Here is a 57,671-nt window from a genome sequence, read left to right as displayed (position 1 = left end):
CGCATCCGCGCCATGTGGTCCTGACGGGCCCGAGAGGTGGACGCGCCGGCCCGGCTCAACGCCTCCTCCCGGGCCAGGAGCAGCGCTTGGAGATTGGAGTGGGTTCCCCCGCTGGTGAAGACTCCGTCGGCCCCCACGTCGAAGCCGATGCGACCGGCCGTCCAGTCGACCAGGCGGCGCTCGATGAGCGTCGCGCCGACGCTCTGGTCCCAGGTGTCCAGGGAGGAGTTGACGGCACTGAGCACGGCCTCGCCCAGCAGGGCGGGAATCACCACGGGGCAATTGAGGTGGGCGAGGTAGCGGGGGTGATGAAAGTACACCGCGTCACGGAGGTAAATGCGTTCCAGCTCGGCCATCGCGGCCGCGGAGTCGCCGAGGTGACGGTCGAGGTCCACCGCGTCGAGTTCCGGGGCAAGTTGTTCCGGCGTGATACCGGAAAACGGCCGCTCGGCGGCGGAGATGCGGTCGGCCACGGCGCTGATGCCACCGGCGAGGGACGTTGCATAGGCTTCGGTCGTACGTCCGTTGAACAGGTGAGTCCGGGCGTGGTCCGCTGCCGCGGAGGCGGCGGCCGACTGCTGCACGGTCTTGCCCTTCATCATCATGTCAGCTTTCTGGTCGCCCGTTAATATCAACCGAAAGGCATACCTTAGTCGTACCCGAGGAGCCCGGCTTGAGCGCCCGTATCCACAGAGACGCCCACGGCATACCCCACCTGTGGGCGCCGGACCTCCTCGAACTGGGCCGACTGCAGGGGGTGATGACGGCGCGGGACCGGGCCTGGCAGATCGAGGTCGAACGGCGACGCGCCCTCGGTTCATCCGCGGCCTTCCTCGGACCGGATCACCTGGCCTGGGACCTCCTCGCCCGGCGCGTCCGGCTGGAGGACACCGCCCGCCGGTGCTTCACCGACCTCTCCCCGGAGACGTCCGCATGGATGTGCGCCTACACCGAAGGCGTCAACTCCGCTCTGGCCCAAGCCGCCGACGCGGCACCGGAGTTCGCCGAGGCGGGGATCTCTCCGGGGCAGTGGGAGCCATGGGCGCCGCTGGCGATCTGGCTCTCCCACCATCTGCTGTTCGCCGGATTCCCCGCCAAGCTCTGGCGTGACCGCGTCGCATCGGCCCTGGGCCCGGACGCCCTCGCGCACTTCGCCACCGACGGACCGGTCACCGCCGGCAGCAACGGATGGCTGCTCAGCGGCGAACGCACCGTCTCGGGAAAGCCGTTGCTGGCCGGCGACCCGCACCGCTTCATCGAGGCGCCCGGCGTCTACCAGCAAGTGCGCTTGGCGTGCCCGGAGTTCGACGTGGTGGGATTCGCCGTCCCCGGGGTGCCGGGCATCGCGCACTTCGGTCACACCGGGGGCGTCGCCTGGGCCATCACCAACGCCATGGCCGACTACCAGGACCTCTACCGCGAGCGACTGAGACGTGTCCCCGCGAAGGACCGTCCCGGAGTGGAGTCCTGGGGGCCCGGCGGCTGGGAGCCCACGGACGTGCGGGCCGAGACCGTCGAGGTCGTGGGCCAGGAGCCCGTGACGGTGGAGACGGTGGAGACCGCGCGCGGCCCGGTCGTGATCGGCGGCCCGCCGTGCGACGACGTGCTTCCCGACGACCTGGACCCGGGGGCGACGGGCCGCTGGAGCGCGGTCAGTCTGCGCTGGCCCGCCCGCGTCCTGGGAACCCTCGGCTTCGACGCCCTGCCGGCGCTCCTGCGGGCCCGGACCGTCGAAGACGTCGACCGGGCCGTGGACGCTTGGGTGGAGCCGGTCAACGTGGTGATGGCCGCCGACACCGCGGGCGGTCTGCTGCACCGGGTCGCGGGGGCCGTCCCGGTGCGCGACGACGCCAACCGGCGGGGCGTCGTGGACGCCTGGGACCCCGCCGTCGCCTGGTCGGGCGGCTGGGAACCGCTGCCCCGGGCCGACGTGCACGGCCGGGCGGTCATGGCCAACGAGCGGTCGCTGGCCTCTCCTCTGGGCGTCGAGTTCGCCGCACCGCACCGCGCCCGCAGGATCGCCGCCCTGCTCGACTCCCGCCCCCGGTGGTCCGCGGCGGACCTGCCCGTCGTCCACACCGACACCCTGCTACCGACCGCCTCCCTGCTCCTGGACCGCCTGATCACCCCTCGGACGGACCTGTCCTCCCCGGCAGCGGCGCTGCGCGAGGAACTCCGCCTCTGGGACCGGCACATGGACGCCGGTTCGCGGGGAGCCGCCGTGTTCGCCGCCTGGCGCGGCGCCCTCGCCCGACGCCTGACGAACGACGCTGCCCTGTCCGGCCTCGGGGTGCGCCCCGACGACCCCGGTGTCTTCGTGCCCTGGCTCAGCCCTCTCACCCGAATCGGCCACGCGCTGGAACACCTGACGGCCCCCGGCGCCCTCCCCGACGTGGACGTGGCCGTGCACGCCCGGGACGCGTTGGAGGAGGTGGCGGCCGCAGGCGCGCCGGCGACCTGGGGGGAGACCCACCGCCTGGTGGTGTGGGAGGCCCTGCCGGAGGAGGGCGCCGATCGGCCGCCGGTCCACGGCGACCACGACTGTGTGATGTCCTCATCGAGCCTGCCGGGTTCGACCGATCTGAGCGCCCGCGCTTCGGCCGCCCGCTACGTCTGGGACCTGTCCTGCCGGGCGGACAGCGCGTGGATCACCCCGCTCGGGGCCGCCGGCCACCCCGCGTCCCCCCACCGCCACGACCAGCTCCCGCTGTGGCTGCGGGGCGAACTGGTGCCGGTCGCCACGGAGTGGGACGCGCTCACCGAGGAGCCCTGATCGCGGGGCGACCGGTGGGCCGAGGGCGTCAGCGGACGAGCTTGAACCCGAAGGCATGGGTGCCGAGCGCCTGAGAGGCGTCGATCCACATCCGCAGCAACATCTCGGTGGCGCGGGCCGTGCGGATGCCCCCGAGGTCGACGACGTCCCGCCAGCCCAGCGAACGCAAAAGGTCATCCACCCGGGCCTTGGCCGCGCGGTCGTCCCCGCTGACGAACACCGTGTGGTCCGGCCCCGCCGCGTCCGGGTCGGCCATCACCTGCGCGGCCAGCGTGTTGAGGGTCTTGACCACCAGCGCGCCCGGCAGCGCGCGCTGGATCGCCTCGCCGAGGCTGTCCGTGTTGACCGGGTCCAGGACGGCGTCCTCGCTGGACCAGTCGTACGGGCTGGACACGTCCACGACCACGTGTCCGGCCAGCCCGTCGGCGAGCGGGGCGAGCGTGTCGACGCACGCCGGTCCGGAGATCGCGTTGAGGACCAGGCCCGTCCGGTCGGCCAGGGCGACGGCGTCCGGGAAGCCGACCAGTTCCAGTGCGGGATGGCGGGCGGCGAGGAGGCGGAAGCCCGGGTTGCCCTCCCGGGTCGCCCCGGGGTCGCGTGTGCCGACGACCACCTGGTGCCCCAGGCCGAGGAAGGCCGGGGCGAGGACCTGGCAGACCGCGCCCGTGCCGAGGATGACGATCTTCATGCGTGGTGCCTTCCGTGAGGGTGGGTGTTCAGTGGACCGCGCGGATGCGGCGGACGAAGAGCAGCGAGGCCATCAGTGTCGCTCCCGCGAGCTGGCCGCAGGCGATCACCGCGGCGGTGGGTGCGTGGGCGCCGAGCCAGCCGCCGATGGCGAATCCGATCGGCATGAGCGCTTTGGTGCCGAAGAGGTTGACCGAATAGACGCGCGAGAGTATGCCCGGTGCCACGACCCGCATCAGCAGCGTCTCCCAGACGGCGAACCCGAACCCGCCGCACAACCCGCGCGTGGCCGCGAGGGCGACCGCGCCGGGCAGCCAGGTCGTCAGGACCATGGCGGCGCACAGGACATGGGCCGTGGTCCACGACGCGTACACGATCACCGCTCGTCGGCGTTCGGGCATGAGGCGCGCGTAGAGCAGCGCTCCGGCCGCGGCCCCCACACCGTAGGCGGTGGTGAGCAGGGAGAGGGTGCCGGCTCCGCCCGTGAAGTTCTCCTCGACCAGGCGCGGCAGCAGCGTCTGGGTCGGGCCCTCGGAGAGCAGCAGCGCCACCGCGGCGACGGGTATGGACACGAGCAGCGGTACGGACACGACGTACCGGGCGCCCTCGGCGATGTCCCGCAGCGGGCGGGAGGGGACCGCCAGGACCGGACGCGGCGGCGGGCGGAGCGCGATGGCGGTGCAGAGGGCGACGAAGAAGGCCGCGGCGGCCAGGCCGAGCACGGTCGCCATGCCCGCCGTCGCGTACACGACGCCGCCCAGTGCAGGTCCGGCGATGGCGCTGACGGACCGCACGAAACCGAGAGCGGCGTTGGCGGAGCCGATCAGCTCGGCGGGCACCGTGGCCGGGACCATCCCGCCGAAAGCGGGATAGAAGAGGCCGTCGAAGAGACTGACGAGCGAGGCGCACACGGTCAGGACGACCAGGTCGGTGCGGCCGGTGGCGGTGAGGACCGCCAGCGCCCCCACGGCCACCAGACGCCCGGTGTCGGCCAGGATCATCATGGCGCGACGGTCCCAGCGGTCGGCCAGCGCACCGCCGAGGAGCAGCGTGGCCACCTCCGAGACGGCGGCGGCTCCCAGGACGATCCCGGCGGCGCCGGGCGAGCCGGTGAGCCGGTAGGCGTACCACGACAGAACGGCCAGGTAGGCCCCGTAGGTGACCATGGACAGACTCTGGCCGGCGAGGAGCAGCCGGAAGTCACGGCTCCCGAGCGCCGAGGCCTTGGTGGTCACGGTCGTCACGACCCGTCCTCCAGCAGGGCGGCGACGGTCGCCCGGGGTGCGTCGATGTGCGGGGAGTGCCCGGCGCGGGCCACCACCCGCAGGGTCCCGTGGGCCGCGCGGGTGGTGAGCGTCTCGGCATCCGCCTGGGAGAGAAGGGCGGAGTGCGCCCCGCGCAGGATGAGCACCCCACCCGGACAGGCGGCGAGAGCGGCTGCGGTCCGCTCCGCCCGGTCCGCGAGAAGGGGCCGCTCCGACGCGGGGAGCGGCGGGGGCACGGGGGAGGGCGGCTGAGCCGCGAGGGCCGCGGTGATGGCGCGCAGGGTGCTCTCGGCGGCGAGCGGGTGCAGCCGCCGCAGGGAGTCACCCGGTTCCTCGTCCGGCAGCGCGACGAGCCGGGAGGCCTCCGGGCTGCCGGAGCCGGGGGAACGCGGGCCCGGGGCCGCGGGCTCGGCGCGGAGCCCGAAGTGCGTCGGCACCGGCTCCATCAGGGTGACGGTGGCGAAACTGGCCGAGGAGGCGGCGAGAAGAGCCGCCGGGGCCCCCGCGGAGTGCCCCAGGATGCCCGTCGCGCCGTGCTCACGGCAGGCCGCCGCCAGGGAGCCGGCCATCTCCCGCACACGCGCGTACGAGCCCCGGGGGGCGACGCTGCCGGCGGCGAGGGCAGCGGGGTCGGCGGCGAGCAGGGTCAGGTTCCGTGCGGCGAGCCAGCGGGCGAACGGCCCCCAGTGGGCCAGGTTCTGTCCCAGTCCGGGCACCAGGATGAGGCGCTCCCCGGCGCCGCGGGCACCGGGGAGCACGGGACGCACGGACGCGGCCGCGGGGGCCGCGCCCGTGCGCGGGGCGACGTCGCTCACCGCGGAGAGTCTCCCGGGACGGCGCTGAGGGTGACGGAGTTCTTGCGGCACTCGCGGGCCTCGACGCGGCGGATCCACACCCGCCCGTCGGTGGCCTCGTGGACCAGGCGTCCGGCCTCGTCCATGACCCAGGCGGCGGCCCCCTCCATTCCGGTGTGTTCCATGATCCGCAGGTCGATGACCCCGCGGGCGGCGAGCTCCTCGAAGAGAGGCCGTTCCGGATCGTTCCCGGCGACCAGGGTGGTGTGGTCGAACTGCCGGTTCAGCAGGGCCCTGACATTCTTCAGGGCACTGAAGTCGACGACGAACCCGGTGACCGGGTCGAGCTCGACACAGGCGAACTCGACCTCGAAGGACCGCTCGTAGCCGTGCAGGAAACGGCACTTGCCGTCATGCGCCCACGAACGGTGGCAGCAGGGAAGGTCGTCGAAGAGCTTGGTGACGGTGAACGCGGCGGCCGGATGCCCGCCGGGCGCGGGCGCACGGGTGGCGGCGGTCTCGTCGGCCCCGTGGGCGCAGGCGGCCGGGGCCTGGTCGTGGGTGTGGGTGGTCACTTGGCTCCTCCAGCGGCTGCCCGGCCGCGCAGCCGGCGGATCTCCGCCGCGGTCCGGGCGATGGTGGGGTTGTCGAACATGGTGATCACCGACAGGACGACGTCGAACCGCAGGCTGAGCCGGTGCGCGACGGTGACGCCGAGCAGGGAGTCGCCGCCGAGGGCGAAGAAGTCACTGCTGTCGGTGAGATCGCCGACGCCCAGCACGTCTGTCCATATCTCTGCGATGCCGGTCTCGACATCGGTGTCGGTATCGGCGGAGGCGCTGTGCTCATCGCCGGTGACGGCCGGCGCCTGCCGCTCGGCGGCCGTGCGTACCCACTGGTCGATACGGCGCTCGAAGTCGGCGGTGGAGATGAGGACCTGGTGCGGCTCGGCCATGTTCATCAACCGGCTGTAGAAGTCCTGGCCCTCACTGGGACGGATGGCGATCTCGGCGACGACACCGAAGTCCGGGGAGGCGAAGGAGGGCGACACCACCGACTGGTGGAGGGTGTCGTCGTCGCGCTCACGGAAGATCCACCCGTCCCAGTTGACCGTCATCCAGGGGATGTCGGCGTCGCGGTGACGCTCGGCGAAGGCGTCCATGAAGGCGTTGCCCGCGGTGTACGCGTAGAAGCCGAGGCCACCGAGGTGCGAGGAGAGGGAGGACTGCATGAGGACGAAGTCCAGCTTCCGGCCCCGCAGGAACTCGGCGAGCACGAGAGTGCCCTCGACCTTCGGGCGCAGGCGACGGACGCAGTCCTCGCGCCCGGTGTCGTCGAGGCCGCGGAAGGCCCGCTGGGTCTCGAAGACGCCGGCCGCGTGGACGACACCGTCGAGCCGGCCGAACCGCTTCTCGATGGTCTCGAAGAGCTCGGCGGTCTGGTCGCGGTCGGCCGCGTCGCAGCGGGCGGCCACGATCTCGCCGCCCAGCGCGACCAGCTTGCGGATGCGGGCCACACGCTCGGCCAGGGCGTCGTCGGCATCGTCGAGCGGCTCGCTGTTGCCGTTCTCCCACAGGGCGGAATCCGGGACGGCGTCCATGCCCGTGAGGATCAGGCGGGCCCGGCAGGTACGCACCAGGTACTCCGCGAGCGTCATGCCGATGCCACCGAGACCACCGGTGATGAGGTAGACGCCCCGCTCGCGCAGACGGAGGGGGAGCTCGCCCTCGGGGACGGGAGGCAGCTCGTCCCGTTCGTAGCTGCGCACCCAGCGCGCACCGGGGGCGAGCGCGACGGTCGTGTCGGTGGACGTGCCGAGGAGCTCCGCCACGAGCTCCTTCGACCAGGCGTCCGCCGGGAGGCCGGTGATGTCCAGGGTCCGGGCCGACATCGCCGGGAAGTCCTGCGGGACGACCAGCCCGGGACCGGCGAGCAGGGCCCGGTCCGGTACGACGTCGGCGGCGTCCGTGCTGACGGGATGCATGCCGCGGGCGGCGATGTCCATCCGCACGTGGCGCGAGCCCTGGAGCAGGCCGATCTCCTGAACGGCGTACAGCAGGGTGTAGAAACCGCGGTCGTACTCGGTGTCGAGGACGGCCAGCCTGGCGTCCAGCGTCCCGCCGTCGGCGAGCTGCCCGGTGCACCACAGGTGCACGACCCGGTCCACCGGCCGCCGGTCCAGGCCGAGGCCCCGGATCGCCGCCTTCACGGACGCTTCGTCCCCCGGGCGCACGACGACGACGCCGTCGCCGCTCCGGTCGGGACCGGACCCCTCCGGAACCAGCTGGACACAGTCGACGCCCCGGGCTCGCAGGGTGTCGACGACCCGTGCGCTCTCGCCGTCGTTCTCCGCCAGGACCAGCCACCTTTCGCCGGCGGCGTCGTGCGTACCCGGCCCGCGGCGGCGGAACCGCCAGCTGGGGTAATAGGCCCAGCGATCCAGGGACTTCTCGCGGCGGACGGTGCCCCTGGCCCGGGAGGAGTCGTCGTTCCCGGCGGCCGGAGCGGGCTCCTTCAAATGCTGTTCGCGGCTGAACACGCGGGTGGGCAGCTCGATCGTCCGTACGGGGCCGGGGTCGCCCGCCGGTGCGGTGTCGGCGGGGATTCCCGCGACCCAGAGGGCGGCGAGACCGTGGAACCACGCGACGCGCGGGTCCTTGTCGGCGCGCAGGGGGCGCACCGCGGCGCCGGCGGCCGGATCCTCCACGGCGCGGGTGAGGAACCCGTCCGGGCTGAGATCGACGATGACGCAGCCCCGGCCGGCGGCCGCCTCGGCGACGGCCCCGGCGGCCGGTGTCAGGTCCAGCGGCCCGGCGAGGTGGGCGGACCAGTATCCGGCGGCCAGGCCGGGGCGGCCGACGGCGGTGGTGACGAGGCGGGCCGATCCCGTTCCGACGGGGACGGCATCGGCGACCGGCGCGAACGCCGCGGCGACCTCGGCCAGCAGGGGGGAGTGATAGGGCAGCGCCGGGCCGAGCACCCGGTGCGGCACACCGGCTTCGGCGAGCAGGGCCACGGCCTGCGGAAGGGCGTCGGCGGCGAGGGACACGACGGTACGGTCCGCACTCAGGGTGACGGCGGGGGAGCACAGGCTCCCGGGCAGGACGGCGACGACACCGTCGGCGGGCAGCCGTACGGCGATCATGGCGCCGGGGGCCGCGTCCCGCAGCAGGCGGGCGCGGGCGACGACCAGGCGCAGAGCATCCTCGTCGCTGATGACGCCCGCGGCGGCAGCGGCGGCGTACTCGCCCAGCGAATACCCGACGATCCGGTCGGCGCGCACACCGCGAGCGGCGAGCTGTTCCGTCAGGGCCAGCAGCACCGCGGTGTGCAGGGCGTGGTCGGTCGGCAGGTCGCCGGTCTCGGCCGCGCCGAGCGCTGACTTCAGCGGGGGCAGCGCCGGTTCGATCGATCGTGCCGTGTCCCACAGACGCTCGAGAGCTGCGGTGAACCCGGTCTCCCAGCCGTACAGCGCGCGAGCGGTCGGCAGCAGGTCGCTGCCCTGACCGGGCAGCATCAGCAGCGTCTCGGCACCCGGCCGGCACCACCCCTCGACGGTGTGTTCACCGGTGCCCTCCAGCCCGGCGGCCAGCTCGGCGGGGTCCTCCCCGACGGTGGCGAGGCGGTAGGCGCGGTCGTCACGGCCCTCGCGCAGTGTGTGCGCGAGGTCGGCCGCGGCGGGGGCCCGCGCGGAGCGCAACGCGGTCGCCAGCGACCCCGCGGTGGCCAGGCAGGAGTCGGGGTCGGCGGCGGAGACCCGCAGTACGTGGGGTCCCGCCGCGGCGGAGGGGGTGGCCGGCCGCTTGTCCTGGTGGCCGCGGACGACCGCGTGCACATTGGTGCCGCCGAAGCCGAAGGAGCTGACCCCCGCGAACCGTTCGGCGACGGGCAGATCCAGCGCCTGCGCCGCACGGGGCAGCGAGGCGTCGCCGGGGCGGAGGGTGTCCATGGGCCGGTCGAGGTTGGCGACCGGAGGGATCACTCCGCGCGCGACGACCTCACAGGCCTTGATGAACCCGATGACGCCGGCGCCGACCCGCAGATGACCGAAGTTGGCCTTGGCGGAACCGAGCGGCGGCAGCGGGCTGTCGCCGAACGCGTCCGTCAGCGCGGAGAGTTCGCTGCGGTCGCCCAGCTGCGTACCGGTGCCGTGGCACTCCACGTACCCGACCCGGGACGGTGCGACCTCGGCGATCTCCATGGCCTGGGCCATGGCCTCCGCCTGGCGGGAAGCGCGCGGGGCGGTGAACGAGGCCTTCTCGGAGCCGTCGTTGTTGACGGCGGAGCCCATCAGGAGCGCGCGGACCGGCCAGCCCCGCTCCTCGGCGACGTCGGGGTCGGCCAGCAGCACCAGACCCCCGCCGGAGCCGAACACGGTGCCGCTCGCGGCGGCGTCGAAGGGACGGCAGACGCCGTCCCGCGCCATGATGCCGCCCTCCTGATAGAGGTAGCTGATGGGCTGGGGGAACTCGACGTCCATGCCGCCGGCCAGGGCCAGGTCGCACTCGCCCGCTGCGATGGCCTGCGCGGCGGTGTGGATGGCGAGCAGCGAGGAGGAGCAGGCGGAGCCGACGGACATGGCCGGTCCGGTCAGCCCGAGCTTGTACGCGATGCGCGTCGCGGCGTAGTGGCCGTCACCGCCCATGAGGGTGGGGAGACTGTCGTCGGCCGCCGCCCGCCCGTGGGTGGCCAGCAGATAGCCGCTCAGCCCGGTGGCGGCGTAGACACCGATGTCGTGCCCCAGCCCGTCGACGCGAACACCGCCCGCCTCCAGGGCTTCCACCGCGCATTCCAGCAGAAGGCGCTGCTGCGGGTCGATCTCGGCTGCCTCCCGGGGGGAATAGCCGAAGAAGTCGGCGTCGAACAGAGCGATGTCGTCCAGGACGCCGTAGGCGTGGACGCGGCCACCGGTGGTGGCGCCGACGTTGGTCGACGCGCGGGTGACGCAGTCACGGCCGTCGGCCACGATGCTCCACAGGTCCGCCACGTCGCGCCCGCCCGGCACGCGACACGCGTAACCGAGGACGGCTATGCCTTTGCCGTTCAACTCGTTGACTCCTCTTCCTGGGATCCGAGGGTGGGATCGGTGGATGACTGCTCAAGGGGGGAGACGGTGTCCCGTACGGCCCGGCGGCGGGTGCCCCGCTCGGCGAGCCCGGCCCGCCGGGCCGCGGCACCCCGGGCTGTCCGGGCGGGCCGCCGCGGGTCGGCGTCCGGGGTGAGGGCGGCGATCTGGAGGTCCAGCCGCGGGTGGTCGAGCAGGAAGGCCGCCGTGACGGGGCGGCCCAGCGCCTGGGTCAGCCGAGCGGCGGCCGTGACGACTCCGAGGGAGTCCACGCCCGCTTCGAAGAGGTTGGCGGTGTGGGGGATTCCGGCGCCGAGGATCTCCTCCCACACGGCTCGCACCGGGTTCGCCGGACCGCTGGGGGTGCTCGCACCGTTCGGGGGAGTGGCCGGCGCCCCGGCGTCGACCTTGCCGTGGGCCGTACGGGGCAGCGCGTCGACGAGCACCAGGCGGACGGTGAGGGGCATGCCGAGAGCGGCGGCGACCTGACCCCGGATGCGCTCGGCCGTCGCCCCGGAGCGGTCCCGGGGCACGGCCACCACCTGGAGACACTCCTGCGGGGCCAGGCCCGCCAGGCGGATCTCCGCCGCGGCGGCGGACACTTCGCGGACCCGCCCCCCGGTCAGCAGCGCCTGTTCGACCGCGTCCAGCGACACCCAACGGCCCGCGACCTTGAGGCGTCTGCCACCTCGTCCCACGATCCGCAGGCCGCCGTCCCCGGCCCAGCGGCCCAGGTCACCGGTGCGGAAGGCGTGCGCGCCCACCGGCCCGACGGGCACGAAGCGGCCCGCCGTCTCCACCGGGTCGAGATAGCCGGCGGCGACGCCGGGGCCCTGGACGTGGACCTCGCCGGTGGTCACCCGGTCGTGCGGCGGGACGGGCGTCCCGTCGGCCGCCAACAGGGTGACCGTCGTACCCGGGAGGGGGTGGCCCACGTATCCGGCCATGACATCGGCCACGGAGGCGGCGGTGACCCGGTCGGCGGTGACCTGCCCGGCCGTCTCCGTGGCCGCGTAGGTGTTCACGACGACGCTCTCGCCACCGCCCGGCAGGGCCAGGAACTCGGTGAGCTGTCCCCGGTGCGCGGGCTCGCCGCTCAGGAGGACGAACTCCGGTGCCCCGGCGTCCTCTTCGAGCAGCCGCGCGGTGAGCAGGGACAGCTCGGACGGGGTGAGGCAGAGCATCGTACGGCGGCCCTCGGCCCGTACCGTCTCGCTGAACGCGCGCAGTCCGCCGCAGGTGAGCGGTGTCTCCCGCGCCACCAGGGCGATCTCGCCGCCGAAGGCGAGGGCGCCGAGTATCTCGCACATCGAGTAGCCGAACGAGAGCGGATGGAACTGCGCCCAGACCAGGCCGGTGGGGAAACCGAGTTGCGGCGCGGCGCGCAGGCCGCCGAAGACGTGCCGCAGGCCCTCGCGGGTCACGACGGTCTCCTTGGGAGCACCGGTGCTGCCGGACGTCGACATCACGTACGCGGCGTCGGCGGGAAGGACGCGCCGGCCGGCGAGGGCCTCGGCGACCCCCGGGCCGGTCCCCGCGCCGGGCGGGAGGGCGACGAAGGCGGCTCCGACGGCGAGCACGGCGAGGACGTCCACGACCGCTGCGGCCGTGCGCTCCGCGTCCACCCGTACCAGCCGGCCCGGTCCGGCCCCGGCGGCTCGCAACTCCTGCGCCCGTGCCGTGATCGCGGCGGCGAGCTGCCCGTGGGAGAGGGTGAGGCCCCCGGCGTCCCGGAGCGCGGGTGCGTCCGCGGCCGGAGCGTCCGGGACCGGCGCCGCGCCCAGGCACAGGGCGAACAGGTCCACGCGCTCCGCCGCCGGGGCGGGCCGCCGCGAGCTCATCGCCAGCCCATTCCGTTGCCGCCCGCGCTCTCGGTCCGGCGCAGGAACTCCTCGCGGCGGTGCGGGTCCTCGCGCAGTACGCCCCGCAGCGCGGACGTCGTGGTCCAGGAGCCGATCGCCTTGATGCCCCGGATCGACATACAGGTGTGCTGGGCCTCGATCACGGCGCCCGCGCCCAGCGGCTCCAGCTCGTCGGTCAGCCAGGTGGCTATGCGGGTGGTCATGCGCTCCTGGATCTGGAGACCGCGTGCCGACGCCTGGACCACGCGCGCCAGTTTGGACAGGCCGAGCACGCGCTTGCCGGGGACGTAGCCGACGTGGGCCACGCCGAAGAACGGCAACAGATGGTGTTCGCACAGCGAATGGAAGGGAATGGCGCGGACGAGGACGAGTTCGTCGCAGCCGTCGTCGTTGGGAAAGGTCGTCGCCGTGAACTCGTGCGGTTCCAGGAGCTCGCGGTAGGCGGCGGCGACCCGGCGCGGGGTGTCGGCGAGGGACTCGCTGTCCAGGTCCACGCCGAGAGCTGTCAGCAGATCGGTGATGGCCTGTTCGGCGGGGTCGGGCCGGCTGGCGGGGGACGCGGTGTCACTGATCGTGGGCATCGTCATTCCTCGGTCGGTGGACGGACGCCGCGGGCGGGGCGCTGTCGGGGGTGGCGCGGCGTGTCTCCGCGTCGCGAGGACGGGACGAGACGCGACACCGAACCCGCAAGGAGCTGCTGTGGACCGTCGAGGACGGGCCTGGGCGGAGAACAGCGGTTACCAGACGAGGTCGTTGACGATCCGCGACATGAGGGCCCGGTACCGATCGGCCACCCCGTGGATCGTCGCCTCGTCGTACAGGTCGGTGTTGTACTCGATCTGGCAGCGGATGCCGGACTCGCCGGGCCAGACGTTGAGCGTGATGTCCGCCTTGCTCGCGTGTTGGGAGAAGGACCTGCGCTCGCAGACGGCGCCCTCGAGCGTCAGCGGCCCCACCCGGTGGGTGTGGCAGATGAACAGCGTGCGGAACAGGTAGGGCGGCAGGTTGTCGGAGCCGAACCGCGCGATCAGGTCCTCGTACACGGTGATGAGCGGCACCTCTTGGTGTCGCAGGGCCTCGGTGAGGGTCCGTGCGCTCAGGTGCAGCAGGTCGCGCAGTGCCGCGCGTTCGGGCAGCCTCATCCGGACGCAGTGGGTGTTCGTCAGGAACCCCACACAGTCCTGCGTCCCCGGGCGGGACCGGTTCGCTGTCGGGACCCCGACGACGATGTCCTCCTGGCCGGCGTACTCGCGGAGCAGCAACTGATAGGCGAGCAGGGCGACAGCGGTGATGGTGACCCGTTCGGCGCGCGCCACGTCACGGACGCTGCCGGCGAGGGCGGGAGGCAGTTCGAAGTCGAGCCGGTCACCGGCGAAGGTCTGGTAGGGACGCGCGGGCCGGTCGTAGGGGACGGTGGAGCCGTCCTGGAGGTCGGCCAACTGCCGCGCCCAGAAGTCGAGGAGCGGCACCGCTTCGGCGGATGTTGTCAGAGATCTCTGCTGCCGGGCGAAGTCGGACTGCTGGCCGGGCGGCGGGCCGGGGAAGGGCGTCCGGCCCGCGCGGACGGCTGCGTACGCCGTCGCGAGGTCATGGAGCAGAACGCCCATGGACCAACCGTCCAGGACGAGGTGGTGCACGATGATGACCAGGACGTGCTCGTCCTCACCGGTGCGGTGCAGGGTGAACCGGCTGGGCCGCTCGTGGGCGAGGTCGAAGAGGTGCTCGGCGTCTGCGCGGACGGCGGCGTCCACCTCGGCCGGCGTCGGAGCACCGGGGCCGGTCCGGTCGTACCGGATCAGCGCGCCGGTGGGGGCGGGCAGCGCCCGGAGACGGACTTCCTCCGGGCCGGGGACGAAGACACTGCGCAGGGACGCGTGACGCTCGACGACGAGGTCCACGGCCCGTGCCAGGGCCGCCACGTCCAAGGGGCCCCGGACGGTGTGGACGTTCTCCACGTTGAAGGCGCGGTTCTCGTCGGGGTTCGCCGACATCGATGTGAACAACATTTCCTGAAGCAACGTTGACGGGTCGTCAACTGTGTGCGTCGTTCCGTCGACCCGGCTCTCCCTGATGGTCACCGTGGCGTCCCTTTCTCTTTCTCCGCCTCTCCCCGGTGGCATTCGCTCCGGAAGGCGCCGTAGGTACCCTACATGCATGCGAAGTGGGTACTTCTGTTCCCCTGTGCCCGTCTTCCGTGAGATCACCGCGGCCCCCGGGCCGGGCTGTCGGCCGAGAGAATTGCAGGCGAATGACGCACGTTCAGCAGGGTGAAACAGCGTCCCCGAAGCGCGATGTGACGGTCCATGAGGAAGTGATCGACGGCTTCGGCACGGTCCGCATGCGCGTCGTCGATCCGGCGGCGGACGCCGAGGTCCTCCACTCCTGGGTCACCCAGGAGCACGCTCGCTACTGGGGCATGCTCGGCGCCGATCAGGAGCGGGTCCGCGACATCTACGGATATGTGGACTCCCTGGCGACCCATCATGCCTATCTGGTCCATCTGGACGACCGGCCGGTCGCGTTGTTCCAGACCTACGAGCCCGAGCACGACCCGGTCGGCGAGTGCTACGAGGTCCAGCCCGGTGACTTCGGCGTCCACGTACTGATCGGCCCGCCCGTCGGCCCGGCCGCGCCGGGCTTCACCGGCACACTGCTCGGCTTCTTCCTCGGCCATCTGCTCGAGGACCGGAGCCGCACGAGGATTGTCGCGGAACCGGACTCCCGAAACGACCGGGCGATAGCCCGCTTCCTGCGGACCGGTTTTGTGAAGGGACCGGAGATCGAGCTTCCCGAGAAGCGGGCCCGACTCGTATTCCTGGACCGGGCCGACTTTCGCAGGAACTGACAGGAGCTGAGCGGGGTGCCGCCGGCCGCGTGGCCCCGCCGGCGAGCGCCGCGCGGGCCTTCGACGCCGGTGCCTAGAGAGGGCTTCGCAGCCTGTCCTCGCTCGGCCGGGCCGCCCCCGGCCCGGTCAGCAGAGCCGGCAGTTCACGCATGTCGTGGAAGACCGTGGTCCCAGGCCCGGTCAGCCACTCGGCGGGGGTGACGCCTCCCCCGTACCCGAGGCAGCGCATTCCGGCGGATCGAGCCGCCAGAACACCGGGGCGGCTGTCCTCGACCACCACGCACGCGGCAGGGTCGACGCCCATCCGCTCGGCGGCGTAGAGGAAGAGATCGGGGGCCGGCTTGCCCCGGCCGACCTCGGTCGCGCTGTGGATGCGGCCGGCGAACCGTTCGTAGAGGCCGGTACGCCCCAGGGTGTGGCGCATCTTCTCGTGCGTGCCGCTGGACGCGACGCAGGTCGCCAGGGCTGCCGCGGCCAACGCGTCCAGGGCCTCGGGCAGACCGTCGACAGGAGTCAGTCCCGCGTCGACGGCGTCGCGGTGATACCGCTCGAACAACTCGATCCAGCGGTGCGCGGCGCTCCGGCCGAGCCGGGCCTCGACCGCGTCGCCGATCGCCGTCAGTGAGCGCCCCATGAACATCTCGATGATCGCGCGCTCGGTCAGCGGCCACCCCAACTCGACCCCGATACGCCGCTGAACACGCAGCGCGATGCGCTCGGTGTCCACCAGCACTCCGTCGCAGTCGAAGATCACCAACTCCACCGGTCCGTTCATGGGCCCAGACTAGGCCCCCTGCTGACGGTGTGAGGGGTTCCGTCCCCGGGGCGCGGGAGCCCGCGCTCGCGGTCGGCGGTCACGAGCCGCAGCAGCCGTCCGCCGGGGCTTCACCGCCGGTCGCCGGAGCGGCTGCCGGGTCGTCGAAGAGTCCGGCTCCGCCGCAGACTCCGGTTTCGGGGAGGGCGAGTTCGACGCGGTCGGCGGCCTCGATGTCGCCGGCGAGGGCGGCCGCGACGGAGCGGGCCTGCTCGTAGCCGGTCAGGGCGAGGAAGGTCGGGGCGCGGCCGTAGGACTTCATGCCGACGAGGTAGGCCCCGGTCTCCGGGTGGGAGAGCTCGCGGTGGCCGTGGGGGTAGACGGTGCCGCAGGAGTGCTGGTTGGGGTCGATCAGCGGAGCCAGCCCGGTCGGGGCCTGGAGCCGCTCGTCCAGGCGGAGGCGGAGCTCGTCGAGGAACCCGAGGTCGGGACGGAAGCCGGTCAGCACGATGACTTCGTCGACCGGGTCCAGGCGGTTCCCGTCCTCGCCGACCAGCACGAGGCGGCCGTCGGCGGCGCGCTCGATCGCCTGGGTGCGAAAGCCGGTGACCGCGTCCGCGTGACCCTCGTCGACCGCGGCTTTCGCCGCGAGCCCGAGAGCGCCACGGGCGGGCAGTTGGTCGGCGCTCCCGCCGCCGAAGGTGGTCGCGGAGATGCCCCGGCGCACCACCCAAACTCCGTGCGTGCCCTCGCCGTCGGCGGACCTGGCGAGGCCGGCGAGCTGGGCGAGTGCGGTGAAGGCGGAGGCTCCGGAGCCGATGACGGCGGTACGGCGCCCCGCGTGACGGGCGCGGACGGCGGGGTCATCGAGGTCGGGGACGCGGTAGGTGATCCGGTCGGCGGCGGCCTTCTCGCCGAGGGCGGGCAGGCCGGAGGCGCCCGCCGGGCCCGGGGTGGTCCAGGTGCCGGAGGCGTCGATGACGGCGCGGGCGAGGACCTGCTCCTCGCGGCCGTCGGTGCTGGCGATCCGCACGACGAACGGCTGCTGGTCCCGGTCGGCGTCCACGATCCGGTCGCGGCCGCTGCGCGAGACGCCGGTGACCCGGGAGTCGAGGCGTACGCGCTCGCCCAGGGCCTGGGCGAGCGGCCGCAGGTACCGCGCGGCCCAGTCCCCGCCGGAGGGATAGGCGGCCGGGTCGGGGTGGGTCCAGCCGGTGGGCGCCAGCAGCTTTTCGGCGGCCTGGTCGACGAGCTCGCTCCAGGTGGAGAACAGCCGCACGTGCGCCCAGCCGAGGACCGCCGCGCCGGCGGTGGCCCCCGCCTCCAGAACCAGGGGTTCGATGCCCCGGTCGACCAGGTGGGCCGCGGCGGCGAGGCCGACGGGTCCGGCCCCGATCACGACGACGGGCAGTTCGGAGCGGGCGGGTGGGTTCACGGTGGCGACTCCCTGCTTGATTCGACATCTGTCGATGTGTTGGTGCTGCCGAGGATGCCACTTGTATTGATGTGCGTCAACATAGATGAAATTCGAAGCAGGGGCCTTCGCTCGCTGGTTCGACGTATGTCAACATAGGGATATGTCGCATGCGAAGGGTCTGCCGCTCCTCGATCCCGCCGACGGGCCGGGCGTCACGCCGTGCTGCCCGCCCCTGACCGAGCGGCCGATGACCGACGAGGAGGCCCGGACCGCCGCGCCGATGTTCAAGGCCCTCGGCGATCCGGTGCGTCTGCGGCTCTTCTCCGCCGTGGCCTCGCACGGGGGCGGGGAGGCGTGCGTGTGCGATATCTCCGACGTCGGTGTCTCCCAGCCCACCGTGTCCCACCATCTGAAGAAGCTCAAGGAGGCGGGACTTCTGACCTCCGAGCGGCGCGGCACCTGGGTCTATTACCGGGTCGAACCGTCGGTGCTCGCCGCGATGGGGCAGCTGCTGGCTCTGCCCGCTGCCGTCTGACGGGGCCGGGACGGCGGAAAGGGGTGTGCGGGTGAGCCGGACTGTCGCGCCGATGACCGTGGAACACGCCGATCAGGTGCTGGCGATCTATCGGGCGGGCATCGACGAGGGCCATGCCACGTTCGAGACCGCCCCGCCGGCCTGGGAGGTCTTCGACGCGGGGAAGCTGCCCGGCCATCGGTTCGTCGCGCTCGACGCGAGCGGGGTGGTCCTCGGCTGGGTCGCCGCGAGCCTGGTCTCGGACCGGTGCGCGTACGCGGGCGTGGTCGAGCACTCCGTCTACGTCCACCCCGCCGCCCGGGGCCGGGGTCTGGCCTCGGTCCTGCTCGGCGAGCTGATCCAGTCCACCGAGCGGGCCGGGATCTGGACCGTCCAGGCGGGTGTCTTCCCCGAGAACGAGGCGAGCCTGGCGGTCCACCGGCGGGCGGGGTTCCGGGTCATCGGCACGCGGGAGCGGGTCGGACGTCATCGCGGAGTCTGGCGTGACGTCGTCCTCGTGGAGCGGCGCAGTCCCCTCGTCGTCTGACCCGGCTCACCGTGGAGGAATCGCACCGAAGACCCTCAGGCGGGTGGCCCGCCGGTCACCGTGTCGGCGGCGAACCTCCTGCGCCAGGCGAGCGCGACGTACACCAGCCCGATCAGCACGGGTACCTCGATCAGCGGGCCGACCACGCCGGACAGTGCTTGTCCTGAAGTGACGCCGAACGTCGCGATGGCGACCGCGATGGCCAGCTCGAAGTTGTTGCCGGCGGCGGTGAACGCGAGGGTGGTGGTGCGGTCGTATGCGAGGCCGAGGCTCTTGCCGAGGAGGAACGTCCCGAAGAACATGATCGCGAAGTAGACGAGAAGCGGCAGGGCGATCCGTGCGACGTCCAGCGGCTGCGAGGTGATCGTCCTTCCCTGGAGGGCGAAGAGGACGACGATCGTGAACAGCAGCCCGTACAGCGCCCAGGGGCCGATCCGCGGCAGGAACTTCGCCTCGTAGCCGCTGCGGCCCATCGTCCGCTCGCCGATGCGGCGGGTGAGGAAGCCGGCCAGCAGCGGGACGCCGAGGAAGATGACGACGTTCAGGGCGATGTGCCACACGGACACGTCCAGGCCCTGGCCGTCGCCGAGGTTCAGCAGGCGCGGCAGCAGGTCGAGGTAGAACCAGCCCAGCAGGCCGAACGCGAAGACCTGGAACACCGAGTTGAGGGCGACGAGGACGGCGGCGGCTTCGCGGTCGCCGCAGGCGAGGTCGTTCCAGATGATGACCATGGCGATGCAGCGGGCCAGGCCCACGATGATCAGGCCCGTGCGGTACTCGGGCAGGTCCGGCAGGAAGATCCAGGCCAGGGCGAACATCACCGCCGGGCCGACGATCCAGTTGACGACCAGCGAGGAGACCAGCAGCCTGCGGTCGCCGGTCACGCGGTCGAGCCGGTCGTAGCGGACCTTCGCCAGTACCGGGTACATCATGACCAGCAGACCGAGCGCGATCGGCAGGGAGATCCCGCCGATCTCGATCTTCGCGAGCGCGTCGTTCAGGCCGGGGACGAGGCGTCCCAGGCCCAGCCCGACGGCCATCGCGAGGAGGATCCACACCGCGAGGTAGCGGTCGAGGGTGGAGAGCTTCCCGACGATCGAGTCGTCCCCGGTCTCCGGGCCGGCGTCCTGGGCGGCGGCGGAGGCGGTGGTGGGTTCGGTGGGCGTCACGGACAGGTCCTCTTGTTCCCGCCGGAGGTACGGGCGGACTCCGCCAGCGCGGCGAACTGCTCGGAGAGTCCGGCCAGAACGTCGTGACGCAGCTTGTAGTAGGTGAACCGGCCGCACGGCTCGGTCTCCACCAGCCCGGCCTCGCGCAACACCTTCAGATGGTTGGACAGGTTGGTCTGCCTGGCTCCGGTCTCCTCGACCAGATGGGTCGTGCAGAGCGTCTCGCGGGCCAGCAGGGTCACGATCCGGAGGCGGAGCGGATCACCCAGCGCCCGGATCACATCAGGATCGACTGAAGTCAGCATGCGCTGATATTCTCACATCACCGCTCGCTGATACCAGCGGGGGCTGAAGTCACTGGCGGCCGACGGCCGTCGTGCGACGAGAGAGATCCATCGACATGGCCGAACCTTCCGGCAAGCCGTCCGTCCTGTTCGTGTGCGTCCACAACGCCGGCCGTTCCCAGATGGCCGCCGCCTGGCTGGCCCACCTGGCAGGGGACCGCGTCGAGGTCCGCTCCGCGGGCTCGAACCCCGGCGACGCCGTCAACCCGGCCGCCGTCGAGGCGATGGCCGAGGTCGGCATCGACATCTCCGCCGCGACGCCGAAGATCCTCGACGTCGAGGCGGTCCGCGAGTCCGACGTCTGCGTCACGATGGGCTGCGGCGACACCTGCCCCGTCTTCCCCGGCAAGCGTTACCTCGACTGGCGGCTGGAGGACCCCGCCGGTCAGGGCGTGGCCGCCGTCCGCCCGATCCGCGACGCGATCAGGACCCTGGTCGAGGACCTGATCGAGGAGATCGCGCCGGATACCGCAGCCTGAGCGGGATGCGCGACGCGCCCCGCGTTCACTCTTCCCCGATGCCCAGGAGCTCCAGGAACGCCGTGGCCGCCGCGGTGCGGCTCTCCCGGCCCCAGATGACGTACTCGACGCGGGCCGGCGCGTCCGTGATCTCGATCGTCGTCACCCCGGCCAGCCCCGCGACATACGTGGGCGGGAGCAGGGCCACGCCCAGGCCCGCGCCGACCAGGCGGGCCAGGTAGTCCGCGTTGGTCACCTCGAAGGCGACCTCGCGGGTGAGGCCGGCGGCGGCGAAGGCGAGATCGGACTGGGCTCTCCCGGCGGTCTTCGCCGGGAGGTCCACGAACACCTCGCCCGACAGTCGGCGGAGGTCGACCGAGGACGCGCCGGCGAGCGGGTGGGCCGGGGAGACCACGGCGACCAGCCGCTCCCTGGCCAGCTCCCGGGCCATGACGCCCCGAGGCCGGGCCGTGACCGGGACACCGAGAAAGGCCACCTCGATCCCGCCCTGCCGGACCTGCTCGACGAGATCTTCGCTGGCTCCGACCGTCAGGCTGACCCGGGCCTTGGGATGGCGCCGGTGGAAGTCCTTGAGGACGGTGGGGAGGTCGACGGCGGCGACGGTGGGGATCAGGCCCACCCGGAGGCGTCCGCGCACCTCCCCTACGGCCGCCGCGACTTCGGCGGCGGCCCGCTCCGCCGCCTCGACGCACTGGCGCGCGGCGGGCAGGAAGGCCGCGCCCGCCGGGGTCAACCGGACCCGCCGGCTGGTGCGTTCGAAGAGCCTCGCCCCCAACTCCTTCTCCAGACGCGCGATCTGGTGGCTGAGCGCGGACTGGACCACCAGACAACGCTGGGCTGCCCTCGTGAAGTTGTTCGTCTCGGCCACGGCGATCACGTACCGCATCTGCTGGAGCTCCATCGATCCATCGTGATACGAGATCCATCGCGTGACAAGCATGTGTTGGACTCATCGATCACCTCGGCCCGAGACTGGTGACGACCACAACGCGGAGGAAGCCTCCGTGCTTTTCCCCTCCCGGAACTCGAGGCGAGATGACGAGCCCAGAGCATGTGCGCACGGCGGCCCTGACCGGTCTCGCTCCGGCGGTCTGGGGCAGCACCTACCTGGTGGCCACCGAGCTGTTGCCACCGGACCGGCCGCTCCTGGCGACCACCCTGCGGGCCCTGCCCGGCGGTCTGGTGCTGCTGGCCCTCGGCCGGAGGCTGCCGGCCGGCGTCTGGTGGTGGCGCGCACCGGTCCTGGGCGTCCTGAACATCGGCGCCTTCAACTTCCTGCTCTTCTTCGCGGCCTACCGACTGCCGGGCGGCATCGCCGCGATGATCATGTCGGCCCAGCCCGTGTTCGTCGTGATCCTCGCTGCGCTCTTCCTCGGTGACAGGATCAGGGCCCTCCACGCCCTGGCCTGTGCCATGGGCGCCGGGGGTGTGGCGCTGCTCGTCTTCAGGGGCACGGAGTCGCTCGACGCCCTGGGCGTCCTCGCCGCGGTCGGCGGTGCGCTGTGCATGGCTCTGGGCATCACGTTGACCAAACGGTGGGGGCGGCCGGAGGGGGTCGGGCTGCTGACGTTCACCGGATGGCAACTCACGGCGGGCGGACTGGTCCTGCTGCCGTTCTGGCTGTCGCTGGAGGACCTGCCCCACGGTCTCACCGGATCCAACGTCCTCGGGTTCGCCTACCTCATCACGCTCGGCGCGGTCCTGAGCTACATCGTGTGGTTCCGAGGCATCGAGCGTCTGCCCGCCGTCGCGGTCTCCTTCCTCGCACTCGGCAGCCCGGTCGTGGCGACCCTGCTCGGCTATCTCGTCAAGAACGAGACACTGTCGGCGCTCCAGTCCGTCGGCATGGCCGTCATCCTCGTGGCGGTCGTGCTCGGCCAGCGCCCAGCCGGACCGCGACCCGCGGGGACCTCCTCGGCCGCGTCGGCCGCCCCGGCCGCCCGTCGCGCGGGTGCGGATGAGGACGGAGCGCCGGACCCGAGGCATGCTGGGGGTGCGCAGAAGCGCTGAGGCGGCGGTAGGGGGCGGTCCGTGCTACGCATTCACTTCACGGCGCAGGACCTCGCGCGGACCCGGGTGGCCGCGAGCATCGGAGCCGCGGCGGAGACCTATTACAGCCTGGAGCTGCTGCGGGAGAGCCAGGACGTCTCCTGCTTCCGGCGGTGGCGGTCGGAGGTCGCGGGCCGGATGAGGGCGGACACCCGCCCGTTGACGTCGCTGCTCCCGGCGCGCGGCCCGGGGCTCGACCTGCTGGCTCTGATGGGGGACGTGCCCTCCCTGGAGCACGCCGTGGACAACTGGATGTCCGCCCCCGCGGCCCGGCTACGACGGGAGTTCGAGGGCGTCGACTTCGCTCCCGTACACCGCTCGTGGGCCCGGCGGGTGTACGGGGGAGACCTCGGGGCGCGACGCGAGTTCGCCGACGCGGTGCGCGCCTGCCACCGGCTGACCGTCGAGCCGTACTGGAACAAGGGGCGCTCCGAACTGGTCGAGCTGTCCTCCCGCTACTCGCATCTGGTCCTCGACGGAGGCGTCGATCTGCTGTTGCGCTCGCTCTGCCCGCCGCTGGTGCGCTGGCGTCCGCCCGTGCTGGAGGCCCCCTACCCCCGCCGCACGGAGGTGCGCCTGCAGGGCCGGGGACTGGTCATCACCCCCACGGTCTTCTCGCCGCTCGCCGTCAGCCTGCTGTGGGACCCGCTCGACACCGCACAGCCGCCGCGCCTGACCGTGCCGGTCCTCGGCGAACCGCTGACCGGAGCCGCAACGGCCGGGCCGGACGGCTCTCCCGGCCGGAATCTGGAGGCGCTCCTCGGCCGCACCCGGGCCGCCGCGCTGGGGGTGACGGCGGAGGGCTGTACGACGACGGAGCTGGCCCGCCGCCTCGGCGTCTCGGTCCCGGCCGCCAGTCAGCACGCGACCGTGCTGCGGAACGCCGGTCTCATCACCACCAGCCGCCGGGGCGGATCCGTGCTGCACCTCATCACGCCGCTGGGGCGCACCCTGTTGAGGACGGGGGCGATCCCTCTGTGAACCCGGGGCCCCCACGGCCCGGCACCGGCGGATCCCCCCGGGGAAGGCCTGTTAAGGCGTGGCTTAACAGCTGGGGCGAGGGCCCCCGGATCCCTCACGATGTGAGCCGCACACCGGCTCACGTCCTGGAGAGATGTCTTGATGTCACATCGTTGGTCGGCCGCGATCGCCCTGGGCTCGATGGCCCTCCTCGCCGGCTGCTCGGGAGGCGACCGGGAGGACCCAGCGCCCGCCGCCGACCCGGGCGGAACCCCACCGCCGAGCGTGTCCGCCCCGGTGTACACCCCGTTCGGGAAGTTCCCCGGCGGCGAGCTGCTCCACACGGGCATCGGCGAGCCGCTGGGCGTCCGGGTGAAGCCGGTCGACGCGATGTGGACCCCCGAACTGGCCGGTGAATCGGCCGCCGCGGGGAGCCACTTCCTCGCGGTGTACGTCGCGACGACGGGTGAACTGGCGGACCGGGCGGTCAAGAGCGCCCGCCTCACCGGTCTGACCCTGCGCATCACGCCGGCCTCGGGCAGTTGCGGAAAAGGTCCGTTCCTCAAGGAGGGCGAGATCGACTGCGTCACCGAGGCCTATCCGCGCAGCCAGCTCGCCGAGGTCGCCGACGGCGAGTGGCGGAACTTCGCCTGGACCAACATGAGCGTCATGGGGTCGCCCCTCCAGCGGGGCGAGACGAAGATCGGGGTCTTCGGATTCAGCCTGCCCGACACCGTGGACCCCACCGGCTTCGAGCTGTGCGCACCGACCGAGGAACACCCCGTCGACACGGGCGCTTTCCCCTGCGTCCCGGTGAAGGCACCCGAGAACAGCCGGAGTTGAACCGTCCTCGTCGCCACCGGCCGGGGCGTCAGGGCCGCTCGGGACCCGGGCTCGGCGGCGGGCCGTACGCCTGCACCAGCGCATTGCGGACGGCGACCCGCCCCGCCTGGCGGAACGCGTGGGGGTGGGTGTCCACCTCGTGCACCTTGATGGTCCGCAGGACGACCGCGACGGCGACCGTCGTCCCGGGGTCGAGGGCCGCCAGCTCCTCGCGGACGCCGGAGCCGAAGGCCTCGTGCAGCTCGGACACCTCCGCGTCCGGCCAGCCCGGCACCGTGCTGGTGTCCGCCGTCTCGAACTCCACGCCCTCCTCCCAGGGTTCGAAGTCCGCCACCGCCATGGCGAAGGAGGACGGACAGCCGCTCTGGCGGACGTACGCGGCCTTGACGGCGCGCAGGGGGCGGGGAGGGAAGGTCCGCGGCTCGGAGGTCATGCCCCCACGGTATCGGGGCCCCGGCGGCCTCCCCGCGGAATTTTCGCGGGGAGGCCGGCGGCTCAGGAGTCCCGGCGCAGCTCCAGGGTGCAGCACTTCACGCTGCCGCCCGCCTTGAGGAGTTCCGACAGCTCCACGCCCACGGGGCGGAACCCGCGCTCGCGCAACTGCCCCGCCAGGCCGGTCGCGTTCTGCGGCAGGACCACGTTGTGCCCGTCCGACGTCGCGTTCAGCCCGAACACCGAGGCGTCCGCCGCGGAGGCCAGGAGGGCGTCCGGGAACAGCCGCTCCAGCACGGCCAGGCTGCCGGGGGAGAAGGCCCCGGGGTAGTAGGCGATCGTCTTCTCGTCGAGCACGGTGAGGGCGGTGTCCAGGTGGTAGTAGTCGGGGTCGACGAGGGTCAGCCCGATCACCGGGCGTCCGAAGTACTCCTGCGCCTCGTCGTGGGACCGAGGATCGCTGCGGAACCCGGTGCCCGCCAGCAGCCAGTCGCCCGCCAGGAGATAGTCGCCCTCCCCTTCGTTGACGCACGCGGCCGTGCGCAGGTCGGGAAAGCCGTTGTCGCGCAGCCAGTCGTGGTAGGCCGGGCCCTCGGCGATGCGCTCGGCGTCGCGGAACCGGGCCACGAGGGCCCGCCCGTCGACGACGGTCGCACCGTTGGCCGCGAAGACCATGTCGGGGAGACCGGGGACGGGGTCGATCGTGTCGACGGTGTGCCCGAGGCTCAGGTAGACCTCGCGCAGTCGCTCCCACTGGGCGATGGCCAGGGGAGTGTCGACGGGCTTCGCCGGGTCCATCCACGGGTTGATGGAGTAGACCACGTCGAAGTAGGTGGGCCGGCACATGAGGTAGTGCCGGGCACGTGCGGTACGCATGGGTGGTGTCCCGATCGTCAGGGGCGGCCGGTGAGATAGCCGCCCATCGAGGTGAAGTACTCGGTCGCGGGCAGCTCGCGGCCGTCTTCGGTCCGTACGCGGGTGATCGCCAGACCGTGGTTGCGGCCCCGGCGGGCGTCGGCTCCGGCGACGATCACGACGCCGTCGCCCTCGCGGTAGAAGACGCGGCCCGGGGTGCCGCCGTAGCGGCCCTGGGACACGACGGCCGAGACGACCTCCAGGCGCTGCCCCCGGTGGAAGGTGAAGGCGGCCGGGTACGGGGCGGACTGGGCGCGGACCAGGCGCTCCAGGTCCTCGGCCGGCCAGTTCCAGTCGATGCGGATGTCCTCTTCGGCGCGCTTGTGGAAGAAGCTCGCCCTCGACCGGTCCTGCGGGGTGAACGCGGTCTGCCCGGAGGCGATCAGGGCGAGCGCCTCGACCGTGACCGGTGCGATCAGGTCGACCGTCCGGTGGAAGAGGTCGGTGGCGGTGTCCGCGGGTCCCACGGCCACCGCCCGCTGGACGACGATGTCGCCGGCGTCCAGCTCCTCGTCCATCATGTGGGCCGTGACGCCCACCTCCGGCTCGCCGTTGATGAGCGCCCAGATCAGCGGCGAGAAGCCCGCGTAGGCGGGCAGCAGCGAGTCGTGGATGTTCAGCGTGCCGTGCCGCGGCAGGTTGTAGATCCGCGGCGGGATCCAGGTGCGCCAGTTGTTCGCCACGATGATGTCCGGGGAGGTTTCCCGGAGAAGCTCGAAGAGCTCGTCGTCCGGCCGGTTGCGGATGATCACGGGGACCCCGTGCTTCTCCGCGAGGTCGGCGACCGAATCGCTCCAGATCTTCTCGTAGGCGTGTTCGCTCCTCGGGTGCGTCACCACCGTCACCACGTCGTGCTCGGAGTCCAGGAGGGCTTGCAGGGTGCGGTGCCCCCAGGTCTGGTAACCGAACATGACGACCCGCATGGAGGTGCCTCCTTGAAAGAGCGATCAACCGGCGCATCAGTAAAGCAAGCCTTACCTAAGAACACAACGGTGCATAGTCGCCCCATGAGTTGAGTTCCCGGACGGGGCGTGTGACCGTGGAATCTCGCCGACGGCCGGAGTGCCGAAGACCGGCCGTGCACGGGCGGCGCGTTCCGGCGGACGCCCCGGCGGGAACCGCCGGCGGTGAGGCCCCGACAGCACTACGGCTCCGAGGAATCCCGGGCCGGCCAGGACCCGCTGCCCTCCGACGGACGGACTGCCCATGCTCTGTACGCGGCTGACGAACGCGCGCATCCTCACGATGGACCCGCACCACCCCGTCGCCCATGACCTGGGCATCTGGCGCGGGCGGGTCGTCGGCGTGGACGAGGCCGTGACCTCGCTGCCCGCCCGCGAGGTCGTCGACCTGGGCGGCGCCACCGTGCTGCCGGGCTTCATCGACAGCCATGTCCACCTCGCCTGGGCCGGGTTGAAGGCCGGTACGCCGAGCGTGGCCCCCTGCGAGCGGGTCGAGGACGTCCTCGCCGTCATCGACGCGGCGGCCCGGCGGCCGGCTCCTCCCGGCGCCTGGGTGGACGTCGCCGGGTACGACCAGCGGGCCCTGGGCCGCCATCTGACCGCCGCCGAACTGGACCGGGCCGGCCACGGCCGCAAGGTCTTCCTGATGCACGACTCCGGGCACGCCTGTGTCGTCAGTACCGCCGTGCTGGAACTGCTGCCGGACGGGACGCCGCACGAGGACGGATTCCTCGCCGAGAGCGCCATGACCGCTGCCCGCCGGCTGCGGCTGCCCTACTCCCAGGAAGAACTGGCCGACGCGATCGAGCTCGCCGCCCGCGCCTGTCTCGACGAGGGGATCACGGCCTGCGCCGAGGCGGGCATCGGCGGCGGGCTGCTCGGCCACAGCCCCGTCGAGCTGGGCGCCTATCAACTGCTCCGGGACCGTGGCCGACTGCCCCTGCGGGTCCAGCTCATGGCGTCCGGGGACACCCTGCGCCCCCGCGCGACGCACGCCGACGACGGATTCACCCAGGCCCTGGACCTCGGCCTGCGCACCGGGTTCGGTGACGACCGGCTGTCGATCGGCGCGCTCAAGATCTACACCGACGGCGGGATGATGGCGCGTACGGCGGCGCTCACCTCTCCGTACGAGGGCACGACCGAAAACGTCGGCCGGCTCCAGGACGACCCCGACCGCCTCGCGGCTCTCATCGTCGACGGCCACCTCGCCGGCTGGCAGCTGGCCGTCCACGCCATCGGGGACCGGGCCGCCGACCTCGCCCTGGACGCCCTGGAACGGGCCCAGAAGCTGCGGCCCCGCCCGGACGCGCGTCACCGTATCGAGCACGCCGGGCTGATCCGCCCCGACCAGCTGCCCCGCTTCGCCGAGCTCGGCGTGAGCGCGGTGGTCCAGCCCAGCTTCCTGCGCTTCTTCGGCGACGACTACGCGACGGTGATGGGGGAGGGGCGGGCCGGCTGGATGTACCGGGGCCGGGGGTTCCTGGACCACGGAGTCGCCCTGGTCGGCAGCTCGGACCGGCCCGTCACGGACGGTGCGCCGCTGCGGGCGATCCAGTTCATGGTCGAACGCGCCTCCGCCTCGGGCCGCCTCATCGGTCCGGACGAGGCCGTCACCGTCGACGAGGCGCTGCGGGCCTACACGGTCGCCGGCGCCCACGCCTGCCGCTGGGAGGACACGGTGGGCGCCCTCTCGCCGGGGATGCGTGCCGACCTCGTGGTGCTGGGCGACGACCCGCACCGCGTGGACCCCTCGCGGATCGGGGACATCGAGATCCTCGGGACCTTCGTGGACGGCCGGGACGCCCGCGCCGAGGGGTGACGCTGCCGCCGCCGGGCGCAACGCCGAACGGCAGGTCCGGGACTGACGGCCCCTCCGCTCCCACCGGCTCCCAACTCCGCCCGCGCCGACCCGCTGTGAGGGCTGCCGGTCGGTCGACCGGCAGCCTCCCGAACCCCGGCGGCCGAACAATAAGCTGCCCTTTCCGTGTTATTTAGGGTGAATGCGGACATGGGCCCGTAGGTTGGGGAGAAACGCCACCCGGGTGGCGTCCCGCGCCGCAAGTCATGAACGAGGAAAGGCAGGGCAGGTGAACGTGCTGGGGATCATCGCCTCCGGTGTGGCCGCGCTGTTCATCACGGTCGCACTCGCCAAGGGCGCCCGCCGCGTGGCGCTCCGCCCCCACGCCCCGGACGAACCGGGCGGACGTGCGCCACGGGCCGGGACACTGCGCAGAACAGGTGGTGCGGCGGCCGTGCTCGGCGTCGGCGCGGCGGCCGGAACGGCGTGGTGGCTCGGGGCCGCGGACGGCTCCGCCGGCTCCGTCGCCGGGCTGCTCGCCGGGGCCGGGACCGTGGCCGCCCTCGGCCTGGTCCACGACCTCAAGCCGCTGTGGGGCGCCCTCCGCCTCGCCGTGCAGACGGCGGCCGCGGTCCTCGTCGTCTGCTGTGCCGGACTGTCACCGGTGGCGGGCGTCCTGGCCGTTCTCTGGATCGTCCTCGTCGCCAACGCGTTCGCCCTGCTCGATCACGCCGATGGGCTCCTGGCCGCCGTCGGCGTGGTCACCGCCGCCGGGCTGCTCACCTGCGCCGCCGTCGACGGCAGCCCCGCCCTCGCCCTGCTGCCGGCCACCCTGGCGGCGGGCCTCGTCGGCTTCCTGCCCCACAACTGGCGCCCCGCCCGCCTCCAGCTCGGCGCGTCCGGTGCGCAGTTCACCGGATTCACGCTGGCCGCCTCCGGTGCGCTGATCCAGGCGGCCGCCCCGTCGGACCGTGCCGCGTGGGCCGCGCTGCCGGTCCTGGCGACGGTGGCCCTCGCCGACACCGCCCTCGTCCTGATCTCCCGCCGCCGCGCCGGGCGCCCCCCGCTGCGCGACACGGACGACCACATCGCGCACCGGCTGCGCCGGGTTCGCGTCACCGTGCCGGGCACGGCGATCCTCCTGGCCCTGTGGGCGGGCGTGCCCGTGACCGCAGGGGCGCTGGTGTACGCGGAACTGCTGCACCCCGCGCTCCTCCTCCTGCCGCTGGTCGGGACGGCGGCCGCCGTGTTCGCCCTGCTGAGGATCCCGGCGTACGCACCGCACCGCACGACCCCGCCCCGTGCCGCCGCCCGGCGCACGACCCCGCACGCCACCGGCGCCGCGATCCCCTCGGCCGCCGCCGCGCCGGGCCGTACAGCCTCCGCGTCCGCCGCCGCACCCGCCGGCACCGCCAGGACCGCCGAGGGGCACCCCACCGTGCCGCCCCCGCCCACCGGTCGCTCCGCCGCCGGGGTCGCCGCCGAGCGCGGCTGACACGCCCGGCCCGTCGTCACCCCCGCAGCCGGCCGAGGGTGGCGCGGGCCGCGGTGCGCGCGTAGGGGGAGACCATCAGATACGGCGCCCACGGCCAGGTGTGCCGCAGGCAGTACACCCACCACTGGCGCGGCGGCAGCTCCCGTACGGAGGTCACCCGGCGCAGCGCCTCGCGGACGCCGATCCCCGGCTCCAGGGAGCCGGGAGCGCCCGGTCCCCGCACACTCTCACCGGCATGCCCCGGGGCGACGAACGCGCTCACCCCGGCCCGCCGTGCGCGGCAGCCGTGGTCGTAGTCGCCCATCCGGTGGCGGAAGACCTTGTCGGGGTCCCCGACGAGGTCGTACACGGCGCGGGACACCAGGACCACCCGCCCGTCGTACGTGTCGCAGCGCTCAGGCCGGTGCTCACCGGGCTCGACGAGCGCCAGGGACCTGCCCCGTCGCCCGGAGTACACGGTGTCCCCGTACGCGTTCCGCACCGCGCCGACGACGACCGCGTCGGGCCCGACCGCTTCCGCCGTGCGCAACAGCGTGGCCAGGGCGCCCGGGAAGAGTTCGACCCCCTCGTCGAGCCACAGCTGATGCGTCCACCGATGGCTCGGCCCGCCCGGCGCGCCGCCGAGCGGGCCGCCGCCCCCGCCGCCGCTGCGGCTGTTGCGGCTCGCGATGCGCAGCGCCTGGTTGCGCGGGACGTCCGCGCCCACCGACATGACCTCCACCGCCGGATGCCGCAGCCGGACCGCCTCCGGCGTACCGTCGGTGCTGCCGGTGTCCACCAGATGCACGCCGAGCGTCGTCCCGGCGGGAAGCCCGCGCTGCACCTCCAGGGCGCGCAACGCGGACAGCGTCCTCGCGCGGCGGTCGTGACTCGTCATCAGCACGGCCAGGTGAACGGAGTGCACAGCGGGCTCCTCGCATCCTGAATCTCATCATTCATGCATAAAAGCTGATATTCCGCATAGGCTGGGCGGGTGAGCGCCCAACCGACCGCGAACCCGCTCCGGCTCCAGCGGGACCCCGCGTCCCCGTACCGCTCCGGCCGTGTCGTCCCGGTGGTCGCCTTCCTGCTGGCCGCCCTGTGCGTGACGACGGTCGCCCTGACCGCGACCGTCCGGTCCACGGTCGCCTCGCCCGGCTTCTACCAAGCGGTCCTGGACGAGGAGTCGGCCTACGACCGCCTCTACAGCGAGGTGCTCGTCGACCCGGAGATCTCCCCCGTCACCCGCGACCTGCTCGCGCACCTGCCGGTGCCCGAGGCGCTGGTGACGTCGAACATCAAGGTCGTGCTGCCGCCCGCCACCGTCCGCGCTCTCGCCGACCAGCAGATCGAAGCGGTGACCGGCTATCTGCGCGGCGACCGCGACGAGCTGCGACTGACCGTGGACATCGCTCCGGTGCTGGAGAACCTCGGCGACCTCGCACGCATCTACTTCGGCGATCTGGTGGCCAACCTCCAGGGCCGCGACGAGCCGGACTTCGAACGGTTCACCGCCGACCTCGGCACGGCCCTCGACGCGCTCAAGGACGGCCGGGCTCCCGCGCTGCCCGCCTTCCCGCTCACCGAGGACCAGGCGGACCGGGCCGCCGACGCCCTGCTGGCGGCGGCCCCCGAGCAGGACCGGGCGGCCCTGCGCCCCGAGATCGAGGTGGCCCTGGCGGAAGGAGACGTGTCGACCGCGCTGGCCGCCACCGCCGCTGCCGCGCTCTCCGACGGCTCACGCAGCGCGGCGGCCGACCTGCGCACCACGATCGAGGGCGGTACGTGGGACCTCACCGACACCCTGGCCGCTGCCGGGAACGACCTCACGGCCCTGGAGCGGGCCCGCGACACCATCCGGCTCCTGACCCTGCTCCAGGTCCTTGCCATCGCCCTCGCCCTGGCCTCCCTCGCGACGCTCTGGTTCACCGGCCCCGCCGCTCCGGCCCGGCGGCTGATGCGGCTGGGGCAGGCGCTCGCCTGCGGGGGAGTCCTGACCGCCGTGGCGGTGCTGCTGATCCGCCCGATCACCGGGGGCCGGTTCCTCGCCACCCCGTCCTCCTGGGCCCCGAGCGTCACCGCGCTCGTCGACGACCTCCAGCGCAACGCGGTGAACCAGGCGGTGGCCACCGGGCTGAGCGCCGCTCTGGCGGGTCTCGTCGGCGGTGTGCTCCTCACCGGCGCGGGCTGGGTGCTGCTGACGCGACCGAGCCGGGTGCCGACACCGACCCCGGCGATGGTGCGCGGCACGGCGGCGGGCGTGGCCTGTGCCGCGCTCGCCGCCGTACTGATCGTGCCGCCCGTCCTCGGCCCGTCCGCGCCACGCCCGTGCCTGGGCAGCAGCCGGCTGTGCGAACTGCGGTACGACGAAGTCGCCTACCTCACCTCGCACAACGCCATGTCCACCACCGCCGACCGCTTCATCGGGCCGCTCCAGGACCCCGACATCACCACCCAGCTCAACACCGGCGTCCGGGCCCTCCAGCTCGACACGTACCGCTGGGAGAGCCCGCAGGACATCGCCGAACGCCTCGACGCTCCCGAGTTCACCCCGGAGCAGCGGCGGCTGATCTCCGGAGCGATCGACAAGGCCAACCCGCCGCGCGAAGGTCTGTGGCTCTGCCACGGCGTCTGCCGCGCCGGGGCCATCGAACTGGTCCCGGCCCTGGAGGACATCGGCGACTGGCTGCGCGCGCACCCCAACGAGATCGTGACACTCATCGTCCAGGACGACATCAGCCCCGAGGACACCGAGGAGGCGTTCCGCGCCGCCGGCCTGGACGAGCTTCTGCACACCCCGTCGGCGGACCCGGACGCCCCGTGGCCCACCCTGGAGGAGATCATCGACAGCGGCCGCCGACTGGTGGTGTTCGCCGAGAAGGCCGATGGTCCGGCCCCCTGGTACCGCAACTTCTACCGGTACGGGATGGAGACCCCGTTCGCCTTTCGGAGCCCCTCCGACATGACGTGCGCGCCCCACCGGGGCGGCACCGGGAAACAGCTCTTCCTGCTCAACCACTTCATCACGAACGCGGGCGGCAGCCGGCTGGACGCGGGCCGCGTCAACGCCCGCGACCATCTCCTGGAGCGGACCGGGGCCTGCGAGGCGGAGCGTGGCAGCCCGGTCAACTTCATCGCCGTCGACTACACGACGGTCGGCGACGCGCTCGGCGCGGTGAACGAGCTGAACTCCCGCCGGGCGGAAGGCGGCTGACGACACGCCCCGGCCGGAGGCAGCTCTGCTCCGGCGACGCGTCCGCCATCCGAAACCCCGGGGGAGCCGCGCGGGGAGCGTGAGAGGCTACGTACCCAGAGGCTCCCCACCGTGCGGACGGAGCCGGACGACTGCCCACAGATCGGGAATCAGCTGCCCATGACTCCTTCGAGCGACTCCGCACCGCACGGTGCTCCCGCCGCCGTTCCGTCCCCCGGCGACGGGCCCCGAAAGCCGGGCACGGGCCGCCTGCTGGCCGTGAGCGACCTGCACGCGGCGGTGAGCGACAACCGGCCGATCGTGGAGTCCCTGCACCCGACGTCCGACGCGGACTGGCTGATCGTCGCGGGCGATGTGGCGGAGCGCCCCGAGGACATCCGGTGGGCGCTCGCACTCCTCGCGGAACGCTTCGCCCATGTGATCTGGACCCCCGGCAACCACGAGTTGTGGACTGTGGCGAAGGATCCGGTCCAACTGCGCGGCCAGGCCCGCTACGACCACCTCGTCGAGCTGTGCCGGGACCTCGGAGTGACGACTCCGGAAGACCCCTTCCCGCTCTGGCCGGGCCCCGAAGGACCGGTGGCGATCGCGCCGCTCTTCCTCCTGTACGACTACACCTTCCGCGCCCCGGGAACGCACACGAAGGAGGAGTCGCTCGCCGTCGCGCACAAGTCCGGCATCGTCTGCAACGACGAGTACCTCCTCCATCCGGACCCCTATCCGACCCGGGACGACTGGTGCCGTGACCGGGTCGCCACGACCGTACGCCGGCTCGAGGAGCACGACCCCGAGATACCCCTCGTCCTCGTCGGGCACTGGCCGCTCGTCCGGGAGCCCACGTCGGTGATGTGGTACCCGGAGTTCGCGCAGTGGTGCGGCACCGAACTGACCGCCGACTGGCACCGCCGCTTCAACGTCACCGCCGTCGTCTACGGCCACCTCCACATCCCCCGTACGACCTGGTACGACGGGGTGCGCTTCGAGGAGGTCTCCATCGGCTACCCCAGGGAATGGCGCGAGAGGGGACACCCGCGCGGCCTGCTGCGGCAGATCCTTCCCTACGAGGGCGCACCCGCCCCACCGGCCGGGACCGGCGCCGAACCGTCCGCACGGCGGCGTACCCCCGGAGGCTCCTCGTGATCGAGCGGCTGCTGCCCGCCGACGTCTCCTGCGCGGCCACCCGCGCCGAGAGCGTCCCGGACGCACCCCTCTTCCCCGAGGAGGAGGCACTGATCGCCAAGAGCGTGGCCAAACGAAGAAACGACTTCGCGACGGCCCGCGCCTGCGCCCGGCGCGCGATGGCCGGACTCGGACTGCCGCCCGTGGCCGTGCTCCACGGCTATCGGGGCAGGCCGCTGTGGCCCGAGGGAATCGTCGGCAGTCTCACCCACTGCGACGGGTACCGGGCGGCGGCGCTGGCCCGTGCGACGGACGTGCTGTCGCTCGGCATCGACGCGGAACCGCACGCCCCGCTCCCCACCGGCGTACGGGAGTTGGTGACGCTGCCCGCCGAGCGCGAGCGGATCGGCCCGGCTCTTCCTGAAGGCGCGGACGAAATCCACTGGGACCGTGTCCTGTTCAGTGCCAAGGAGAGCGTCTTCAAGGCCTGGTATCCGGTGACCGGCCTCGAACTCGACTTCACCCAGGCGGAGCTGACCTTCCAGCGGACGCATGCGCCCGCTGTTCCTGCTCCCCTCTCTCCTCCTCCCTCTTCTCCTTCTCCTTCGGCGGCGGCTGCTGCTGCTGCGGGAGAGGGAACCGGGTCCGTGGATCGCACCGCCGCGGGCACCTTCACCGCCCGTCTGCTGCTCACGGACCCGGCCCTGCCGACGACGCTTCACGGGAGTTGGCGGATCGAGGACGGCATCGTCGCCACCGCCGTGCTGGTCCGGCCCGACTGGCGGGCGAGCGGCACGTCCTGATGTTCAGCCGGCCGGGGGAGCGGTCAGCGGGCGGCCCAGCCCCACGTTCCACCGGCCAGCCCGCCCGCTGAGTTCGGTCAGCGTCAGCGGGGCGACGTCCAGCCGCCAGAACGCCTCCGCGGGCAGCCGCAGTCCGTGGACGACCGCCGCCCGGACGACGGCGACCTCGGCCACGGCCAGGGAGCTCGCACCGGGTGCGTCCGGTCCGCCCAGGGAGTCCAGCCATCCGCCGACCCTCCCGACCAGGTCCCGCAGCGACTCGCCGCCGTGCGGAGCCGCCGAGGGGTCGCCGAGCCAGGCGGCCACCTGCTCGGGTTCGGCGGCGGCCACGTCGTCGAGACGGCGGCCCGCCCAGCGCGCCAGGTCCCAGCCGGCCAGGGCCGGTTCGGCCCGTGCCGCCAGGCCGAGTGCCTCGCTGGTCTCGCGGCACCGCACGGAGGGGCCGCAGAGTACGAGGTCGCGTCTCGGCACCGCGTCGGCCGCCGCCCGCGCGCGCTCCCGGCCGGACCGGTCCAAAGGAGCGTCGCCGTCGAAACGGGCCTCCCGCAGGCCCGCGTTCATCGCCGGTGAGATCAACATCACCCGTGCTGTCATGTCCCTGCCTTAACTCGCTCACCATGGGCCCCACAGCCCTTTCGTCCCAAGGGATCCGTGCTCTGCGGCTCCGCAGATTGGACCATGGCGGCGGCTGAGTACAGGCGGTATGGTCACGTCGACCATGACGAAGGTGTGACGGAAGCCCGGTGAGAATCCGGCACGGTCGCGCCACTGTGAACCCGCACCTGTGCGGGGAAGTCAGACCCGGCACCTTCGTCCGAGGCACCACAACAGGGACGCGTGTTCCCACAGGAGGTCCGCCGTGGCACAGTCCGCCGCTCCCGCAACGGAAGCGTCTGCGATCACCCCGATCTCGGCGAAGGCCCTAGCCCCTTGGGCGGTCTTCTTCGGCATTCTCATGCTCGTCCTGCTGTACTTCGTCGGCGCCGAACAGGGCGCCACCGCGCTCATCTCGGGCGAAGGCGTCCACGAGTGGGTCCACGACGGCCGTCACCTGCTCGGTTTCCCCTGCCACTGAGGTTCCCGAGGCGCCCGAGGCGCCTCAGGGGCCAGGCAATCAGCGGACACGGGAAGCAAGAGAAATCAGGGAACCATCGTGAACTCCATATCTGTCAGAGCTCTGCTCGTGCGCGGCATGCTCGCGGGCCTGATCGCGGGAGCGCTCGCGCTCGCCGTCGCCTATTTCCTCGGTGAGTCCCAGGTGGACGCGGCCATCGCCCTCGAAGAGGCCCACAGCCACGACCACGGCGGCGGTGAGGAGCTGGTCAGCCGCACCATGCAGGCCACCGGCGGACTCGCCACCGGCGTTTTGGTCTTCGGCGTCGCCGTGGGCGGGATCGCCGCCCTGGTGTTCTGCTACGCGCTGGGCCGCATCGGCGACTTCGGCCCCCGGGCCACGGCCGCGCTGATCGCGGGCGCCGCCCTGCTCACGGTCTACGTCGTGCCGTTCCTGAAGTACCCGGCCAACCCGCCTGCCGTCGGCAATCCCGACACCATCGGCAAGCGCACCACTCTGTTCTTCCTCATGGTCGCCCTCAGCGTGCTGCTCGCCGTCGCCGCCGTCATCATCGGCAGGCGGCTCGCACCACGGCTGGGCAACTGGAACGCGACCATCGCGGCCGCCGCCGGCTTCGTCCTGCTGATCGGCCTCGCCTACGCCTTCCTGCCGTCCTTCGACGAGGTGGGCAAGGACTTCCCGGCCGGCCTGCTGTGGGAGTTCCGGCTCTCGACGCTGGCGGTCCAGGCGACGCTGTGGAGCGCCTTCGGCCTGATCTTCGGCTACCTCACCGAACGGCATCTGACGCCTGCCGCCCGTGCCGGGACGCCCCGTGCCGCGAGTGCGGTGAACTGAGCCGGTCCCGAAGGCCCGCGCCCGCGCCCACGCACCATCTGCACAGACGCACAGACGCACAGACGCACAGACGCACAGACGCACAGACACAGATGACTGAACCCCGCCGGGACGCATCCGGCGGGGTTCAGGCGTCTCTGCGTCTGTGCAGGTGAGGGGATGACGAAAGTCGGGTAGCAGTGCTCACTAGCATCGCTACGTTTTGGGGTAGCGATGCTAACCACATCATGTTAGCGTTGTTGATGTCGGGTTTCACGGAGTCGCCGCGACCCCCTGTCGCCAGGAGTGCATGTCATGACCGAACAGTCCGCATCGACATCGACCGAGCAGTCCCCCCGCACCGGTGACACCCCCCGACGGGTGGCCGTGGTCACCGGGGGATCCCGGGGCATCGGCCGCGAGAGCGCGGAGCGGCTGGCCGCCGACGGCTTCGCCGTCGTCGTCAACTACGCGGGCAACCGGACCGAGGCGGAGGCCGCCGTCGCCGCCATCACCGCCGCGGGCGGCGAGGCCTTCGCGCACCAGGCGGACGTGGCCGACGAGGTGGCGGTCGCGGCACTCTTCGATGCCGCCGAGGCGGCGTTCGGCGGCATAGACGTGGTGGTGCACGCGGCGGGAGTCATGGCGCTCGCCCCGCTGGCCGAGCTCGAACTCGACACGCTGGACCGGATGCACCGCACCAATATCCGCGGCACCTTCGTCGTCGACCAACAGGCCGCGCGGCGGCTGCGCGCGGGCGGGGCCATCATCAACTTCTCCAGCTCGGTGCTGTCGCTGGCCCTGCCCGGCTACAGCGCGTACGCCGCGACCAAGGGCGCCGTCGAGGCCATGACCCTGATCCTCGCCCGCGAGCTGCGCGGCCGGGACATCACCGTCAACGCCGTGGCGCCGGGGCCGACGGCCACCGCTCTCTTCCTCGACGGCAAGGACGACGCGACCATCGCCCGGATGGCCGCCCAGCCGCCGCTGGAGCGGCTGGGGACTCCGCAGGACATAGCCGAGGTGGTCTCCTTCCTCGCCGGCCCGGCCCGCTGGGTCAACGGCCAGGTGCTGCGCGCCAACGGTGGCATCGTCTGAGCGCCGCCGTGCCGCTTGATAGCGTCCGTCCGGTGAGCACGAGTACACGGACACGCATCCTGGAAGTGGCCGCCGGGCTGGTCAGGGAATCGCCCGACGGCGACATCTCCACGCGCGCCGTGTGCGAGGCGGCGAAGGTGGGCGCCCCGGCCCTCTACCGCCACTTCGGTGACAAGGAAGGCCTGCTGTCGGCCGTCGTCGACCATGGCTTCGAGAAGTACCTGGCGACGAAGAGGGGGCGCGGCGAGACGTCGGACGCCGTGGAGGACCTGCACCGGGGGTGGGACAGCCACGTTGCCTTCGCCCTCGACAACCGCAACCTCTACCGGTTGATGAATTCGCCGGCGATGCGCACGCCGCCCGCCGCGGCGCTGGAGTCCCACCGGATTCTGACCGGGGATCTCGAACGGGCCGCGGCGCAGGGCCGGATACGTGTCGCACCCGAGCTGGCCGCCCAGATGATCATGTCGGCCAACGTGGGGGTGGCGCTGATGCTTGTGTCCCGCCCGGCGACGTTCGACGACATCGAGGTGTCCCGCCGGGTGCGCGACGCGCTGTACGCGACGGTGCTCACGCCGGACGGGTCGCCGAGCGTGCCGCCGGACGCCGAAGTCCCCACGGCGGCGGCCCGGTTGAGCGCCCTGCTGCGACAGGAGCGCGGGGCGGGGCTGAGTACGGCCGAGGCGGCGCTGATGAAGGAGTGGCTCGACCGGGTGGCGAACGCCCGCCCGGACGCCTGATCCGGAGCACCGGGGCAGCCCATCGGGCGTCGCTCGCGGCGTGAGGGCTCAAGGGGCTGAGGGCTGAGCGCTGAGGGCATCGGGGCTCGCGGCGTGAGGTTCAGGGGTCGGCGGGGGAGGCGTCGTCATCGCGCAGGCCGTCCTCCGTGCGCCGGGCCGCGTTCTCGACGAGCCGATCGAGGTCTTTCTGTACGTCGTGCTCCGTGCTCCCGTGCGGTGCGTACGCCGACACCGTGAGCACGAGGTCGCCGTTCCGCAGGAGGAGGGTGCGGCCGGGGCGGCCCTGTTCGTCGGCCGGTATCGCGTAGGCGCTGTCGTGCACCTTCTCCGGCCCGCGTCCGTGTGCGCGGTCGAGGTCCTCCTTGACGCGGTACGCACGGCGGGCGGCCTCGGTCTCCTCGTACACCGAGGCCGTGGTGCTGAGCTTCCAGAACGTGCCGTCCGGGGCCTTCAGGTCGGCGAGGCAGCCGGTCTGCCGGTAGAGCGGCCGCGCACCGTTCTCACCGATGTCCTCCTGGGCGTCGGAGGGGGCGGAGTCGGTGGCACTGCCGAGGGTGAAGCCCTCGGCGGGCGGTGCGCCCGTGAGGAGGTCGCACGGCGTGCTGGTCCAGCTGTGGACCCCCGGCGGGCGGGCGCCCGGCTCCGCCGCTTCCCCGTTCCTCCCGTCGCCGCCATCGCCGGAGCAGCCGGCCGAAGCCGCCACCGCCAGCCCGATGAGTGCGGCTGACCGAGCCCGGCGTAATGCGGCACTCCTGGATCCGTGCATCTCCCACCCCTTTGTCCTGGAGAACCCATTGTCCGATGCCCGTCACTGCGGGTAAAGGAGACCGGGCCCGCACCCAAGGGTGCGGGCCCGGCCGGCGGGTGCCGTGAGGCGGCAGCTCAGGAGGGGGTGGCCGTGGCGCCGGGTTCGCCGGTGAGAGCGGCGGCCATCCGCAGGTGCGGCGCGGCGTCGGCGCTTCGCCCCTGGCGCTCCAGCGTCCGGCCCAGCATCAGGCGCGCGTAACTCTCCACCGGGTCGAGCTCCAGGACGGCCCGCAGCTCCTCCTCGGCCTTTCCCAGCCGGGCGGAGTGGTAGTAGGAGCGGGCCAGCAGCAGGCGCGGCGCGACCTGCTCCGGCACCTCCTCGACGAGGCCGCCCAGGATCCGCGCGGCCGTCAGGTACTCCTTGGCCTCGAAGAACATCTGCGCCCGGTCCCACCGGTCGGCGGCGGTGCCGAACTCGTAGTAGGTCTCGCTCACGTGTCCTCCTTCGTGTGGGGCGACCGCCTCCGGGCCGCCCCGCCGTACGTTCAGCCGTGACAACACCGCACAATGGTTGAACATTCCACTAAAGTTCTGGCGTGGGACCCGGTGCTCCACGCCCCTGCGGGAATAGGTTGAGCGCCATGAGCAATCTCGATCGCCAGGCCACGCCCTCCGTCTGCGGAGGACGCGGCTTCGTCGTCGCCGAGCCCGTCCGCGAGCTTCTCGCCCCCCGCCGCGTCCAGCTCGGCGCCGGCACCGAAGTCCGCCGCCTGCTGCCCAACCTCGGCCGGCGCATGGTCGGCGCCTGGGCCTTCGTCGACCACTACGGACCCGACGACATCGCCGACGAGCCCGGAATGCAGGTCCCGCCGCACCCCCACATGGGCCTGCAGACCGTCAGCTGGCTCCACGACGGGGAGGTCCTCCACCGGGACAGCCTCGGCAGCCTGCAGACGGTACGCCCCCGCGAACTGGCCCTGATGACCTCGGGGCGGGCCATCAGCCACTCCGAGGAGAGCCCGAAGGAACACGCCCGGCTGCTGCACGGAGCGCAGCTCTGGGTGGCCCTCCCGGAAGCGCACCGCAACGTCGAACCGCACTTCCAGCACCACACGGAGCTGCCCGTCGTCACCGCCCCCGGCCTGGCCGCCACCGTCATCATGGGCGAACTGGACGGGGCGGCCTCGCCCGGCACCGCGTACACCCCGATCGTCGGCGCCGACGTGGCCCTGGCCGGTGGTTCGGAGGCCCGGCTGCCCCTGAACCCCGACTTCGAGTACGCGGTCCTGTCGATGTCGGGCGAAGCCGAGGTCGACGGCGTCCCCGTGCTGCCCGGCTCGATGCTCTACCTCGGCTGCGGCCGCACCGAACTGCCGCTGCGCGCCGTCTCGGACACGGGGCTGATGCTCCTGGGCGGCGAGCCGTTCGAGGAGGAGCTCGTGATGTTCTGGAACTTCATCGCCCGATCCGGTGAGGAGATCGTACAGGCGCGAAACGACTGGGAGAAGGGCTCGCGGTTCGGCGAGGTGCGGGGCTACGACGGTGCCCGCCTACCCGCCCCGGAACTGCCCACGACCCCGCTGAAGCCACGTGGGCGAGTGCGCTGACCTGCGGAAACCTATAGACGGTCTGGTCGTGCTTCCACTGGCGACCGCCATGCTGGGCCCCGATCCGCACTCCGTTTTGGTGCTGGGTGCTCGGGGGTCTACTGGATTCGAGAGGGGGCGCGTCGAGTCTCGCGTTTGAGCTTGTGTGTCAGGGTTCAATCGGACCGATGCTGACCTCTTGCTGACTTTCCTGACTGCCAGTCAGGTGATGGTAGAGCCATCTGCCGCCCGGATGCCGGGAGCCGGTCCCGGACGAAGTCGCTGAAGCGTGACTGGGTTCTGCAGAACCAGGCGCCGGAGTCGGCCGGCTGACCGCCGAGCCGCCGTTTGCCGAAGGTGGGAAGCTCCGCATCGGCCAGCTCTGGCGGGTGCTCACCGACGAGTCCCGATGTCGAATGAGCCCCGCCCGAGCTGACCTTCCGGGCGTGGATAGCTCGCGGCCGGGGGCGGCCGGGGACACGGACGATCCGGTCGACCGCCGGGAGGGCCTGGGGGCGGCCGATCGGAGGGATCCTGAACCGACTCATGGCCCAGGACCCCGCCGCACCTCCGCCTGCGGACGGCCATGCGCGGCATCCGTGGCCGAACCGGCTGGCCGGCACCGCGCGCCGGCCAGCTCACCGGCAGCCATCTGCTGGCCAGCATCACCCCCGGATACCGCTTCCACGCCGAACTGAGCGGCCAGTGGCAGGAGACACCCGCCGCCCGCCTCCACCACGATCCGTGCGCGGCCGCCACCTACCACGCCCTAGAAACCGCCCGCTCCACCGCCACCCGCTACCCACTGGGCGAACACCAGGCCGCGCAGGCCCACATCAACAGCCGCCTGGGCGCCGAAGCCGACCTCGACGACATCCCGGTCCGCCTGCTGTGGGCTCGCGCCGAACTGACCGTCACCGCCGAGGACCTCGCCGCAGCCACCGCCCTGGAGCGACGGTTGCACGAGGAGGCGCTGAACAAGCAGTCGCGCCGACGGCGCCAGCAGGAGGCGGAAGAACTCCACCAGACCCTGGCTGCCACCCCGACCCTGACGCTGGCCTACTGGCTCGCGAATCACCCCGAGGCAACGGGTAAAGACACTGTCGAGGCCATCAACCAGCTAGCACAGCAGATCACCGATCACGCGCCCGACAACGCCTGGGTCCAGGCCGCCCGCCTCCTGCAGACCTTCGTCGGACGGCTCGACAAGGATCAGCGTGCGAACCTCGTGGAGAGCCTGGCACAGATCATGACTCGCTACGACGAGCCCCGCCTGGCCGACGACATGCGGGCCATCGCCTCCGGCACGGCCCTCCTCAACGGACACGCATTCCACAACCCGCCAGGACCAGATACAAAGGACCGCTGAGGCAGTCCTCCCGGGCCACGCCTAACTGTATCCGCAGCCTGGCTAAGGCCCGTGCCCATGCCATCTTTGAGACTCCTCACTCAGTTGACCTTCGGCTATTTAGGGTGAGTCACGGCAGCTGTAGTTCTTGATCACGGCTGGTCGTGACGGCGATGTCGTTGCTGGTGGCAGGCGGTCGCGACGGCTTGGTGGTGACGTCTCCAGGCGGTCCAGTGCAGGACGTGGTCACGCTCGTGGGCGGGTCGGGGCAGTACGAGGACTCGTAGCAGGCGGATGAGCTCGGGGCAGGTCAGCGGGATGAGGCCGGGCTGTTCCTCGGTGGCGTCGTGCACGACGGTGGCCGTGAGGGCGAGGACGGCCGTGGCGATCAGGGAGAACAGCGATCAGCGCATCCAGGAGTTCCAGCAGGTCACCTGGCCCTGGTCGAGGCCGGTGAAGCCCTTGGCGAGCTGGAAGGTCTCCTCGATCCGCCACCTGCGGCAGATCACCTCGACCAGGGTGCCCAGGGCGACGTCGTCGGGGGAGAAGCAACGGAAGTAGGAGACCTCGCCGGTATAGCGGTGGCGCCTGGCGACCAGGACGCTCGTCCCGTTCCCGTTCCCGTTCCCGGTGTCGGGGGCGTCGTCGGGGCAGACGTCGATCCAGGCCCAGTCGTACTCCCGGGTGCCCTTGGTTCCGTGTCCGGTCGCCCGGCGCATCCACTGTTCCGGCCGCACCTTGTTGATCAGTTTGCGGGCCTCCCACCGGTGGCCCGCGCCGTCGGTGAGCCGATGGGAGGCGGGCACCGCGACCGCGTATCCCAGGCCCAGCGCCCTGATGCCGCAGCGCAGTTCGCGCCCGCAGTACACCTCGTCGCCCGCGAACCAGCGCGCGTCGATACCAGCCGCGAGTGCGTCGGCGGTCATGGACAGCGCCTGCTGCGGTTTGGTCGCGAAGGCGATCTCCTCGGGGACGCCGGTCAACTCGCGGCGTTCCTCGTCTTCGGCCCAGTCGGCCGGCAGATACAGGGCCCGGTCGATGATCACCCTGGTGGTGGATGTGACCGCCGCGAGGTGGACGGTCACCTGGCACAGACCGACACTGCCCAGCGCGCCGGAGTACTGCGGTCCCGCACCGACACAGTCGGTCGATGACTTCGCGTCCCCCGTCTCGTCGACCACCAACACCACTTGCTGGCCCGCGAGTTCACCGACCACGAGACGAGCGATCTCCTCCCGTGCCCGTACGTGGTCGAAACAGGCCCGCGACAGCAGGTGCTGCAGCCGGTGCGGACCGGGGTGCCCCAGTGCCTGGGCCAGCGTCCAGCAGTTACGGGTGTCCAGCTCCAGCAGCAGCCCCGCGACCAGCTCAGCCGCTGTCGCGCGGGCCTCACGCCGCGCGAAGCACCCCGCGATCACCCCCATCGCCGCCCCGAACATCTGGCCCCACGCCTGCTCGGCTATCGCGGCCACCGCGTCTTGATACGTCGTCACAAACGTTCATGATCACGGTGTCCGTTCCCATGCCCGGAGCCACCCCCGGCAAGACGCTGAGCAGCACAGACTTCGGAACTACAGCTGCCGTGTCAGCGCGTCGACCGGGTGCGCAGGGCCTGCCAGTTGTGGATGACGGATCACATGCGGACGACCGTAACAGTCGCCTCCGTACCACGCACGGCAGTTTTCGAGCAGTGGGGCGGGAACGAGGCGGTACGACAACTCCCGGGAGCCCTGACGATTTCCCGTCTGCGATAACAACGGGTGCGGCCTCGATTACGTGCTGGCGTCAAGGCGGGGCGTGGCGCGGTAACCCATAGGTAACCCCGCGGTGTGATTGCGGAGATCCTACAGAGACGCGAATCGGAACCGGGACCTTTGGTCCATTCGTGATCTTTGGCCGTTGAGAGGTTACTTGCAAGTATGTATGGTTGGCCCTGGCGGAAGGTGTTGGCGAGCCGCAACTCACCCCGGGATAGGGCGAGTTGAAGCGGAATAGGAAGCTCCGAAACCTGTCGTGATGGGCGAGTTCTGCGCACGGGGGATGTGTGCGGCCGTAGCGGGTAAGGCCGGCGTGGTATCGAACGGCACCGAACAGCTGCTCCCCTCCTCTCTTCGCCCTGGGTAACTCGGTGGCAGCGCCCCGTCGATCTTTGATCACCGTGGTTGACGTAGTCGGGGGAACCATGAGATTTGGTGTGCTCGGTCCGCTGGAAGTGACTTCTGACGCAGGTCCCGTTCCGTTGGGTGGCGTGAAACAGCGCGCCTTATTGGGCTACTTGCTGCTGAATGCCAATCGGGTGGTGGCGACCAGTCAGTTATTGGACGCGCTCTGGACGGACGGTGAATTGCCGCTGTCGGCGCGCAAGATTCTGCAGAACGCCGTTTCGGGCATTCGCACCGTCCTGGCGACGCACGGCACGGGCTCACCGGGCGAGGGCATCCTCGTCACGCAGGCGCCGGGCTACATGCTCTCGCTCGAGGGCGACCGGGTGGACGCGCGCCGGTTCCAGCGGCTCGCATCCGAAGGCCGTACCCGGCTGGCGGCGGGACGGCCGGTGGAGGCCGCCTCGTTGCTGGGCGAGGCGCTCTCCCTGTGGCGAGGGCCCGTACTGGCCGACCTGTCCGACGCCGGGATCGACTGGCCCGAGCTGGACGTCATCGAGAACACGCGCCTGGACGCCCTGGAGGACTACTTCGAGGCGGAGATCGCCTGCGGACGCCACCAGCAGATCCTGAGCCAGCTCGGGGAGGTCGCCAGCGGCGACAACCTCCGGGAGCGGGCCTGCGGACAGCTCATGGTGGCCCTGTACCGCAGCGGGCGGCAGGTGGACGCCCTGGAGTTCTACGGGCGCGTCAGGACCACCCTCACCCAGGAGTTCGGCCTGGAACCCGGCCGGGACCTCCAGGAACTCCAACAGGCGATCCTCACCCACGACCCCACACTCGTACGTGAACAGCCGGAGCAAGCCGCCCTCATGACGGGCGGACCGTCCGGCAGCCCGCCCGCCGGTGCGCCCGCCGGATCGGCCGGCACCGCGGCGGACCCTGGGCAGGGCGCGCGCGAGCAGCCGGAAGGCGAATGCGCCGTGCGCGCACCGGCCGTCAGTGTGCTGGCCGTGCGCTGGCATCCCCGGTCCCCGGAGTGGGCCGTGGCGGACGACCAGCACCTGAGGGAGCGGCTGGGTACGGAAGTCCTGAACTTCGGCGGAGCCGTCGCCGACGAACAGATTCCGGGGCTCGTACTCGCCCGCTTCACCGCGCTGAGGGGAGTGGAGGACTGCGCACAGCGGGCCGTATTCGCCGCGCAGGGGCTGCGCAGCACCCTCCGGTCCGCCGGGCCGCAGGCGGACGGGGGACGGCCCCGGCTGTCGGCGTGCGTGCTGACCGTCGAGGGAGACGTGCCGGGCTCGGGTCGCGGGGGCCTGAGCGTGGACACGGAACTGGCGCGGGCGTGCGAGCGGATGCTCGACGCGGTGCCCTCCGGCGAGACGCACGTGTGCCGCAGCACCCGCCGGGCCGCCGGTACCGCGGCCACGTACTTCTCCGTGGGCGGCCGGGAACCGGTGTGGCGCCTGGGCGACGTGGCCGCCGGCTCCGTGGTCCTGGAGCGAGAGACCGAACTCGACCTGCTGTGGACCTTGATGGAGCATGTCGGGAAGCGTTCCCAGCCCCACCTCGTCACGGTGCTCGGCGACCCGGGGGTGGGCAAGACACAGATGGCCATGGCCTTCGAGGAGAGCTTGCGCCAATGGCGCGCCGACGTCGAGTTCCTCATGGGCGGGTTCCGGCCCGCCTCGGAGTCGTCCGGTCCGATGGCCGTGCCCGCGGGAGTGCTCGCCTCGTACTGCGGCGAGCCCCGGCCGGGGGAGGGGCCGGAGGGGCCGGAGGGCGCCCTGGCGCGCCTGCGGAAGGCCGTCGCGCGGACCGTGGCGGACGAGGACGTCGATGAGCTCGTGGGCCTGCTCGCACCGCTCCTGTCGGAGAGCCGGGAGGGCACCGTCCCGGTCGCGGACGTCCTGGCGGCCTGGCAGACGCTGCTGGAGAGCATCGCGGACGATCACCCCGTCATCGTCGTCATGGACAACCTGGAGGACGCCGGCGAAGAGGTCCTCGACTGCATCGAGGCCCTGGCCGACACGGCGACGGCCAAACCCCTGCTGTTGATCGGGCTCGCCCGGTCCGAGCTGCTGGACCGGCGGCCCACGTGGGGAGGGGGCAGGCGCCGGGCCTCGATGATCCACCTCAACCCGTTGTCCGACGCCGCCATCGACAGCCTGTGGAGCGTCGTCCTCGCCTCCATGGACAGCGGGCTCAAGGAGTGCGTGCACCACTTCCTCGACGTCCTGCCGCCCGGTCTCCGGGCCAGTCCGTGCGTACGCCGGAGCTACATACGGATGTCCCTGCTGCTGACGCCGTGGCGCCGCACCCGGGACAGCCCCCTGCGCCCGCGCCGGTCCGCCGCGTACGAGATCCATCCGGGGATGCTGCAGATGCCCGGCTAGCCTCCGGGTAACACCCGCTCGTGCGGGCGCCACGGCGGATCCTCTGCTCCCCGAGGAAGCCCGGCCACCGTTCCTCCTGGCCGCTCCAGGAGGAACGGTGGCCGTGAGCTGCGGACGACGGCATCGTCAGCCGTCGCTCCTGCGGAAGCGGTTGATGGCGTCGAGGTGCGTGGCGCGCATCTCGTGGTCGCGGACGCCGAGGCCTTCCTCGGGGGCGAGTGCGAGGACGCCGACCTTGCCCTGGTGGAGGTTGCGGTGGACGTCGTAGGCGGCCTGGCCGGTCTCTTCCAGGGAGTAGACCTTGGAGAGGGTGGGGTGGATCTTACCCTTCGCGATCAGGCGGTTGGCTTCCCAGGCCTCGCGGTAGTTGGCGAAGTGGGAGCCGATGATCTTCTTGAGGGACATCCACAGGTAGCGGTTGTCGTACTCGTGCATGTAGCCCAAGGTGGAGGCGCAGGTGGTGATGGTGCCGCCCTTGCGGGTGACGTAGACGGAGGCGCCGAAGGTTTCGCGGCCGGGGTGCTCGAAGACGATGTCGCTGTCCTCGCCGCCGGTCAGCTCGCGGATGCGCTTGCCGAAGCGCTTCCATTCCTTCGGGTCCTGGGTGTGCTCGTCCTTCCAGAACGTGTAGCCCTCGGCGCTGCGGTCGATGATCGCGGTGGCGCCCATGGCGCGGCAGATGTCCGCCTTCTGGGCGCTGGAGACGACACAGACCGGGTTGGCGCCGCCGGCGATGGCGAACTGGGTGGCGTAGGAGCCGAGGCCGCCGCTGGCACCCCAGATGAGGACGTTGTCGCCCTGTTTCATGCCGGCGCCGTTGCGGGAGACGAGCTGGCGGTAGGCGGTGGAGTTGACCAGGCCGGGGGAGGCGGCTTCCTCCCAGCTGAGGTGGCCGGGCTTGGGCATCAGCTGGTTGGACTTGACCAGGGCGATTTCGGCGAGGCCGCCGAAGTTGGTCTCGAAGCCCCAGATGCGCTGCTCGGGGTCGAGCATGGTGTCGTTGTGGCCGTCGGAGGATTCCAGCTCGACGGAGAGGCAGTGGGCGACGACTTCGTCGCCGGGGTTCCAGGCGTTGACGCCGGGGCCGGTGCGCAGGACGACGCCGGCGAGGTCGGAGCCGATGACGTGGTACGGGAGGTCGTGGCGCTTGGTGAGCTCGGACAGGCGGCCGTAGCGCTCCAGGAAGCTGAAGGTGGAGACTGGTTCGAAGATCGAGGTCCACACCGAGTTGTAGTTGACCGAGGAGGCCATGACGGCCACCAGGGCCTCGCCCGGGCCGAGCTCGGGGACGGGGACCTGGTCCAGGTGCAGGGACTTGCGGGGGTCCTTCTCGCGGGTGGTGAGCCCGGCGAACATCTCCGCCTCGTCCTTGTGCACGGTGACCGCGCGGTACGACTCGGGGAGCGGCAGGGCTGCGAAGTCTGCGGCAGTGGCGGACTGCGACTGAATCGCGTCCAGGATGTCCTTCACAGGAGAGCCTCCGGCGGATCAGTGGCGGGGAGGCCAGGTGAACTTCTGGTCCAGGGCGGCGGCTTGGTGCAACCAGGCGAGGGGATCCGCCCCGCCGGCCCCGGCCGGGACCCCGTCCAGCACCTCCGCGAGCAGCGGATCCACCACCACCCTCTGGTGCCCGGCCCCGGCGATGGTCCGCAGGTGCTCCCGGAGGGCGTCCAGCGCGCCTGCCGCCGCCATGCCCCGTACCGACCCGGCGGACAGCAGCAGCGGATAGATCACGACCTGCACCTCCTCGCCCTCCGGGGAGACGCAGGCAGCGGGCGCGAGCGGCGTCATCGCCGGGGCCGGGGCCCAGCGGGCCACGAGACCCTCCAGGGCCTCGTCCTCCAGGACGGCGAGCGAGGGGTCGATGCCGCGCAGCGCCGCCACGTCGGCCAGGTGACCGACGTACGCCACCGTGGTGGACGGGTCCACCTCGGCGGCCGGCGCGGCAGGCACGCCGAAGTCCCTGGCCTCGTCGTCGGCGACGGCCTGCGGGGTTCCGGTGAGGAACTGCACGAGGTGTACCGCGTCCTGCGCGCGAAGGATCCCGGCCAGGGTGCGCAGCGCCGCCTCCAGCCGGTCGATCTCCGCGTCGGTGACGTACACGGACGGCTGGAAGCGGAGGGTGCTGGTGGCGCTGGCCGTCGGCAGGACCCGGATGCCGTGCCGGTGCAGGAGGTAGCCCGCAAGGGCGTAACCGAAGGTGCCGGCGAGGAAGCGGTCGCGGATGACGGCGGAGGCCGCAGCGGACTGGTCGGCGAACTCCAGCCCCGTGAACAGGCCCGTGCCCCGCACATCGGCCACGACGTCCGGGAAGTCCGACTGCACCCGGCGCAGCATGCCCAGCAGCCGCTCGCCGCGCTCCGACGCGAGCCGGTACGCCCGGCCGTCGTCCGCTTCGAGCATGTCCAGCACCTTCAGGGCAACCGCCGAGGAGAAACTGTCCTTGGCGAAGGTCGAGCTGTGCAGCAGCTCGAATTCCCGGCGGTACCGGGATTCGCGTACGAGCACCACCGCCGTTTTCGTGATACCGCCACTGAGGCTCTTCGCGAGCGCGTAGAAGTCACCGTGCAGATCGATGTGTGAACTGGCGAAGAACGCTCCCGTGCGCCCCACTCCCGTCTGGATCTCGTCCACGACGATCGAGCAGTCGATCTCGCCGCACACGTCCTGGATGACCCGCGCGAACTCCTTCGTCAGGACGCGCACACCGCCCTCGCCCTGAATCGGTTCGAGGAGGAATGCGGTGAACACCGGGAATTCCCGCTCGCGGAGCGATATGACGCCGTCCGCGATCACCGGCTCCAGCAGGACGGCCCGCTCCGCATTCACCGTCTCCCGCAGGGCCTGCGCGTCACCGACCGGGACGAAACGGCACTGGGCTGCGAGCCCCTGGAACGGAGTACGGAAATCGGGGTTGTGGGTGAGCTGCACACTGCCCATGAGCTTGCCGTGGAAACCGCCCTGCAGGGCGAGGAAGAGCGGCGGCCGCCCCAGGGTCTGCGCGTTGGCGTCCGCCGCCCGCGCCAGCAGGGAGTCCAGCTCCTCGCCGCCGGCGACGGGCGTGCCCGCCGCACCGGCCGCCGTTACCGCCTCTGTGCTCTGCTCCAGCTCGCCCAGCAGGCCGCGCAGCCGCAGGACGCGGTCGAGTTCGGCGTGCTTGACCGCCACCTCGATCGCCTCGGCGCCGCTGTTGGCGAACGTGCACGAGTAGGTCTGGTCCGGCTCCAGTTCACGGCGCGCGATCGCGTTCAGCCGGGCCGCCACCTCGCTCGCCACGGGCTGCTGCGAGAACTGCGACAGGATCGGCGTCCGTGACTCGAGATGCGCCATGGCGGCCGCCACGATGCCCGGGTGGTGATGACCGAAGATCAGCGACCCGTATCCCCCCACCATGTCGAGTACGGGAACTTCCGTACCGTCGGCTTCCTGGCGGATCAGCGTGTTTCCCTGTGCGCGGGAATACTTGACGTCAATCCCGAAAGTGCCCAGCACGTTCCGCAGGAAGGGTTCGGCGAGTTCAGGGGGAGTGGATGTCATGACGCCCTCTCGGGAAATGAACACGGTCCGGCCGTGCAAGCCGGTACAGCAGACTACGGACGTCCCGCCAAAAGGCAGTAATGCTGCACCCATCGGCTGCTAACCGCGCAGTAACCCCTCGCGGTTCGCTGCAAGTTACTGGCGATGGGATACGTTCGGCCGGAATCCGGACTCTCACGCTCGCACAAAATGTGGCCAGCGGTGGCCGGATACTCACCACGTCGTACGGAGGAGTTTCCGCCATATGGCCACGCAAGAAGAGCTCGTCGACTACTTGAAGTGGGTGACGGCCGACCTTCAGAAGACCCGCCAGCGGGTCAAGGAGCTGGAGGAGGTCAAGGACGAGCCGGTGGCCATCGTCGGCATGGCGTGCCGGCTCCCCGGCGGCGTCGCGGGACCCGAGGACCTGTGGCAGCTCGTCGCCGACGGCCGCGACGCCGTCTCCGGCCTGCCGACCGACCGCGGCTGGGACCTCGACGGCCGCTTCGACGCCGACCCGGACAGCGCGGGCAAGGCCTACGCCCGCGAAGGCGGGTTCCTCGACGGCGCCACGGACTTCGACGCCGGCTTCTTCGGGATATCCGACCGGGAAGCCACCGCGATGGATCCCCAGCAGCGCCTCCTGCTGGAAGTCGGCTGGGAGGCCCTCGAACGGGCCGGCATCGACCCGGCCGGTCTGCGCGGGGGCCGCACCGGGGTGTTCGTGGGAGTCGCCGGGCAGAGCTACATCGCGGTGGACGGCTGGCCCGAGGAACTGGAGGGCTACCTCATGACGGGAGCCCTCGGCGCCGTCGCCTCCGGCCGCATCTCCTACGCCCTGGGCCTCCAGGGGCCCGCCCTCACCGTGGACACCGCCTGCTCCTCGTCGCTCGTCGCCCTGCACCTGGGCGTGCACGCACTCCGCCGCGGAGAATGCGGCCTCGCCCTCGTCGGCGGCGCCACCGTCGCCGGCACCATGATCGGGCAGGTGGACTTCTCCCGGCAGCGCGGACTCGCGAGGGACGGCCGGTGCAAGCCCTTCGCCGCGGAGGCGGACGGACTCGGGTGGGGCGAGGGCGTTGGCGTGCTCGTCCTGGAGAAACTCTCCGACGCCCGGCGCAACGGCCACGAGGTCCTGGCCGTGGTCCGTGGTTCGGCCGTCAACCAGGACGGCGCGTCCAACGGACTGACGGCACCCAGCGGCCCGGCGCAGCAGCAGGTCATCCAACAGGCCCTGGAGGACGCCCGGCTGACCCCCTCCGACGTGGACGCCGTCGAAGCCCACGGCACCGGCACCAAACTCGGCGACCCCATCGAAGCGCAGGCACTCCTCGCCGTGTACGGCAGGCACCGGGCCTTCGGCGAGCCGCTCTGGCTCGGCTCGGTGAAGTCGAACATCGGCCACGCCATGGCGGCCGCCGGAGTGGCCGGCGTCATCAAGACCGTCGAGGCACTGCGCCGGGGCGTCCTGCCGAAGAGCCTCCACTGCGCGACACCCACCCCTCTGGTGGACTGGAACAGCGGCGGCGTCGAACTGCTCCAGGAATCCCGTGCGTGGCCGGACACCGGTGCGCCCCGCCGGGCCGCGGTCTCCGGCTTCGGGGTGAGCGGAACCAACGCCCACGTCATCCTCGAACAGGCACCGTCCGCCGACGCACCGTCCGCCGACGCACCGTCCGCCGACGCACCGGCGGACGAGGACCGGGCCGCGCACCCGCCCCGGCAGCACGGGCCCGTTCCCGCTCTGCTGTCCGCCGCGGGCCCGGACGCCCTGCGCGCCCAGGCCCAGCGCCTGTACGACCACCTCGAAGCCGACCCGCACACGAGCCTCCTCGACATCGGCTTCTCCCTCGCCACCACCCGGTCGGCCCTGAAACACCGCGCCGCCGTCGTCGCCGAGGACCGCGAAACACTCCTCGAAGGCCTGCGCGCCCTGGCGGACGGAACCTCACGTGGCCTCCAGGGCACCGCGGAGGGCCGGCCCGTCACCGCGTACCTCTTCAGCGGCCAAGGCGCCCAGTACGCGGGCATGGGCCGGGAACTCTGCGCCCGCTTCCCCGCGTTCCGCACCGCCTTCGAAGAGGTCTGCGCCGCTTTCGACCCGTACCTCGACCGGCCGCTGCGCGACGTGGCCTTCGAGGACGGCGACCTCATCCTGCGGGCCCGCTACGGCCAGCCCGCCATGTTCGCCTTCCAGACGGCCCTGCACCGGCTCCTCGCCCACCTGGGGGTGCGGCCCGACTTCGTCACCGGCCACTCCCTCGGCGAACTCTCCGCCGCCCACGCCGCCGGCGTCCTGGCCCTGGACGACGCGGTCGCACTCGTCGCCGCGCGCGGCAGGCTGATGGGCGAACTTCCCACCGGCGGAGCGATGATCGCCCTCCAGGCGAGCGAAGCCGAAGTGCGCGCGCTGCTGCGCGGCCGGGAAGCACTCGTCAGCCTCGCCGCCCTCAACTCCGGCAGCTCCGTGGTCGTCTCGGGCGACGAGCAGGCCGCGCTCGACATCGCGGACACCCTCGCCGCCCGCGGCCGCAAGACGAAACGCCTGACTACCACGCACGCCGGCCACTCACCGAAGATCGACGGGATGCTCGCGCAGTACCGGAGCGTCGCCGAAGGGCTCACCTACCACGAGCCCGCCCTCGGCTTCGTCTCCACCGTCACCGGACGACGCGTCGACGGGTCCGTGGTCGCCACACCGGAGTACTGGGTCCGCAACGTACGGGAGACGGTCCGCTTCGGCGACGCGGTCGAATCGCTGCGGGAGGCCGGGACGACCACCTTCGTCGAGCTCGGCATCGACGCCGTGCTCACCCCGCTCGTCGAGGACGCCACCGCGGTCCCCCTGCTGCGCCGCAAGTTCCCCGACGTCACGACCCTGGTCACCGCCCTGGCCACGCTGCACAACCGGGGCCTGGACGTCGACTGGGCGCGCTTCTACGCGGATTCGGGTGCCGCCCGGGTCGAACTGCCCACCTACGCCTTCCAGCCGCGGAGGTTCTGGCTCGACGCGAGCCGCAGCACCACCGACATCGGCTCCCTGGGCCTCGCCGCCGCCGAGCACCCCCTCCTCGGCGCGGCCGTCCCCCTCGCCGGCTCCGACAGCGTCCTGTTCACCGCCCGCATCTCCCTGCGCTCGCATCCCTGGCTCGCCGGACAGCGCGCCTCGGGCGTGCCCGTCGTCCCGGACTCCGCCCTCGTGGAGAGCGCCGTCCGGGCCGGCGACGAAGTCGGCTGCACGGTCCTGGACCGGCTGACGGTCGACGTCCCCCTCACCCTGCCCGCCGAAGGCGCCGCCGACCTCCAGGTCCTGGTCGCCGGACCGGACGGACAGGGCCGCCGGGCCGTCAGCATCCACTCCCGGCCGCACGGCAGCGAAGGAGGCTGGACGCAACACGCCACCGGCCTCCTCAGCATCACCGGCGGAGAGCGGCCCTTCGACCTCACGACCTGGCCCCCGGAAGGCGCCGACCCCCTCGACCTGCCCGGTGCGGCCTGGGCGGGGCGGCGCGGCGACGAGCTCTTCGCCACGCTCGAACTGCCCGAGGACGCCCACGCCGACGCCCGGCTCTTCGGCATCCACCCCGTCCTGCTCGACGCCGCCGCCCGCCTGGGGACCGCCGACACCGTCACCGGGGCCCAGTGGCACGGCGTCCGCCTGCACGCCTCCGGTTCACCCGCGGTACGGGCCCACCTGGCCCCGGCGGCCGAAGGCGGCGCCACCCTGCGCCTCGCCGACGCCGCCGGGAAGCCCGTGCTGAGCGTGCGCTCCCTCACCTTCGCGGACCTCGGCGCCGCCCCAGCGGAACCGGACGGCCACCGCACGCACGACAGCCTGTTCCACATCGGCTGGACCCCCCTCGCCCGGCCCGAGGAGAGCAGCGCACTGCGCTGGGCCGCCCTGGGCCGGGAGGCCTGCGCGACGCTGCCGGACGCACCCCGCGCCGAGACCGTCGCCGACCTGCCCGCAGGCGGCCCGGACCTGGACGCCGTACTCCTGGAGGTCGGCCCGGGCAGCGGCGGCGACCCCGTCACCACGGCCCGGAACGCCACCACCCGTGTCCTCGGCGTCCTGCAGGAATGGCTCGCCGACGACCGGACGGCCGCCGTCAAGCTGGTCGTACTCACGCGGGGCGCCCAGTCCCTGGGCGGCTCCGCACCCGACGCGGGCATCGCATCCGTATGGGGCCTCGTACGGTCCGCCCAGGAGGAGAACCCCGGCCGCATCGTCCTCGTCGACGCGCCGCCCGCCGAGCAGGACCTGACCCCCGTACTGTCCGCGGCGGCGCTCTCCGACGAGCCCCAACTGGGCGTACGGGACGGTCAGGCCTACCTCCCCCGCCTCGTACGGGCCCGGCCGCGGCCCACGGCGACGGCGACGGCGATGGCGCCGGCGTCGGCGACGGGCGAGGGAACCGTGCTCGTCACGGGCGGCACCGGATCTCTAGGCGCCCTCGTCGCCCGACACCTGGTCACCAAGCACCAGGCCCGGCACCTGCTCCTGCTCAGCAGGAGCGGCCCCGCCGCGGAGGGAGCCGACGCCCTGCGCGCGGAGCTGACCCGCCTGGGCGCCCACGAGGTCACGATCCTCGGCTGCGACGTCGCCGACCGGAAGGACCTGGCGGCGGCACTGGCCCTGATACCCGCCGAACACCCGCTGACCGCGGTGATCCACACCGCGGGCGCCGTCGAGGACGGCGTCATCTCCGCGCTCGACGCCGAACGCCTCACGAAGGTGATGCGACCGAAGGCCGAGGCGGCCTGGCACCTCCACGAGCTCACCCGCGACCTGGACCTCTCGGCCTTCGTCCTGTTCTCGTCCATCGCGGGCGTCCTCGGCAGCCCGGGCCAGGGAAACTACGCCGCCGCCAACGTCTTCCTGGACGCCCTCGCCGAACTCCGCGCCGTAGCGGGCCTGCCCGCCACTTCCGTGGCCTGGGGGCTGTGGTCCCAGGCCAGCGGCATGCTCGGCCACCTCGGCCCGCAGGACCTGCAACGCATCGCCGACAGCGGGTTCCCCGCCATCGCCGCCGCCGACGGCCTGCGGATGCTCGACGCCGCACTGGACCTCGGTGCGCCCACCGTCGTCGCCACCCCCGTGGACCTTCCCCGGCTGCGCGAACGCCGCGGAACCGCCGCCATGCCGCTGCTGCGCACCTTGGTCCGCAGGCCGTGGCGCCCCGCCGTGCGCACGGGCGCCACGGTGGTGGAATCGCTGGAACGGCACCTCGAAACCCTCCCTGCCGCCGACCGCAGGCCCTTCGTGCTCGCATGGGTGCGCTCCGAGGTCGCCGCCACCGTCGGCCGCGGATCGGGGGAGGACATCGGCGAGGACCAGGCGTTCGCGGAGCTCGGCTTCGACTCCCTCATGTCGGTCGTCCTCAGGAACCGGGTGGCCACCGCGGTGACCGGCGCCCTGCCGGCGTCACTGGTCTTCGACCACCCCACTCCCGGCCACCTCACGGACTACCTCCTCACGAGGTCGACCGAACAGGTCGACTTCACGGCCGAGGTCCGGCTCGCGGACGACATCCGCCCGGCCGGCGAGACCGTACGGAGCGCACCCGAACCGGAACACGTACTGATCACCGGTACGACCGGATTCCTCGGCGCGTACCTGCTGCGCCGGATCCTGGAGACGACACGGGCGACCGTCCACTGCCTCGTCCGCGGTGACGACCAGGACCACGCACGCGCGCGCCTGAAGGCGAACCTGGAGTGGTACGGCGTCTGGGACCGGATCGACCACACCAGGGTCGTCGTGGTCGAGGGCGACCTCGCCAAGCCGGGACTCGGGCTCGACCCCGCGCGCTACGAGGAACTGGCCCGCAGTGCCGACGTCGTCTACCATGCGGGCGCCGAGGTCAACTGGGTGCGTCCGTACGCCTCGCTCAAGGCCGCCAACGTGTCCGGCACCGAGGAACTGCTGCGGCTGGCCGCGGCGCACCGCACCGTGCCGTTGCACTACGTGTCCACCACCGGTGTCTTCCTGGCCGGGGACACCGAGGACCGGCCCCTGGAGGCGGACGGCGTCACCGGCCCCGCCGAGAACCTGTCCAACGGCTACCGCCAGAGCAAGTGGGTGGCCGAAGGACTCCTCGGCGTGGCGAGGCAGCGCGGCCTGCCGGTGACGGTCCACCGCGTCGACCTCATCGCGGGGGACCGGGAGAACGGGGCCTGCCAGACACAGGACTTCGTCTGGCTCAGCGTCAAGGGCATCCTGCAGGCCGGCACCGCACCCAAGGACCTCCCCGTGTCCTTCCACATGATGCCGGTGGACTACGTCAGCGCGGCGATCGTGGAGGTGTCGCGCAGGGAGCACGCTGCCGTACCCGTCTTCCAGTACTACAACGACGACAGCGTCACCTTCGAAGACCTCGTCGACGTCCTGCGCTCCTTCGGGTACGCCGTGGATTCCGTCGCCCTGACGGACTGGATCGCAGCGGTCAAATCGGATCCGGACAACGCCATCGCCTCACTGCTGGACAACTACGAGCACGCGCAGTCGGGCGACGGCTTCGTCGAGATCTACCCCCGGATCGACACCAGCGGGACGGCGAAGGCCCTGGAGGGCAGCGGCATCGTCTGCCCCCGGCTCACGCCGGAACTCCTGCGGACCTACGTGAGCTTCTTCGTCCGCAGCGGCTACTTCCCGGCGCTCCCGGAGCACCGGGAAGCCGGTCCCGCTCGACGTCCCTGACCCCTCCTTCCGCCGTGAGCGCCGAAGCTCAGTGACCAGTGGAGTCTGACATGACCGCCAACACCGTCTCGGACGTCGAACTCGTCGATGCCCTGCGGTCCGCGTTGAAGAACAACGAACAACTCGCCAGAGAACGGGACGAGTTGACGGCCGCAGCCCATGAGCCGATTGCGATCGTGGGTGCGGGGTGCAGGTATCCGGGCGGGGTGGAGTCGCCCGAGGGTTTGTGGGATCTGGTCGTGGGGGGTGTGGACGCGATCGGTGAGTTCCCGGGGGACCGGGGCTGGGACGTGGCGGATCTGTACGATCCGGATCCGGAGGCTTCGGGGAAGTCGTACACGCGTCGTGGGGGTTTCCTGTATGGGGCCGCCGGTTTCGATGCGGGGTTCTTCGGGATTTCGCCGCGTGAGGCGCTGGCGATGGATCCGCAGCAGCGGCTGGTGCTGGAGACCTCGTGGGA

General features: G+C 72.1%; 47 protein-coding genes and 1 riboswitch (1 of these 48 running past the window's edge). Of the genes, 22 read left to right on the top strand and 25 right to left on the bottom strand.

The genetic code is table 11. The annotated features are described in order from the left end of the window. Positions 1–602: the start of a pyridoxal phosphate-dependent decarboxylase family protein gene (locus tag ACH4UK_RS36085; RefSeq protein WP_398363383.1), read on the bottom strand. It extends 934 nt beyond the left edge of the window; the window shows 602 of its 1,536 coding nt (coding positions 1–602); its start codon is at positions 600–602; its stop codon lies off the left edge, out of view. Between the two features lie 71 nt (positions 603–673). Between ACH4UK_RS36085 and ACH4UK_RS36080 the strand changes: the two genes are divergently transcribed. Next, the gene (locus ACH4UK_RS36080; protein WP_398363351.1) at positions 674–2,773 is read left to right on the top strand and encodes a penicillin acylase family protein; all 2,100 of its coding nucleotides are present in this window, start codon (positions 674–676) and stop codon (positions 2,771–2,773) included. A 28-nt stretch (positions 2,774–2,801) separates the two neighbouring features. Here the strand turns inward: ACH4UK_RS36080 and ACH4UK_RS36075 are convergent, their stop codons facing one another. The 8 genes from ACH4UK_RS36075 to ACH4UK_RS36040 all read right to left on the bottom strand — a co-directional run bounded on the left by ACH4UK_RS36075 (position 2,802) and on the right by ACH4UK_RS36040 (position 14,452). Further along, positions 2,802–3,461, bottom strand: a complete 660-nt coding sequence (locus ACH4UK_RS36075; RefSeq protein WP_398363349.1) for an NADPH-dependent F420 reductase — start codon at positions 3,459–3,461, stop codon at positions 2,802–2,804. A gap of 28 nt (positions 3,462–3,489) precedes the next feature. Next, positions 3,490–4,704: an MFS transporter gene (locus tag ACH4UK_RS36070; protein ID WP_398363348.1), complete on the bottom strand. Its 1,215-nt coding sequence runs from the start codon at positions 4,702–4,704 to the stop codon at positions 3,490–3,492. Beyond that, complete coding sequence (locus tag ACH4UK_RS36065) at positions 4,701–5,540, bottom strand: alpha/beta fold hydrolase (protein ID WP_398363346.1); 840 nt, start codon at positions 5,538–5,540, stop codon at positions 4,701–4,703. Before ACH4UK_RS36065 ends, ACH4UK_RS36070 begins: the two co-directional genes overlap by 4 nt. After that, a complete protein-coding gene (locus ACH4UK_RS36060) occupies positions 5,537–6,094 on the bottom strand; it encodes a 6-pyruvoyl trahydropterin synthase family protein (protein WP_398363344.1) in 558 nt (185 codons plus the stop codon). The genes ACH4UK_RS36065 and ACH4UK_RS36060 overlap by 4 nt, the downstream gene beginning before the upstream one ends. After that, positions 6,091–10,566 (bottom strand): SDR family NAD(P)-dependent oxidoreductase, encoded by a 4,476-nt coding sequence (locus ACH4UK_RS36055; protein WP_398363342.1) that lies wholly within the window; start codon positions 10,564–10,566, stop codon positions 6,091–6,093. Before ACH4UK_RS36055 ends, ACH4UK_RS36060 begins: the two co-directional genes overlap by 4 nt. Then, positions 10,563–12,425: a non-ribosomal peptide synthetase gene (locus ACH4UK_RS36050; protein WP_398363340.1), complete on the bottom strand. Its 1,863-nt coding sequence runs from the start codon at positions 12,423–12,425 to the stop codon at positions 10,563–10,565. The genes ACH4UK_RS36055 and ACH4UK_RS36050 overlap by 4 nt, the downstream gene beginning before the upstream one ends. Further along, positions 12,422–13,027, bottom strand: a complete 606-nt coding sequence (folE, locus tag ACH4UK_RS36045; RefSeq protein WP_398363338.1) for a GTP cyclohydrolase I FolE — start codon at positions 13,025–13,027, stop codon at positions 12,422–12,424. The genes ACH4UK_RS36050 and folE overlap by 4 nt, the downstream gene beginning before the upstream one ends. 156 nt (positions 13,028–13,183) lie before the next feature. Beyond that, complete coding sequence (locus ACH4UK_RS36040) at positions 13,184–14,452, bottom strand: condensation domain-containing protein (RefSeq protein ID WP_398363337.1); 1,269 nt, start codon at positions 14,450–14,452, stop codon at positions 13,184–13,186. A gap of 242 nt (positions 14,453–14,694) precedes the next feature. Between ACH4UK_RS36040 and ACH4UK_RS36035 the strand changes: the two genes are divergently transcribed. Then, complete coding sequence (locus ACH4UK_RS36035; RefSeq protein WP_398363335.1) at positions 14,695–15,291, top strand: GNAT family N-acetyltransferase; 597 nt, start codon at positions 14,695–14,697, stop codon at positions 15,289–15,291. Positions 15,292–15,364: 73 nt separating this feature from the next. Here ACH4UK_RS36035 and ACH4UK_RS36030 read toward each other — a convergent pair whose 3' ends face one another. Together ACH4UK_RS36030 and ACH4UK_RS36025 are read right to left on the bottom strand one after the other, a co-directional pair. Beyond that, positions 15,365–16,066: an HAD family hydrolase gene (locus ACH4UK_RS36030; RefSeq protein WP_398363334.1), complete on the bottom strand. Its 702-nt coding sequence runs from the start codon at positions 16,064–16,066 to the stop codon at positions 15,365–15,367. 79 nt (positions 16,067–16,145) lie between these two features. Further along, a complete protein-coding gene (locus ACH4UK_RS36025; RefSeq protein ID WP_398363332.1) occupies positions 16,146–17,480 on the bottom strand; it encodes an NAD(P)-binding domain-containing protein in 1,335 nt (444 codons plus the stop codon). 142 nt (positions 17,481–17,622) lie between these two features. On the opposite strand from ACH4UK_RS36025, the gene ACH4UK_RS36020 reads away from it, so the two are divergent. Then, on the top strand, positions 17,623–17,997 hold the full coding sequence (locus tag ACH4UK_RS36020) for an ArsR/SmtB family transcription factor (protein ID WP_398363330.1): 375 nt from the start codon (positions 17,623–17,625) through the stop codon (positions 17,995–17,997). Between the two features lie 52 nt (positions 17,998–18,049). After that, positions 18,050–18,523 (top strand): GNAT family N-acetyltransferase, encoded by a 474-nt coding sequence (locus tag ACH4UK_RS36015; RefSeq protein ID WP_398363328.1) that lies wholly within the window; start codon positions 18,050–18,052, stop codon positions 18,521–18,523. 35 nt (positions 18,524–18,558) lie between these two features. On the opposite strand, the gene arsB is transcribed toward ACH4UK_RS36015, so the two are convergent. Together arsB and ACH4UK_RS36005 are read right to left on the bottom strand one after the other, a co-directional pair. Beyond that, positions 18,559–19,692, bottom strand: a complete 1,134-nt coding sequence (gene arsB, locus ACH4UK_RS36010) for an ACR3 family arsenite efflux transporter (protein ID WP_398363326.1) — start codon at positions 19,690–19,692, stop codon at positions 18,559–18,561. Beyond that, positions 19,689–19,997: an ArsR/SmtB family transcription factor gene (locus ACH4UK_RS36005; protein WP_398363325.1), complete on the bottom strand. Its 309-nt coding sequence runs from the start codon at positions 19,995–19,997 to the stop codon at positions 19,689–19,691. Before ACH4UK_RS36005 ends, arsB begins: the two co-directional genes overlap by 4 nt. A 95-nt stretch (positions 19,998–20,092) precedes the next feature. Here ACH4UK_RS36005 and ACH4UK_RS36000 point away from each other — a divergent pair, with 95 nt between their 5' ends. Next, positions 20,093–20,515: an arsenate reductase ArsC gene (locus tag ACH4UK_RS36000; protein WP_398363323.1), complete on the top strand. Its 423-nt coding sequence runs from the start codon at positions 20,093–20,095 to the stop codon at positions 20,513–20,515. 25 nt (positions 20,516–20,540) lie between these two features. Here ACH4UK_RS36000 and ACH4UK_RS35995 read toward each other — a convergent pair whose 3' ends face one another. After that, complete coding sequence (locus ACH4UK_RS35995; RefSeq protein WP_398363321.1) at positions 20,541–21,416, bottom strand: LysR family transcriptional regulator; 876 nt, start codon at positions 21,414–21,416, stop codon at positions 20,541–20,543. Positions 21,417–21,550: 134 nt separating this feature from the next. Here ACH4UK_RS35995 and ACH4UK_RS35990 point away from each other — a divergent pair, with 134 nt between their 5' ends. The 3 genes from ACH4UK_RS35990 (at position 21,551) to ACH4UK_RS35980 (ending at position 24,367) form a co-directional block, all read left to right on the top strand. Beyond that, positions 21,551–22,525: an EamA family transporter gene (locus ACH4UK_RS35990; RefSeq protein ID WP_398363319.1), complete on the top strand. Its 975-nt coding sequence runs from the start codon at positions 21,551–21,553 to the stop codon at positions 22,523–22,525. A gap of 21 nt (positions 22,526–22,546) precedes the next feature. Beyond that, positions 22,547–23,545, top strand: coding sequence for an ArsR/SmtB family transcription factor (locus ACH4UK_RS35985; protein ID WP_398363317.1), 999 nt, complete (start codon positions 22,547–22,549; stop codon positions 23,543–23,545). 141 nt (positions 23,546–23,686) lie between these two features. Further along, positions 23,687–24,367 carry a hypothetical protein gene (locus ACH4UK_RS35980; RefSeq protein ID WP_398363316.1) on the top strand — a complete coding sequence of 227 codons (681 nt, stop codon included), beginning with the start codon at positions 23,687–23,689 and terminating at the stop codon, positions 24,365–24,367. 28 nt (positions 24,368–24,395) lie between these two features. Here ACH4UK_RS35980 and ACH4UK_RS35975 read toward each other — a convergent pair whose 3' ends face one another. The 3 genes from ACH4UK_RS35975 to ACH4UK_RS35965 form a co-directional block, all read right to left on the bottom strand. Then, positions 24,396–24,800: a hypothetical protein gene (locus ACH4UK_RS35975; protein WP_398363314.1), complete on the bottom strand. Its 405-nt coding sequence runs from the start codon at positions 24,798–24,800 to the stop codon at positions 24,396–24,398. A gap of 62 nt (positions 24,801–24,862) precedes the next feature. Beyond that, positions 24,863–25,675: a dimethylargininase gene (gene ddaH / locus ACH4UK_RS35970; protein ID WP_398363312.1), complete on the bottom strand. Its 813-nt coding sequence runs from the start codon at positions 25,673–25,675 to the stop codon at positions 24,863–24,865. 17 nt (positions 25,676–25,692) lie between these two features. After that, on the bottom strand, positions 25,693–26,637 hold the full coding sequence (locus tag ACH4UK_RS35965; protein ID WP_398363311.1) for a methionyl-tRNA formyltransferase: 945 nt from the start codon (positions 26,635–26,637) through the stop codon (positions 25,693–25,695). Positions 26,638–26,920: 283 nt separating this feature from the next. Between ACH4UK_RS35965 and ACH4UK_RS35960 the strand changes: the two genes are divergently transcribed. Both ACH4UK_RS35960 and ACH4UK_RS35955 read left to right on the top strand, forming a co-directional pair. Beyond that, entirely contained in the window at positions 26,921–28,498 is a 1,578-nt protein-coding gene (locus ACH4UK_RS35960; RefSeq protein WP_398363309.1) for an amidohydrolase, read from the top strand. 268 nt (positions 28,499–28,766) lie between these two features. Next, positions 28,767–29,972 carry an MraY family glycosyltransferase gene (locus tag ACH4UK_RS35955; protein ID WP_398363308.1) on the top strand — a complete coding sequence of 402 codons (1,206 nt, stop codon included), beginning with the start codon at positions 28,767–28,769 and terminating at the stop codon, positions 29,970–29,972. Positions 29,973–29,988: 16 nt separating this feature from the next. Here ACH4UK_RS35955 and ACH4UK_RS35950 read toward each other — a convergent pair whose 3' ends face one another. Then, the gene (locus ACH4UK_RS35950; protein WP_398363306.1) at positions 29,989–30,876 is read right to left on the bottom strand and encodes a glycosyltransferase family 2 protein; all 888 of its coding nucleotides are present in this window, start codon (positions 30,874–30,876) and stop codon (positions 29,989–29,991) included. A gap of 69 nt (positions 30,877–30,945) precedes the next feature. Between ACH4UK_RS35950 and ACH4UK_RS35945 the strand changes: the two genes are divergently transcribed. The 3 genes from ACH4UK_RS35945 (at position 30,946) to ACH4UK_RS35935 (ending at position 35,087) form a co-directional block, all read left to right on the top strand. Further along, a complete protein-coding gene (locus tag ACH4UK_RS35945) occupies positions 30,946–33,165 on the top strand; it encodes a hypothetical protein (protein ID WP_398363304.1) in 2,220 nt (739 codons plus the stop codon). 159 nt (positions 33,166–33,324) lie between these two features. Next, entirely contained in the window at positions 33,325–34,305 is a 981-nt protein-coding gene (locus tag ACH4UK_RS35940; RefSeq protein ID WP_398363302.1) for a metallophosphoesterase family protein, read from the top strand. Next, entirely contained in the window at positions 34,302–35,087 is a 786-nt protein-coding gene (locus tag ACH4UK_RS35935) for a 4'-phosphopantetheinyl transferase (protein WP_398363300.1), read from the top strand. Before ACH4UK_RS35940 ends, ACH4UK_RS35935 begins: the two co-directional genes overlap by 4 nt. 3 nt (positions 35,088–35,090) lie before the next feature. On the opposite strand, the gene ACH4UK_RS35930 is transcribed toward ACH4UK_RS35935, so the two are convergent. Further along, positions 35,091–35,681 (bottom strand): histidine phosphatase family protein, encoded by a 591-nt coding sequence (locus ACH4UK_RS35930; protein WP_398363298.1) that lies wholly within the window; start codon positions 35,679–35,681, stop codon positions 35,091–35,093. A gap of 126 nt (positions 35,682–35,807) precedes the next feature. Continuing rightward, positions 35,808–35,902, top strand: a riboswitch (adenosylcobalamin (AdoCbl) riboswitch). 44 nt (positions 35,903–35,946) lie between these two features. On the opposite strand from ACH4UK_RS35930, the gene ACH4UK_RS35925 reads away from it, so the two are divergent. The 4 genes from ACH4UK_RS35925 (at position 35,947) to ACH4UK_RS35910 (ending at position 38,813) form a co-directional block, all read left to right on the top strand. Next, complete coding sequence (locus tag ACH4UK_RS35925; RefSeq protein WP_398363297.1) at positions 35,947–36,162, top strand: CbtB-domain containing protein; 216 nt, start codon at positions 35,947–35,949, stop codon at positions 36,160–36,162. Positions 36,163–36,240: 78 nt separating this feature from the next. After that, entirely contained in the window at positions 36,241–36,996 is a 756-nt protein-coding gene (locus tag ACH4UK_RS35920; RefSeq protein WP_398363295.1) for a CbtA family protein, read from the top strand. A gap of 294 nt (positions 36,997–37,290) precedes the next feature. Then, complete coding sequence (locus ACH4UK_RS35915; protein ID WP_398363293.1) at positions 37,291–38,073, top strand: SDR family oxidoreductase; 783 nt, start codon at positions 37,291–37,293, stop codon at positions 38,071–38,073. 32 nt (positions 38,074–38,105) lie between these two features. Continuing rightward, entirely contained in the window at positions 38,106–38,813 is a 708-nt protein-coding gene (locus ACH4UK_RS35910) for a TetR/AcrR family transcriptional regulator (protein WP_398363292.1), read from the top strand. Between the two features lie 100 nt (positions 38,814–38,913). On the opposite strand, the gene ACH4UK_RS35905 is transcribed toward ACH4UK_RS35910, so the two are convergent. Next, a complete protein-coding gene (locus tag ACH4UK_RS35905) occupies positions 38,914–39,516 on the bottom strand; it encodes a hypothetical protein (protein WP_398363290.1) in 603 nt (200 codons plus the stop codon). 179 nt (positions 39,517–39,695) lie between these two features. Continuing rightward, positions 39,696–40,055: a tetratricopeptide repeat protein gene (locus ACH4UK_RS35900; protein ID WP_398363288.1), complete on the bottom strand. Its 360-nt coding sequence runs from the start codon at positions 40,053–40,055 to the stop codon at positions 39,696–39,698. Between the two features lie 146 nt (positions 40,056–40,201). On the opposite strand from ACH4UK_RS35900, the gene ACH4UK_RS35895 reads away from it, so the two are divergent. Together ACH4UK_RS35895 and ACH4UK_RS35890 are read left to right on the top strand one after the other, a co-directional pair. After that, positions 40,202–41,167, top strand: a complete 966-nt coding sequence (locus ACH4UK_RS35895; protein WP_398363286.1) for a pirin family protein — start codon at positions 40,202–40,204, stop codon at positions 41,165–41,167. 565 nt (positions 41,168–41,732) lie between these two features. After that, the gene (locus ACH4UK_RS35890) at positions 41,733–42,515 is read left to right on the top strand and encodes a hypothetical protein (RefSeq protein WP_398363285.1); all 783 of its coding nucleotides are present in this window, start codon (positions 41,733–41,735) and stop codon (positions 42,513–42,515) included. A gap of 131 nt (positions 42,516–42,646) precedes the next feature. On the opposite strand, the gene ACH4UK_RS35885 is transcribed toward ACH4UK_RS35890, so the two are convergent. Further along, positions 42,647–42,847 (bottom strand): hypothetical protein, encoded by a 201-nt coding sequence (locus ACH4UK_RS35885; RefSeq protein WP_398363283.1) that lies wholly within the window; start codon positions 42,845–42,847, stop codon positions 42,647–42,649. A gap of 51 nt (positions 42,848–42,898) precedes the next feature. Continuing rightward, positions 42,899–43,987, bottom strand: coding sequence for an IS701 family transposase (locus tag ACH4UK_RS35880; RefSeq protein WP_398363282.1), 1,089 nt, complete (start codon positions 43,985–43,987; stop codon positions 42,899–42,901). Between the two features lie 689 nt (positions 43,988–44,676). On the opposite strand from ACH4UK_RS35880, the gene ACH4UK_RS35875 reads away from it, so the two are divergent. Continuing rightward, a complete protein-coding gene (locus ACH4UK_RS35875; RefSeq protein ID WP_398363280.1) occupies positions 44,677–46,995 on the top strand; it encodes a BTAD domain-containing putative transcriptional regulator in 2,319 nt (772 codons plus the stop codon). 126 nt (positions 46,996–47,121) lie between these two features. Here ACH4UK_RS35875 and ccrA read toward each other — a convergent pair whose 3' ends face one another. Both ccrA and ACH4UK_RS35865 read right to left on the bottom strand, forming a co-directional pair. Further along, positions 47,122–48,465: a crotonyl-CoA carboxylase/reductase gene (gene ccrA, locus ACH4UK_RS35870; RefSeq protein WP_398363278.1), complete on the bottom strand. Its 1,344-nt coding sequence runs from the start codon at positions 48,463–48,465 to the stop codon at positions 47,122–47,124. 18 nt (positions 48,466–48,483) lie between these two features. Next, positions 48,484–50,532: an aspartate aminotransferase family protein gene (locus ACH4UK_RS35865; RefSeq protein ID WP_398363276.1), complete on the bottom strand. Its 2,049-nt coding sequence runs from the start codon at positions 50,530–50,532 to the stop codon at positions 48,484–48,486. Between the two features lie 244 nt (positions 50,533–50,776). Here ACH4UK_RS35865 and ACH4UK_RS35860 point away from each other — a divergent pair, with 244 nt between their 5' ends. After that, complete coding sequence (locus ACH4UK_RS35860; RefSeq protein WP_398363274.1) at positions 50,777–57,211, top strand: thioester reductase domain-containing protein; 6,435 nt, start codon at positions 50,777–50,779, stop codon at positions 57,209–57,211. Between the two features lie 50 nt (positions 57,212–57,261). Beyond that, positions 57,262–57,671, top strand: a 410-nt coding sequence (locus ACH4UK_RS35855) for a beta-ketoacyl synthase N-terminal-like domain-containing protein (protein ID WP_398363273.1), incomplete at its 3' end; no start/stop codon positions are given.

Source organism: Streptomyces sp. NPDC020884 (assembly GCF_044333935.1).
Lineage (GTDB): Bacteria > Actinomycetota > Actinomycetes > Streptomycetales > Streptomycetaceae > Streptomyces.
The sequence above is the reverse complement of the archived record's forward strand: the minus strand, read 5'-3'. Positions and strand labels throughout refer to the sequence as shown.

Coding starts and splice junctions, on each gene's coding strand:
- ACH4UK_RS36075 (WP_398363349.1), bottom strand. CDS start 3,461: ATGAAGATCGTCATCCTCGGCACGGGCGCGGTCTGCCAGGTCCTCGCC.
- ACH4UK_RS36050 (WP_398363340.1), bottom strand. CDS start 12,425: ATGAGCTCGCGGCGGCCCGCCCCGGCGGCGGAGCGCGTGGACCTGTTC.
- folE (WP_398363338.1), bottom strand. CDS start 13,027: ATGCCCACGATCAGTGACACCGCGTCCCCCGCCAGCCGGCCCGACCCC.
- ACH4UK_RS36040 (WP_398363337.1), bottom strand. CDS start 14,452: ATGTTGTTCACATCGATGTCGGCGAACCCCGACGAGAACCGCGCCTTC.
- ACH4UK_RS36035 (WP_398363335.1), top strand. CDS start 14,695: ATGACGCACGTTCAGCAGGGTGAAACAGCGTCCCCGAAGCGCGATGTG.
- ACH4UK_RS36030 (WP_398363334.1), bottom strand. CDS start 16,066: ATGAACGGACCGGTGGAGTTGGTGATCTTCGACTGCGACGGAGTGCTG.
- ACH4UK_RS36020 (WP_398363330.1), top strand. CDS start 17,623: ATGTCGCATGCGAAGGGTCTGCCGCTCCTCGATCCCGCCGACGGGCCG.
- ACH4UK_RS36015 (WP_398363328.1), top strand. CDS start 18,050: ATGACCGTGGAACACGCCGATCAGGTGCTGGCGATCTATCGGGCGGGC.
- ACH4UK_RS36005 (WP_398363325.1), bottom strand. CDS start 19,997: ATGCTGACTTCAGTCGATCCTGATGTGATCCGGGCGCTGGGTGATCCG.
- ACH4UK_RS36000 (WP_398363323.1), top strand. CDS start 20,093: ATGGCCGAACCTTCCGGCAAGCCGTCCGTCCTGTTCGTGTGCGTCCAC.
- ACH4UK_RS35995 (WP_398363321.1), bottom strand. CDS start 21,416: ATGGAGCTCCAGCAGATGCGGTACGTGATCGCCGTGGCCGAGACGAAC.
- ACH4UK_RS35990 (WP_398363319.1), top strand. CDS start 21,551: ATGACGAGCCCAGAGCATGTGCGCACGGCGGCCCTGACCGGTCTCGCT.
- ACH4UK_RS35980 (WP_398363316.1), top strand. CDS start 23,687: ATGTCACATCGTTGGTCGGCCGCGATCGCCCTGGGCTCGATGGCCCTC.
- ACH4UK_RS35975 (WP_398363314.1), bottom strand. CDS start 24,800: ATGACCTCCGAGCCGCGGACCTTCCCTCCCCGCCCCCTGCGCGCCGTC.
- ddaH (WP_398363312.1), bottom strand. CDS start 25,675: ATGCGTACCGCACGTGCCCGGCACTACCTCATGTGCCGGCCCACCTAC.
- ACH4UK_RS35965 (WP_398363311.1), bottom strand. CDS start 26,637: ATGCGGGTCGTCATGTTCGGTTACCAGACCTGGGGGCACCGCACCCTG.
- ACH4UK_RS35960 (WP_398363309.1), top strand. CDS start 26,921: ATGCTCTGTACGCGGCTGACGAACGCGCGCATCCTCACGATGGACCCG.
- ACH4UK_RS35940 (WP_398363302.1), top strand. CDS start 33,325: ATGACTCCTTCGAGCGACTCCGCACCGCACGGTGCTCCCGCCGCCGTT.
- ACH4UK_RS35930 (WP_398363298.1), bottom strand. CDS start 35,681: ATGACAGCACGGGTGATGTTGATCTCACCGGCGATGAACGCGGGCCTG.
- ACH4UK_RS35915 (WP_398363293.1), top strand. CDS start 37,291: ATGACCGAACAGTCCGCATCGACATCGACCGAGCAGTCCCCCCGCACC.
- ACH4UK_RS35895 (WP_398363286.1), top strand. CDS start 40,202: ATGAGCAATCTCGATCGCCAGGCCACGCCCTCCGTCTGCGGAGGACGC.
- ACH4UK_RS35890 (WP_398363285.1), top strand. CDS start 41,733: ATGCGCGGCATCCGTGGCCGAACCGGCTGGCCGGCACCGCGCGCCGGC.
- ACH4UK_RS35875 (WP_398363280.1), top strand. CDS start 44,677: ATGAGATTTGGTGTGCTCGGTCCGCTGGAAGTGACTTCTGACGCAGGT.
- ACH4UK_RS35865 (WP_398363276.1), bottom strand. CDS start 50,532: ATGACATCCACTCCCCCTGAACTCGCCGAACCCTTCCTGCGGAACGTG.
- ACH4UK_RS35860 (WP_398363274.1), top strand. CDS start 50,777: ATGGCCACGCAAGAAGAGCTCGTCGACTACTTGAAGTGGGTGACGGCC.